Source organism: Enterococcus sp. DIV2449a (assembly GCF_051711225.1).
Classification (GTDB): Bacteria; Bacillota; Bacilli; order Lactobacillales; family Enterococcaceae; genus Enterococcus_D; species Enterococcus_D casseliflavus.
The window spans coordinates 1369038-1426708 of record NZ_JBIOME010000001.1 but is presented as its reverse complement, the minus strand read 5'-3'; the positions used below and the strand labels follow the sequence as shown (position 1 = coordinate 1426708).

At 43.2% G+C, this 57671-nt stretch carries 59 protein-coding genes, 1 tRNA gene, 2 pseudogenes and 1 other annotated feature (2 of these 63 cut by a window edge); of the genes and pseudogenes, 6 read left to right on the top strand and 56 right to left on the bottom strand.

Annotated features, from left to right (window positions below; translation table 11 throughout):
- The 3 genes from IGI76_RS06695 to hprK all read right to left on the bottom strand — a co-directional run.
- On the bottom strand, positions 1–883 hold the 5' portion of the coding sequence (locus IGI76_RS06695; protein WP_194192918.1) for an NAD(P)H-dependent glycerol-3-phosphate dehydrogenase. The gene continues 146 nt to the left of window position 1, outside the view; the window shows 883 of its 1029 coding nt (coding positions 1–883); the start codon lies at positions 881–883; its stop codon lies off the left edge, out of view.
- A 75-nt stretch (positions 884–958) separates the two neighbouring features.
- Complete coding sequence (gene lgt, locus IGI76_RS06690; protein ID WP_194192919.1) at positions 959–1789, bottom strand: prolipoprotein diacylglyceryl transferase; 831 nt, start codon at positions 1787–1789, stop codon at positions 959–961.
- 14 nt (positions 1790–1803) lie between these two features.
- Positions 1804–2739, bottom strand: a complete 936-nt coding sequence (gene hprK / locus IGI76_RS06685; RefSeq protein WP_194192920.1) for an HPr(Ser) kinase/phosphatase — start codon at positions 2737–2739, stop codon at positions 1804–1806.
- Positions 2740–2896: 157 nt separating this feature from the next.
- Here hprK and IGI76_RS06680 point away from each other — a divergent pair, with 157 nt between their 5' ends.
- On the top strand, positions 2897–4597 hold the full coding sequence (locus IGI76_RS06680; RefSeq protein ID WP_016610290.1) for a M3 family oligoendopeptidase: 1701 nt from the start codon (positions 2897–2899) through the stop codon (positions 4595–4597).
- 63 nt (positions 4598–4660) lie between these two features.
- Here IGI76_RS06680 and IGI76_RS06675 read toward each other — a convergent pair whose 3' ends face one another.
- The 25 genes and pseudogenes from IGI76_RS06675 to IGI76_RS06555 all read right to left on the bottom strand — a co-directional run bounded on the left by IGI76_RS06675 (position 4661) and on the right by IGI76_RS06555 (position 27600).
- A complete protein-coding gene (locus IGI76_RS06675) occupies positions 4661–5020 on the bottom strand; it encodes a phage holin family protein (protein ID WP_005225788.1) in 360 nt (119 codons plus the stop codon).
- The gene (locus IGI76_RS06670; RefSeq protein WP_005225787.1) at positions 5020–5328 is read right to left on the bottom strand and encodes a PspC domain-containing protein; all 309 of its coding nucleotides are present in this window, start codon (positions 5326–5328) and stop codon (positions 5020–5022) included. Before IGI76_RS06670 ends, IGI76_RS06675 begins: the two co-directional genes overlap by 1 nt.
- Before the next feature lie 49 nt (positions 5329–5377).
- Positions 5378–6940 (bottom strand): daptomycin-sensing surface protein LiaX, encoded by a 1563-nt coding sequence (liaX, locus tag IGI76_RS06665; RefSeq protein ID WP_194192921.1) that lies wholly within the window; start codon positions 6938–6940, stop codon positions 5378–5380.
- 528 nt (positions 6941–7468) lie between these two features.
- Positions 7469–8146 carry a phosphate signaling complex protein PhoU gene (phoU, locus tag IGI76_RS06660; RefSeq protein WP_010748004.1) on the bottom strand — a complete coding sequence of 226 codons (678 nt, stop codon included), beginning with the start codon at positions 8144–8146 and terminating at the stop codon, positions 7469–7471.
- An 11-nt stretch (positions 8147–8157) separates the two neighbouring features.
- Positions 8158–8916: a phosphate ABC transporter ATP-binding protein PstB gene (gene pstB / locus IGI76_RS06655; protein WP_005225784.1), complete on the bottom strand. Its 759-nt coding sequence runs from the start codon at positions 8914–8916 to the stop codon at positions 8158–8160.
- Positions 8917–8947: 31 nt separating this feature from the next.
- Positions 8948–9754, bottom strand: a complete 807-nt coding sequence (pstB, locus tag IGI76_RS06650; RefSeq protein ID WP_005225783.1) for a phosphate ABC transporter ATP-binding protein PstB — start codon at positions 9752–9754, stop codon at positions 8948–8950.
- 13 nt (positions 9755–9767) lie between these two features.
- The gene (pstA, locus tag IGI76_RS06645; protein WP_005225782.1) at positions 9768–10652 is read right to left on the bottom strand and encodes a phosphate ABC transporter permease PstA; all 885 of its coding nucleotides are present in this window, start codon (positions 10650–10652) and stop codon (positions 9768–9770) included.
- A complete protein-coding gene (gene pstC / locus IGI76_RS06640; RefSeq protein WP_005225781.1) occupies positions 10652–11572 on the bottom strand; it encodes a phosphate ABC transporter permease subunit PstC in 921 nt (306 codons plus the stop codon). The genes pstA and pstC overlap by 1 nt, the downstream gene beginning before the upstream one ends.
- A gap of 97 nt (positions 11573–11669) precedes the next feature.
- On the bottom strand, positions 11670–12524 hold the full coding sequence (locus IGI76_RS06635) for a phosphate ABC transporter substrate-binding protein PstS (protein WP_060792430.1): 855 nt from the start codon (positions 12522–12524) through the stop codon (positions 11670–11672).
- Between the two features lie 400 nt (positions 12525–12924).
- A complete protein-coding gene (locus IGI76_RS06630) occupies positions 12925–13656 on the bottom strand; it encodes an alpha/beta family hydrolase (protein WP_194192922.1) in 732 nt (243 codons plus the stop codon).
- A 95-nt stretch (positions 13657–13751) separates the two neighbouring features.
- On the bottom strand, positions 13752–15425 hold the full coding sequence (recN, locus tag IGI76_RS06625; RefSeq protein WP_194192923.1) for a DNA repair protein RecN: 1674 nt from the start codon (positions 15423–15425) through the stop codon (positions 13752–13754).
- Between the two features lie 15 nt (positions 15426–15440).
- Positions 15441–15890, bottom strand: a complete 450-nt coding sequence (gene argR, locus IGI76_RS06620) for an arginine repressor (protein WP_005225777.1) — start codon at positions 15888–15890, stop codon at positions 15441–15443.
- 97 nt (positions 15891–15987) lie between these two features.
- A complete protein-coding gene (locus IGI76_RS06615) occupies positions 15988–16809 on the bottom strand; it encodes a TlyA family RNA methyltransferase (RefSeq protein WP_005225776.1) in 822 nt (273 codons plus the stop codon).
- Positions 16806–17702, bottom strand: coding sequence for a polyprenyl synthetase family protein (locus IGI76_RS06610; RefSeq protein ID WP_194192924.1), 897 nt, complete (start codon positions 17700–17702; stop codon positions 16806–16808). The genes IGI76_RS06615 and IGI76_RS06610 overlap by 4 nt, the downstream gene beginning before the upstream one ends.
- Positions 17699–17920 (bottom strand): exodeoxyribonuclease VII small subunit, encoded by a 222-nt coding sequence (locus IGI76_RS06605; protein WP_194192925.1) that lies wholly within the window; start codon positions 17918–17920, stop codon positions 17699–17701. The genes IGI76_RS06610 and IGI76_RS06605 overlap by 4 nt, the downstream gene beginning before the upstream one ends.
- Complete coding sequence (gene xseA, locus IGI76_RS06600; RefSeq protein WP_194192926.1) at positions 17901–19253, bottom strand: exodeoxyribonuclease VII large subunit; 1353 nt, start codon at positions 19251–19253, stop codon at positions 17901–17903. Before xseA ends, IGI76_RS06605 begins: the two co-directional genes overlap by 20 nt.
- The gene (locus IGI76_RS06595) at positions 19254–20105 is read right to left on the bottom strand and encodes a bifunctional methylenetetrahydrofolate dehydrogenase/methenyltetrahydrofolate cyclohydrolase (protein ID WP_005235351.1); all 852 of its coding nucleotides are present in this window, start codon (positions 20103–20105) and stop codon (positions 19254–19256) included.
- Between the two features lie 293 nt (positions 20106–20398).
- Complete coding sequence (nusB, locus tag IGI76_RS06590) at positions 20399–20863, bottom strand: transcription antitermination factor NusB (RefSeq protein ID WP_081116530.1); 465 nt, start codon at positions 20861–20863, stop codon at positions 20399–20401.
- Positions 20856–21281 (bottom strand): Asp23/Gls24 family envelope stress response protein, encoded by a 426-nt coding sequence (locus tag IGI76_RS06585; RefSeq protein WP_005225770.1) that lies wholly within the window; start codon positions 21279–21281, stop codon positions 20856–20858. Before IGI76_RS06585 ends, nusB begins: the two co-directional genes overlap by 8 nt.
- A gap of 209 nt (positions 21282–21490) precedes the next feature.
- Positions 21491–22555 carry a M24 family metallopeptidase gene (locus IGI76_RS06580; protein ID WP_005225769.1) on the bottom strand — a complete coding sequence of 355 codons (1065 nt, stop codon included), beginning with the start codon at positions 22553–22555 and terminating at the stop codon, positions 21491–21493.
- Positions 22556–22712: 157 nt separating this feature from the next.
- The gene (locus IGI76_RS06575) at positions 22713–24152 is read right to left on the bottom strand and encodes a glycoside hydrolase family 1 protein (protein ID WP_194192927.1); all 1440 of its coding nucleotides are present in this window, start codon (positions 24150–24152) and stop codon (positions 22713–22715) included.
- 25 nt (positions 24153–24177) lie between these two features.
- A pseudogene (locus IGI76_RS06570) lies at positions 24178–25614 on the bottom strand (glycoside hydrolase family 1 protein).
- Positions 25611–25949: a PTS lactose/cellobiose transporter subunit IIA gene (locus tag IGI76_RS06565; RefSeq protein ID WP_074535687.1), complete on the bottom strand. Its 339-nt coding sequence runs from the start codon at positions 25947–25949 to the stop codon at positions 25611–25613. The pseudogene IGI76_RS06570 and the gene IGI76_RS06565 overlap by 4 nt, the downstream one beginning before the upstream one ends.
- Before the next feature lie 21 nt (positions 25950–25970).
- Entirely contained in the window at positions 25971–27218 is a 1248-nt protein-coding gene (locus IGI76_RS06560; RefSeq protein WP_194192929.1) for a PTS sugar transporter subunit IIC, read from the bottom strand.
- Positions 27219–27276: 58 nt separating this feature from the next.
- Entirely contained in the window at positions 27277–27600 is a 324-nt protein-coding gene (locus IGI76_RS06555; protein ID WP_074535685.1) for a PTS sugar transporter subunit IIB, read from the bottom strand.
- A gap of 186 nt (positions 27601–27786) precedes the next feature.
- Here IGI76_RS06555 and IGI76_RS06550 point away from each other — a divergent pair, with 186 nt between their 5' ends.
- Positions 27787–29730, top strand: a complete 1944-nt coding sequence (locus tag IGI76_RS06550) for a BglG family transcription antiterminator (protein WP_194192930.1) — start codon at positions 27787–27789, stop codon at positions 29728–29730.
- 147 nt (positions 29731–29877) lie between these two features.
- On the opposite strand, the gene IGI76_RS06545 is transcribed toward IGI76_RS06550, so the two are convergent.
- The 17 genes from IGI76_RS06545 to rplU form a co-directional block, all read right to left on the bottom strand.
- A complete protein-coding gene (locus tag IGI76_RS06545) occupies positions 29878–30117 on the bottom strand; it encodes a GlsB/YeaQ/YmgE family stress response membrane protein (protein ID WP_005225767.1) in 240 nt (79 codons plus the stop codon).
- A gap of 74 nt (positions 30118–30191) precedes the next feature.
- Positions 30192–30557 carry a DUF956 family protein gene (locus IGI76_RS06540; RefSeq protein ID WP_005225766.1) on the bottom strand — a complete coding sequence of 122 codons (366 nt, stop codon included), beginning with the start codon at positions 30555–30557 and terminating at the stop codon, positions 30192–30194.
- Positions 30558–30671: 114 nt separating this feature from the next.
- Positions 30672–31583 carry a PTS system mannose/fructose/sorbose family transporter subunit IID gene (locus IGI76_RS06535; RefSeq protein ID WP_005225765.1) on the bottom strand — a complete coding sequence of 304 codons (912 nt, stop codon included), beginning with the start codon at positions 31581–31583 and terminating at the stop codon, positions 30672–30674.
- Between the two features lie 20 nt (positions 31584–31603).
- Positions 31604–32407, bottom strand: a complete 804-nt coding sequence (locus tag IGI76_RS06530; protein ID WP_005225764.1) for a PTS mannose/fructose/sorbose transporter subunit IIC — start codon at positions 32405–32407, stop codon at positions 31604–31606.
- A gap of 30 nt (positions 32408–32437) precedes the next feature.
- Positions 32438–33430, bottom strand: coding sequence for a mannose/fructose/sorbose PTS transporter subunit IIA (locus tag IGI76_RS06525; protein ID WP_005225763.1), 993 nt, complete (start codon positions 33428–33430; stop codon positions 32438–32440).
- 69 nt (positions 33431–33499) lie between these two features.
- Positions 33500–33994 (bottom strand): PTS system mannose/fructose/N-acetylgalactosamine-transporter subunit IIB, encoded by a 495-nt coding sequence (locus IGI76_RS06520; protein ID WP_026008065.1) that lies wholly within the window; start codon positions 33992–33994, stop codon positions 33500–33502.
- A 229-nt stretch (positions 33995–34223) separates the two neighbouring features.
- Complete coding sequence (locus tag IGI76_RS06515; RefSeq protein WP_151195364.1) at positions 34224–36998, bottom strand: sigma-54-dependent transcriptional regulator; 2775 nt, start codon at positions 36996–36998, stop codon at positions 34224–34226.
- 230 nt (positions 36999–37228) lie between these two features.
- On the bottom strand, positions 37229–37762 hold the full coding sequence (locus tag IGI76_RS06510) for a GNAT family N-acetyltransferase (protein ID WP_194192931.1): 534 nt from the start codon (positions 37760–37762) through the stop codon (positions 37229–37231).
- A gap of 96 nt (positions 37763–37858) precedes the next feature.
- Positions 37859–38767: a diacylglycerol/lipid kinase family protein gene (locus tag IGI76_RS06505; RefSeq protein WP_194192932.1), complete on the bottom strand. Its 909-nt coding sequence runs from the start codon at positions 38765–38767 to the stop codon at positions 37859–37861.
- A gap of 146 nt (positions 38768–38913) precedes the next feature.
- Positions 38914–39705, bottom strand: a complete 792-nt coding sequence (phnE, locus tag IGI76_RS06500; protein ID WP_010747988.1) for a phosphonate ABC transporter, permease protein PhnE — start codon at positions 39703–39705, stop codon at positions 38914–38916.
- Positions 39702–40484, bottom strand: coding sequence for a phosphonate ABC transporter, permease protein PhnE (gene phnE, locus IGI76_RS06495; RefSeq protein WP_005235330.1), 783 nt, complete (start codon positions 40482–40484; stop codon positions 39702–39704). The genes phnE (IGI76_RS06500) and phnE (IGI76_RS06495) overlap by 4 nt, the downstream gene beginning before the upstream one ends.
- Complete coding sequence (phnC, locus tag IGI76_RS06490) at positions 40481–41269, bottom strand: phosphonate ABC transporter ATP-binding protein (RefSeq protein ID WP_194192933.1); 789 nt, start codon at positions 41267–41269, stop codon at positions 40481–40483. The genes phnE (IGI76_RS06495) and phnC overlap by 4 nt, the downstream gene beginning before the upstream one ends.
- Positions 41270–41364: 95 nt before the next feature.
- Positions 41365–42300, bottom strand: a complete 936-nt coding sequence (gene phnD, locus IGI76_RS06485) for a phosphate/phosphite/phosphonate ABC transporter substrate-binding protein (RefSeq protein ID WP_015509497.1) — start codon at positions 42298–42300, stop codon at positions 41365–41367.
- Positions 42301–42758: 458 nt separating this feature from the next.
- Entirely contained in the window at positions 42759–43223 is a 465-nt protein-coding gene (locus IGI76_RS06480; protein ID WP_194192934.1) for a GNAT family N-acetyltransferase, read from the bottom strand.
- 109 nt (positions 43224–43332) lie between these two features.
- Positions 43333–43626: a 50S ribosomal protein L27 gene (gene rpmA / locus IGI76_RS06475; protein ID WP_003126181.1), complete on the bottom strand. Its 294-nt coding sequence runs from the start codon at positions 43624–43626 to the stop codon at positions 43333–43335.
- A gap of 12 nt (positions 43627–43638) precedes the next feature.
- Positions 43639–43983, bottom strand: a complete 345-nt coding sequence (locus IGI76_RS06470; protein ID WP_005225752.1) for a ribosomal-processing cysteine protease Prp — start codon at positions 43981–43983, stop codon at positions 43639–43641.
- Positions 43984–44009: 26 nt separating this feature from the next.
- The gene (rplU, locus tag IGI76_RS06465; RefSeq protein WP_005225751.1) at positions 44010–44318 is read right to left on the bottom strand and encodes a 50S ribosomal protein L21; all 309 of its coding nucleotides are present in this window, start codon (positions 44316–44318) and stop codon (positions 44010–44012) included.
- Positions 44319–44337: 19 nt separating this feature from the next.
- Positions 44338–44408 (bottom strand) — a sequence feature (ribosomal protein L21 leader region).
- A gap of 169 nt (positions 44409–44577) precedes the next feature.
- Here rplU and IGI76_RS06460 point away from each other — a divergent pair.
- A complete protein-coding gene (locus IGI76_RS06460; protein ID WP_194192935.1) occupies positions 44578–45231 on the top strand; it encodes a uracil-DNA glycosylase in 654 nt (217 codons plus the stop codon).
- A 17-nt stretch (positions 45232–45248) separates the two neighbouring features.
- Here the strand turns inward: IGI76_RS06460 and leuD are convergent, their stop codons facing one another.
- Genes leuD through IGI76_RS06440 form a run of 4 tightly spaced genes read right to left on the bottom strand, consistent with a single transcriptional unit; the run spans position 45249 to position 49780 of the window.
- Positions 45249–45836 carry a 3-isopropylmalate dehydratase small subunit gene (gene leuD / locus IGI76_RS06455; RefSeq protein WP_016612252.1) on the bottom strand — a complete coding sequence of 196 codons (588 nt, stop codon included), beginning with the start codon at positions 45834–45836 and terminating at the stop codon, positions 45249–45251.
- On the bottom strand, positions 45836–47218 hold the full coding sequence (leuC, locus tag IGI76_RS06450) for a 3-isopropylmalate dehydratase large subunit (protein WP_194192937.1): 1383 nt from the start codon (positions 47216–47218) through the stop codon (positions 45836–45838). The genes leuD and leuC overlap by 1 nt, the downstream gene beginning before the upstream one ends.
- Entirely contained in the window at positions 47199–48263 is a 1065-nt protein-coding gene (leuB, locus tag IGI76_RS06445; RefSeq protein WP_194192938.1) for a 3-isopropylmalate dehydrogenase, read from the bottom strand. Before leuB ends, leuC begins: the two co-directional genes overlap by 20 nt.
- Entirely contained in the window at positions 48260–49780 is a 1521-nt protein-coding gene (locus tag IGI76_RS06440; protein WP_194192939.1) for a 2-isopropylmalate synthase, read from the bottom strand. The genes leuB and IGI76_RS06440 overlap by 4 nt, the downstream gene beginning before the upstream one ends.
- 574 nt (positions 49781–50354) lie before the next feature.
- On the opposite strand from IGI76_RS06440, the gene IGI76_RS06435 reads away from it, so the two are divergent.
- The 3 genes and pseudogenes from IGI76_RS06435 to IGI76_RS06425 all read left to right on the top strand — a co-directional run.
- On the top strand, positions 50355–51053 hold the full coding sequence (locus tag IGI76_RS06435) for an O-methyltransferase (protein WP_005225745.1): 699 nt from the start codon (positions 50355–50357) through the stop codon (positions 51051–51053).
- Between the two features lie 145 nt (positions 51054–51198).
- A tRNA-Arg gene (locus IGI76_RS06430) sits at positions 51199–51272 on the top strand.
- Positions 51273–51495: 223 nt separating this feature from the next.
- Positions 51496–51741: pseudogene (locus tag IGI76_RS06425) on the top strand (PhzF family phenazine biosynthesis protein); the annotation flags it as partial.
- Between the two features lie 154 nt (positions 51742–51895).
- Here IGI76_RS06425 and trpA read toward each other — a convergent pair.
- The 7 genes in view from trpA to trpE are tightly spaced (at most 26 nt apart) and all read right to left on the bottom strand, a layout consistent with a single transcriptional unit that may run on beyond the window.
- Positions 51896–52672, bottom strand: a complete 777-nt coding sequence (gene trpA / locus IGI76_RS06420) for a tryptophan synthase subunit alpha (RefSeq protein WP_194192940.1) — start codon at positions 52670–52672, stop codon at positions 51896–51898.
- On the bottom strand, positions 52669–53862 hold the full coding sequence (trpB, locus tag IGI76_RS06415; protein ID WP_438781236.1) for a tryptophan synthase subunit beta: 1194 nt from the start codon (positions 53860–53862) through the stop codon (positions 52669–52671). The genes trpA and trpB overlap by 4 nt, the downstream gene beginning before the upstream one ends.
- Entirely contained in the window at positions 53859–54506 is a 648-nt protein-coding gene (locus tag IGI76_RS06410) for a phosphoribosylanthranilate isomerase (RefSeq protein ID WP_438781234.1), read from the bottom strand. The genes trpB and IGI76_RS06410 overlap by 4 nt, the downstream gene beginning before the upstream one ends.
- The gene (gene trpC / locus IGI76_RS06405) at positions 54503–55261 is read right to left on the bottom strand and encodes an indole-3-glycerol phosphate synthase TrpC (RefSeq protein ID WP_194192943.1); all 759 of its coding nucleotides are present in this window, start codon (positions 55259–55261) and stop codon (positions 54503–54505) included. The genes IGI76_RS06410 and trpC overlap by 4 nt, the downstream gene beginning before the upstream one ends.
- A 26-nt stretch (positions 55262–55287) precedes the next feature.
- Positions 55288–56322, bottom strand: a complete 1035-nt coding sequence (trpD, locus tag IGI76_RS06400; protein WP_194192944.1) for an anthranilate phosphoribosyltransferase — start codon at positions 56320–56322, stop codon at positions 55288–55290.
- A gap of 16 nt (positions 56323–56338) precedes the next feature.
- Positions 56339–56917 (bottom strand): anthranilate synthase component II, encoded by a 579-nt coding sequence (locus tag IGI76_RS06395; protein ID WP_086295052.1) that lies wholly within the window; start codon positions 56915–56917, stop codon positions 56339–56341.
- Positions 56898–57671, bottom strand: the 3' portion of a protein-coding gene (trpE, locus tag IGI76_RS06390; protein ID WP_086295050.1) for an anthranilate synthase component I. Its footprint extends 633 nt past the window's final position; the window shows 774 of its 1407 coding nt (coding positions 634–1407); its start codon lies off the right edge, out of view; it ends in the stop codon at positions 56898–56900. Before trpE ends, IGI76_RS06395 begins: the two co-directional genes overlap by 20 nt.

Sequence of the window (57671 nt, the reverse complement as noted above, 5' to 3'; positions counted from 1 at the left end):
CTAATTCGCGGGCAGCTTTTGTGGTTGAAACTCCTTCAACGATCATCCCCATATTGTCTAATACTTCATCTAAGCTATGTCCTTTTCCTAATAGGTTTCCTGCACGCCAATTCCGCGAATGGACACTGGTACAAGTGACGATCAAATCGCCAACCCCACTCAATCCGATAAAGGTTAAAGGATTGGCACCCATTGCCACACCAAGACGACTGATTTCCGCTAACCCACGGGTCATGATCGCAGCCTTCGCATCATCCCCAAAGCCCAGTCCTGCGATAGCACCGGCACCAATGGCGATGATGTTCTTCAAAGCGGCGCCAGTTTCGACACCGATCACATCGTTATTCGTGTAGATTCTAAAGTAATCATTCATAAATAGCTCTTGTACATACTTAGCAGCCGATTCATTTTCTGAAGCTGCCGTGATCGTCGTGATATCATGGACAGCCACTTCTTCGGCATGTGATGGTCCTGACAAGACTACGATTTCTTGCCGTTTATCAGCTGGGATCTCTTCGGCAAGTACTTCTGAGATTCGTTTGTGACTGCCTTGTTCTAACCCTTTTGAGGCATGGATGATGACTGGCTTGCCAGTTGTTTTCTTAGTGAATTCTTGCGCCACGGCACGAATCGCTTTAGTTGGTACGACAAACAAGATGGCATCGGCATCTTGGATCGCCTCTTCTAAATATTTACAGCCTAGAATATTTTCAGGAAGCTTCAGATCTGGCAAATAATGCCGATTCGTATGATACGTATTGATTTCATCGATTTGGGCGGGATTGTTCCCCCAAATAGTCACTTCATGTCCATTTTCAGACAAGACTTGTGCCAAAGCAGTCCCCCATGATCCGGGACCCAAGACGGCGATTTTCTGTTTCACTATGGAAACCTCCTCTATCCTTTTCGCAAATTCATGCACTTCATCATTTTACCATAATTTCGATAAAATAACTGTTTAGATAATCGCTTGGTTCTTACCAAAGCTGCGGTTGTAGTCTTTTAAAGTTTGGTTTTTCCGACGCCAGATCAATAGCCCAATCGCTCCAAAGAATAATAAAGCGGAAAGTGCCTGTGACACACGGATTCCACCAAATAAGTATAAACTATCGGTACGCATTCCTTCAATAAAGAAGCGCCCGAATCCATACCAAATCAAGTAGCTCAAGAAGACTTCGCCTTCTTTTAATAACCCAGTTTTCTTACGCAAGAAGATCAAAACGATAAATCCAATCACGTTCCAAACCGATTCATAAAGAAAGGTCGGCTGCCGATACGCTTCATCAATATACATATTATCGATAATAAATTTCGGTATATACAAACTTTCTAAGAAGGAGCGGCTGACTTCAGCGCCAAATGCTTCATGGTTCATAAAGTTGCCCCAACGCCCGATGCCTTGTGCCAATAAGACACTTGGTGCGGCGATGTCTAAGAAGGTCCAGGGAGAAATAAAATTTCGTTGGCAGAAAAAGTATAGCCAGATCCCCCCGGCGATCAGTGCGCCGTAGATGGCGATCCCACCAGAGCGAATATTGAAAATTTGACTTGGGTCATCAATGTAGTATTGCAAGTCAAACAGAATATAATAAAGCCGCGCACCAATGATCGCTACTGGCAATCCAATCAACATAAAATCAGTCACATCATCTGGCTTGAGCCCGACACGAACCGCCTCTCTCGTGCTTAACCACATAGCAATGATCACGCCTGATACGATAATGATCGCATACCAATAAATCGGCAAACCAAATAGTTCAAATGCGACTCGATTTACTAAACCTAACATCTATCTTATCCTCTCTAGTTTCCAGAATTTTCTTCGATCAATTGCGTCAATCGATTTTCAAAGGTCTTCGTTGCATCGTAGCCCATCGTTTTCGCTCGGAAATTCATGGCAGCGACTTCGATAATGATCGCAACATTTCGACCAGTTTTTACGGGGATCTTGATTTGTGGTACATCGACGCCACCAATTTCAACCGTCGTATCATCGGTTCCTAGTCGGTCATACTTTTTGTCTTTCGCCCAAGCTTCTAAATACACTGCTACTTGAACCTGCATATACCCTCGTACGGCACTGGCACCAAAAAGATTCATGACATCGATGATCCCGATCCCGCGGATCTCGATCAAGTGCTGCAAGATTTTCGGCGGTTCCCCTATCAATGTCAATTCATCTTGCTTATACACGTCCACCCGATCGTCAGCGATCAACCGATGCCCACGTTTGATCAACTCTAAGGCTGTTTCGCTTTTCCCAATTCCGCTATCGCCTTGAATCAAAACACCTAGCCCATAGACATCCACTAATACCCCATGGACACTGGTTCTTGTGGCTAAGCGCCCATCGAGGAAACTAGAAAGCTCTCCTTGCAGACGTGACGTTGAGATGGGCGAACGTAGAATCGTAATCTCATGTTCTTTGCAGGCTTGAATCATTTCTGCTGGTACTTCCAAGCCGCGAGAAACGATAAACCCTGGGGTATCATCAGCACACATTTTGCGCATCACCATCAAGCGTTCTTCTGGCATCATTCGTTCCGCAAAGGTGATCTCTTTGCTGCCGAATAATTGCAGACGATCATGGGAATAGTAATTAAAATAACCCGTCAATTCCAAACCAGGTCGGGAAATATCGCCGGTAATGATTTCTCTTTCTAAACTGTTTTCAGTTCCTTCAACTATCTCTAAATTTAAAGCCTCCGCCAGCTCGCTGACTTTGACGGTTTCTGCCATAGGTTTTCCCTCTTTTCTCAATGATTCTTGCCGCTGCTTCTTTTAAACGACACTCTGGTTCTATTTTATCATTCTATCAGTAAAGTTACTACCTTCGCCAATAGAAGTCCTCATTCTTTTTCGTTTGTGTTATTATTTTACTAAGGAGGGATTTTTAATGAAATTTTCAGCATACAAGTATCAACGCCCTGATTTTCCAGTCTATCAAGAAACATTCAAAAAAGCATTAGCGAACCTTCAGTCAGCCGATACCTTCTCGGAGGCGAAGCAAGCCCTTGATGCTTTGAACGAACTAAGAGGAACGATCGATACCGCAATGAACTTGGCTTCGATCCGCTATTCGATCGATACCAACGATGCCTTTTATGAAGCAGAAGACACCTTTTGGAATGAATACCAGCCTCATTTTGAAGCTCTGGATTTTCAATTCTATCAAGCACTCCTGGCTTCACCTGTCTTAGATGAATTAAAAGCCGAATATCCAGAAACACTTTTTTTATTTGCCGAAAGCCGTGTGAAGCTTTTTGATGAGGCCTTGATCGAATTATTTCAAAAAGAAAACCAATTGGCTTCTGATTACAGCAAATTGGTCGCTTCTGCCCAAATCGACTTCCAAGGAGAAACCTATACCCTCGCACAACTGCGACCATTTACCGAAAACAAAGATCGCGGTGTTCGAAAAGAAGCGTTTGAAAAACAAACGGCTTTCTTCACGGAAAATGAAGACCGTTTTGATCAAATTTATGACGAGATGGTCAAGGTTCGTACCGAGATCGCCCATAAGCTCGGCTTTGAAAATTATGTTGCCTTTGCGGATACCCAAATGAATCGTTGGGACTATGATCGTTCAATGATCGAGACCTATCGTCGGGAAATTTTAGAAAAAGTCGTCCCAATTACCCAAAAACTGTACCAAAGACAGGCGCAGCGTAATCAATTAACTCAGGCAACCTTTACCGACCTGCCGCTTGTTTATCCTAGTGGTAACGCAGAGCCTAAAGGAACTCCTGAAGAACTAGTAGAAAAAGCCCGTGTGATGTATCAGGAACTATCCCCTGAAACTGGCGAATTTTTTGATTTTATGGTCGAGCATGACCTACTTGATCTACTAAGCAAAAAAGGCAAACAATCTGGCGGCTATTGTACGTTTATCCAAGACTATCAATCGCCATTTATCTTTGCCAACTTTAACGGCACTTCTGGCGATGTCGATGTTTTGACCCACGAAGCTGGCCACGCGTTTCAAGCCTTTCGCTCTCGTTGGATCAAAGAACCGGAAATTCTCTTTCCCAATTATGAGTCTTGTGAGATCCATTCAATGTCGATGGAGTTTATCGCTTGGCCATGGATGGACGCCTTTTTCGAAGAAGAAACAGAAAAATACAAATTTGCGCATCTTGCTAGTAGCCTGCAATTTCTGCCTTATGGCGTTTTAGTGGATCACTTCCAACAAGATGTTTATGAGCATCCTGAGTGGTCACCAGCACAGCGCAAAGCCCGTTGGCGGGAATTAGAGCGCCAATATTGCCCAGAACGGGATTATTCAGAATATCCAGACCTTGATCGTGGCTTGTATTGGTTTAGACAAGGGCATATTTTTGAATCACCTTTCTATTATATCGATTATACATTGGCGCAAGTGTGTGCGTTCCAATTTTGGTATCGATTCATCGTGGCAAAAGACGAAACCGCTTGGCAAGATTATTTGGCCATCTGCGAAGTCGGCGGCACGAAAACATTCCTTGAGATCCTGTCTCTTGCTCATTTGCGTTCACCTTTTGAAAAAGGGGCGCTTGATGAGACGTTACAGGCAGTAGATACGTACCTTGCTGCTATCAAAGAAGAACAGTTAAACTAAAAAAAGACGTTTCCGTTTCTCCACTAGCTTCATAGCTAGTGGGAGAAAACGTGAAACGTCTTTTTAACGTGAATATTTTTCGATATGGTGTTCAGTCACGATCATATTGATCACTGACATGATCAGTGCCACTAATAGCGCTGCCCCAAACGAGGAGAAGCCGAAGTTGGCTGACCCAACAAAATACGAAGTCAAATTCAGCATGAGCGCATTGATCACAAAAGTGAAGAAACCAAGCGTCAGTAAAGTCAATGGAAATGAAATGACGATCAGAATTGGTTTAATCAAAGCATTCAGGATCGACAGTACGAAACTGGCGATCACTGCAGTCATAATGCTTTGAACATGGATCATATTTGGTAATAGAACCGCCAATGTGACAAACGTCAGTGTATTCATGATAAGCCGTTGAAAATAAGACACTAGAAGTCACTCCAGTCCTCATCCTCCACCTTTTCCGCTTCTTTACGGGGACGATTTGCTTCATTGTATTTGTTTTGCTTGTAGTAGTGATTGTCGTGGCCATATCCTGAGGTACTCTTGCGTCCTGAAGGAATCAAGACCGCCATGATGATATATAAAGTGATTCCAGGGAACCCAGCAGTCACTAAAGATAGAAAGACATAGATCACGCGAACGATGGTTGGATCGATTCGCAAGTATTCTGCCAGCCCCCCTAGAGTACCTGTAATGACAACGTTATTGGCTGATTTTGTTAATTTTTTGTTCATTTATCTACACCTTCCTTCTTTTCTTTAATGAGTGTAAACCCAGCGATTCTTATTTGTCTGTATCTTTGATAAAGACATTTCCTGTTGTTGTGGATAGATCGATTTGAGCGACTTTATCGGCAACCCGACGGAATTGCAATAGTTGGTTTAGGCGTTCTTTTTTCTCACGCACAACTTCCATCTCGCTTAAACGATTGTTGATGCTACCTAAACTTGTTTTTGCGATCCCTTCAAAACCGATTCCTGTCGGTAATGCTACTTTGACATTCCCGTTTACAGAGCTGGCGTTTAATTTTTGGACCGTTTCTTCTTTGTAGGTCACACGGATATTGCCGTTAACTAAAGAAATGCCAGTATTTTGTGGCGTTGCTGTCAACGTAACGTCGCCGTTCACCGTTTCGATAATGGCATCTAAAATCTCACCCTCTTGAACAGTAATCGTTCCATTCACGCCTTCAATCTCTAACATCGATGCGTTTACTTTGCGGAAATCGATATTGCCGTTTGTTGATTTTGTATAGACATCTTTCGCATCCAATTCATTGAATGTAACATTGCCGTTCAACAATTTCACTGCCACATGATCATAGGTACGTTTTGGCAAGTAGAAAACGAGATCGGCACGAATGCGTTTGTTGGGAATTTGGAAAGAGATGCGTTCATCATCGACATTGATTTGGCTTCTTGCTTCAAAAGCATCGAAAGGCTCCGCCGCATCCATTTTACCATATAGTTTGATTTTGGCATCTACTTTGACACCTGGTTCATCCCATAATTGGAAGGAAACATTGCCGTTTGCCAATTTCACATCGATCAATGTCGCTTCCGTTTCGTCATAGCTGAATGTGTGCTCAAATTTTGTCGCTGCAACACCAGGAACTTTCAAGTTGATGTCTTTCCATTCCATGTTGTCATTGACTGACTCTGTCACTGCCCGAACCGTTTTCTTCAAGAAGTGTCCGAAGTGTGTGCTGGCATCGACCATTTTTTCACTTACTTGGTTAAAGGTGTCAGTCGCTTGCTCTTTCCAATCCTCTGGAATATCTAATTTTTGAGAAATTTTTTCTTTTGTTTGAGACCATTGGTCTTTGCGAATATTTTTTAATTTTGCTTCCAATTCTGCTTTTTCTTCAGATAAACCATCTAAGGTTTCTTCCAATGCAGTAATGGTCGCTTCTGTTTCGTGACGCGTAGACAATTCATCTTCTGACAATTGATCCAACTCTTCTTTGGTGTTCAATTGCATCAGTGTTTCTTGTGCTTCTTTTAATTCTTCTTTGACGCCAAGAATTTCAGCATTGATTTCGTCCAACTCAGCAGATGCTTGGTTGGCTTCCGTTGCTAAACCATCGAGAATCTTTTCAAGATTTTCTTTGTCTTGCGCTTCGTTTTGACGAAGTTTTTCTTCGCTGTCAAACGTGAACATCTCATCGTCGTTTTCAGTATCATCAAATGGGCTTGTCGCATTCTTATCCGCGGTTACCTCAGCAGCAGCTTTGTTAATTTGTTTTTCGTCTTTGGCTTTTGCCATACCTTCTAGTAAATCCAAGGCTTCTTCTGTAGAAAGCACACCTTTTTTTACTAGATCCAATATACGTTCTCTTTCGTTCATGGAAATTGCCTCCTTCAGCAAATGTGTGATTGCAAGTTTAGCTTACGAACCTATTATGCCTTGTTTTAGCGAAAGTGTCATAGGTCTTAAGTACCAAGTTTTTCTCAATCTGCAGATTGGCAAGCAGAACCGACACTTTTTCTTCATTCCTCTAGGCTCAAAACGATCTTCCTATTATTAACAGTACCACGAAAAACCAATAGAAACAAAAGTTTCAGCTAGTAGCAGCCTTGAGGAATAGGCCTGCTAGAGCAAATGAGCGATTGCTCCTTTCACTGCAGGTCGGCGACGAAAAGAATAGACGGCTCAACTAGTAAATTTCAGGGACGATAGAATCGTTTTCCATTGGCCATCTTTATGGTGGAGCCATTTTCTAATTTGCCTATCTTGTTCACGTCATCGATTGAAGCGATTCTTCCAAATCAAAAAGACCGCCGAAAGAAGTTACTCCTTAAAGGACAACTTCTTTCGACGGTCCGTCCCATCTCTTTTAAAAGAGATATGTGATCAAGAACCCAAGCTGGTTTCTTAAATCATTTCCGTACGGTTTGTATTCAATTCACTGATTTTCCCAGTAGCAAGATACACGATCCATTCACAAATATTCGTTACGTAGTCACCGATTCGTTCCAAGTATTGAGCAACGGATAAATAATCGGTCCCACTGACAACTGTTTCTGGATTTTCTTTCATACTCTCGATCGTTTTGTAATAAATGTCTTTGTAATATTCATTGACCCGATCGTCCATTTGAGCGATCATACGGGCATCTTCTTGGTCGGTCTTTACATACGCCACTAAAACATTATCGACCATTTTCTTGACATAATCCGACATATCAGAGATTTCTTTTTCGATTTCAGCAATCCGCGTTTCACCTTTGACCCGAATCGTTGACTTCGCGATGGATACCGCATGATCCCCCATTCGCTCCAAGTCAGAGCTGGCTTTCATTACAGTAATGATCATTCGTAGATCGGTCGTTACTGGTTGTTGCAAAGCAATCATCTCAAAGCTCTTTTTTTCTAAACGAACTTCCATATTGTTGATCGCCAAATCATTTTCAATTACTTCCTGTGCAATTTCTTTGTCATGTCTGACATATGCTCGCACGGATTTATGAATGGCACTGCTGACTAGCATCCCCATTTCATAAAATTGATTGTGTAAATTTAATAATTCTTCTTCAAATTGTGTACGCAACATCCCTTTTCCTCCTAACCAAATCTTCCTGAGATATAATCTTCTGTTTCTTTTTTGCTTGGGCTTAGGAACACTTTTTTCGTGTCATTGAACTCGATCAAGTTGCCGTCCAAAAAGAACGCGGTTTTATCTGAGATTCTTGAAGCTTGTGACATGTTGTGAGTCACGATGATCATGGTGTAGCGTTCTTTCAGTGCTAGAAGGGTATTCTCGATTTTCCCTGATGAAATGGGATCTAACGCACTGGTTGGTTCATCCAGCAAAATGATTTCTGGATCGACAGCCAATACCCGAGCGATACAAACCCGCTGCTGTTGTCCACCTGATAAAGAAAGCGCACTTTGGTGAAGTTTGTCTTTGACATCTTCCCAGACAGAAGCTGCTTTCAGGCTTTCTTCTACCGTCTTATCAAGAATCTCCTTGTCCGTGACTCCTTTTAATTTTAACCCATAAATCACATTTTCGTAAATTGAAAAGGGAAAAGGATTCGGTTGTTGAAAAACCATCCCGATTTCTTTGCGCAAATCAACGATGTCTTGCTTTGGACTATAAATGTCTTTCCCTTTATAGACAACACTTCCTGTAATTGTCACACCAGGGATCAAATCATTCATTCGATTAAGAGAACGCAAGTAGGTCGATTTCCCACAACCTGAAGGTCCGATCATTGCAGTGATCTCGCCTTTTTTGATGGAAAGGTCGATTCCTTTTAATGCTTCTTTTTTTCCGTAGTATAAATGCAGATCTTTCGATGTAATAATTTCTTCTGCCATTGTTTTGCCTCCGTTTACTGATCGAATCGGCTCAGCCAAAATGACCGGATACGTAATCTTCTGTTGCTTTAATTTTTGGACGAGTAAATATCTTACGGGTCTCATCGTACTCGATCGCATTTCCTAAGTAGAAAAAGGCAGTATAATCGCTGATCCGAGCAGCTTGCTGCATATTATGGGTCACGATGATGATAGAATAGTCGTTTTTCAAGTTGATGAGGGTTTCTTCCACTGTCCCGGTCGAGATGGGGTCAAGGGCGCTGGCTGGTTCATCTAGAAGTAAGATATCTGGTTTCATCGCAATTGCTCGAGCGATACACAGACGTTGCTGCTGTCCACCGGACAATGCCAAAGCACTTTTGTCTAAACTGTCTTTTACTTGATCCCAAAGAGCCGCTTGTTTCAAGCTGGTTTCGACTGCTTCATCCAATTTCTTTTTGTTTCTTTCTCCATGACGGCGTAAAGCAAAGGCGATATTGTCATAGATCGATTTACTGAAAGGATTTGGTCGTTGGAAAACCATGCCGATCCGCTTGCGCATTTCGAAGACATCGACTTCTTTTGTATTGACGTCGACTCCTTTATACATGATGTTTCCTGTGACTCTCGTGTTTGCGATCCCGTCATTCATTCGATTCAAAGAACGCAGATACGTTGATTTACCGCAACCGGAAGGTCCGATCAATGCGGTGATTTTATTTTTTTCAAATTGTAGATCAATGCCTTTGATGGCTTCATTTGATCCATACCATACATGTAAGTCAGTGGTATAAAGCGCCACATCTTCTGGTTTATCGAAGGTAATGATATTTCGATCGTCCCAATTGTAATCGTTCATACTGTCATTCTCCTTATGCTGACGTCATTTTCTTGTACAACCGTTTGCCAGCTGCACGGGCGCCAAAGTTAAATAGCAAGACGGCAATGATCAATACCGCCGAAGCCCCGGCTGAAACTTGAGCGCCATCAGGCATCGTACCTTCTGTATTGATTTTCCAAATATGGACTGCCAGCGTCTCCGCTTGTCGGAAAAGACCGATCGGGCTGGAAACACTCAATGGATTCCAGTTTGTAAAATCAAGGGCCGGTGCACTTTGTCCTGCAGTGTAGATCAGCGCTGCCGCTTCACCAAAAATCCGACCAGAACTTAGAATGACCCCAGTCAAAATTCCTGGTGTTGCTTCTGGAACAATGATGCGTGTGACAGTTTCCCAACGGGATAAGCCTAAAGACAAGCCCGCTTCACGCTGCGTATAATGAATCGCTTGTAGAGATTCTTCCACATTTCTAGTCAATAGTGGCAAATTGAAAAAAGTCAATGCCAAGGCACCTGAAATGATCGAAAAGCCATAACCAAACTGGATAACAAAGACTAAGAAACCAAAGAGACCGACAACCACAGAAGGCAGTGAACTCAAGATTTCGATCGATGTCCGAATGATATCCGTCAACCAGTTTTTCTTCGCATATTCTGATAAGTAGATCCCTGCTCCTAAAGAAATCGGAAAACTAATGATCATTGTCACTAAAAGCAAGTAAAGGGAATTGAACAATTGGATGCCGATCCCGCCACCTTCTTGGTACGCTTTTGAAGAAGAAGTCAGAAATTCCCAATTGATATGGGGAATACCACGTACCAAAATGTACAATAGTAAGGAAGCCAAAATCAAAACAATGACTCCAGCAACAGCATACAAGACGCCGGTAGCAATTTTATCTGAACGTTTTGCATTCATTATTTCAATGCTCCTTTCTTCCCAATGAAGCGAATGACAATGTTAAATAGTAAGGACATCAATAAGAGAATCAAGGCTAGTGACCATAGAACGTTGTTTTGGACTGTTCCCATGATCGTATTCCCAATACCCATGGTTAAGATCGATGTCAATGTTGATGCAGGTGTCACTAAGCTCGTCGGCATCAATGCCGCATTACCGATAACCATTTGGATCGCCAATGCTTCCCCAAATGCGCGAGCCATTCCGAAAACAACTGCCGTTAAAATCCCAGGGACAGCTGCTCGTAAAACAACTTTATAGATCGTTTGCCAGCGTGTTGCACCTAAAGCTAAGGATGCCTCACGGTAGTGCCGAGGGACTGCCCGTAACGCATCGACAGTCATCGTAGTCACTGTCGGCAAAATCATGATAAATAGGACAAAGGTCCCCGCCAAGATCCCAAACCCTGTACCGCCAAAAACCGAACGGACTGCAGGTACAATGACAGACAAACCGATAAAACCATAAACTACAGAAGGAATACCGACTAATAGTTCGATAACGGGCTGCAAAATCTTCTCTCCGTTACGAGGGGAGATCTCCACCATAAAGACTGCTGCACCGATCGCAAATGGTGTTGCGACGATCGCTGATAGGAAGGTTACGAAGAACGAACCAAGGATCATCGGTAAAGCACCTACTAATGGTTGGCCATCAGGACCAACAGCACTTGGATTCCATTGCGTACCAAACAAAAAGTCGAAAACATTGACTTTGTCTACAAAGAATGTCGCTAATCCACGGCTAGCAACGAAATAAAAAATGGAGATCACAACCAATACAATCAACGCAATACATAGAAAGCTAACCAGCTTTCCTCTTTGTTCCATTCTTGCGCGCTTGGATTTTTTTGTTAACACTTCTTTTACATTTTCCACGAGGGTTCCTCCTCAAAAATCAAACTAAACTCATAACCATTAGTTTATCGGTTCAACATCAATTTCTGTTAAAGCTTGTGTAAATTTTGTGTAAAGATTACTCGACGATGTTGCCTTCCCAATCACGTTCCACCTGCATGATGGAAATTGGAATATAACCCAGATCCCCGACGATATGCTCTTGTACTTCATCAGAAAGCATATATTCGAGAAATTCAGCGGTTAATCCCGTTGGTTCTCCTTTTGTATACATATGCTCGTAAGCCCAAACTTTCCAATCATTGGTCGTTACATTTTCAATCGTTGGTTGAACCCCATCGATCGAAAGGACGTTGACTTCATCCGTTACATAAGAAAATGCAACATAACTGATGGCACCTGGTGTATCTGAAACGATCGAACGGACCATCCCACTAGAATCTTGCTCTTGGGAAGGAATCGCTGTTTCACCATCCATGATCCATTTTTCAAACGTACTTCTCGTGCCGCTTCCAGTCGCCCGATTCAACAAAACGATGGGCAGATCATTTCCACCGACTTCACGCCAATTGGTGATCTTTCCTAAGAAGATATTTTTTAAGTCCTCTGTTGAAATATCCGTGATCCCGACGCCTTTGTTGACGATCGGTGTGATACCCACCGTTGCCACTCGGTGGTCAACGAGTGCATCCGCATCGATCCCCGGTTTTTCTTCTGCAAACAAATCAGAATTCCCAATATCGACTGCGCCTGCTTGGACTTGACTTAACCCAGTGCCGCTCCCGCCTCCTTGGACATTGATAAATCGCCCAGGATTTGAGTTTTGAAATTCTTCCGCAACGGTTTCTACGAGTGGCTGCAAGGCAGAAGACCCGACTGCTGTGATCGATTCTCCTCGATCTGCCCAGCTTGCACATCCTGAGAGTAAAATAACCAATCCGATGATAGGACTTAGAAGTTTTAATTTTTTCATCATAACGCTCCTTGTACTTTCGAAAGTCATTGATTATAAAAATCAATTATTTTCATTTTACCATTAGTTGAAATCAATGAAAATTATTATTTGCTTTTTTTTCTTGAGCTGAGTCTGTCCCTTTATTTAAAACGCTTTTTTTCTTTTACAAAATAACTATTTTGTAAATAAAATGACAAGATTTCTTAATTAAATTACGTGCATCCAGAAGGTATGCTGTGCTATACTGTGAGAGGAAACGTATTTTAAAAAGAACATAATTATTAATCTTGCTTCCCCAATCAAGTACAATATGTTGTTATGTTCAGCGTTTTCACGATTTCATCAACATTTCCCCAAAATGTCTGTTGAATCGAAACGGCAGAAAGAAGCATTCCTATGCATCTTCTGCCGTCTTTTTTTATTCTAATTCACTTAACCATGCCGCCATCTGCTCAACGATGGCTTTTTGCTGCGCTTCATTTGATAAATCAGCGGCGGCTTCTCCTTTTTGTAACCCATAGGTACCAAAGCCAGCATGATTGCCGCCTTCGATCGTTTGGAACGTCGTAGTTTCTGGAAGGAGGCTGCGGGCAGCTTGCCAATTTTCTTGATTCACTACTTGGTCTTGACTGCCTGAGAGTGACAACACAGCAATCGATTGATCAGCTAAGGATCCTTTTTCATCTGGGTAACTAGCAAAGAAAAAGACGCCTTTTAACTCGTTGTCGTTTTCAGCCAACTGATTCGCTGCAAAACGGCTTGCCATGACGCCACCTAATGAATGACCACCAATGACATAGGAGCTATGGGGAATTTCTTTCAAGACCTCTTCTGCACGATTGCCTGCTAAAACAGCCATGTTAAAGGGCATTTTAACGATCGCGACAGGATAGCCTTTTTCCGCTAAACCTGCTGCCCATACACTATAGCTTTCGGCATCGACAAGCGCACCAGGATAGAAAATAACCAAAGGCTTTTCTTCATCTCCAGCAAAATAGAGGACATTTCCCTCATCATCTGCCTCTTTCGCAGCTGTAACTGCAGCATCCACTGCTGGGTAATGCAGTTGTTGCCAACCGACCCAACCGGCAATAGTTAAAATAACAACGGTGATCAATACACCGATCAAGACTTTTGTTCTTTTTCTCATCATGTCCTCCTGCAAAAAAGAAGATCAGGAAAGGATGGCAGACGAAACTTGCGGGTCCATCATCTCCTGAATCTTTCTATAAGTGTTTCCAATTTTTATCGGTGAGCCAGCGCCAATAGTTCTCGTGCATGTTCGATTGTTAAATCGGTGATTTCTGCACCTGAGAGCATACGGGCGATCTCAGCCACTCGTTCTTCTTCTGATAATTTACGGACATGGGTTTCTGTCCGACCTTCTTGAATTGCTTTTTCGATAAAATATTGATTGTCCGCCACAGCCGCTACTTGCGGCAAGTGGGTGATACACAAGACTTGCGAATTCGCAGCGATCTTGGCGATTTTTTCGGCGATCGCCTGAGCTACTCGGCCACTGACCCCAGTATCCACCTCATCAAAGACAATACTAGTGATTCCTTGCTTGCGGGAGAAAATCGATTTAAGCGCTAATAAGATTCGGGAAAGCTCTCCTCCAGAAGCAACTCGCACTAACGGTTTCATGCCTTCACCGGGGTTGGTGGTCAAATAAAACTCCACGGTATCAAAGCCGCTGCTGCTTAATTGTTTTGAGCCAGATGCAAACCGTACTTCAAATTGCGCGTGCTCCATATACAGCTCTTTTAACTCTTGAACGATTTCTTTTTCTAAACGATGAGCCAATTCACGTCGTTTGACGTGCAAGGCTTCCGCCAGCTGCCAAACTGCTTCAGCTTTTTGGGCAAGCTCTTCTTCTAATTGCTCCAACTGACCTTCCGTATAGGCTGATTCGCTGATTTCTTTACTGATCTCATCATAATAAGCAAGGATCACAGGAATCGACTCCCCGTATTTGCGCTTCAATTGACGAATCGTTTCCAGCCGTGAAATGACTTCTTCCAGTCGGCCTTCATCTAATTCAAGGTTGTCGACTTGCCGCGAAATATCAGTGGCTGCATCTTGCAACAAGTAATACGCACTTTGAATCGCTTCACTGATTTTTTCATACGCGGGATCAAGATGGGCGATCGACTGGATTTCTGATAGAGCTACACTGACCCCATCTAGGCTATTAACTTCTTCGGCGGATAGAGCGCCATAGCTTTGCCCTAGAGCATCCACGATTTTTTGATAATTGGTCAGTTTTTCTCGTTCATCGATCAGCTGCTCTTCTTCATTTTCCATCAATTCCGCTTGGGCAATCTCTTCTTGTTGAAAACGCAGCATGTCCATTCGCTGCACATAGAGCTGCTCATTTTCTTGAATGGTCCGCACATGTTTTTCTAAGGAGCGATAGGCTTGATAGGCTTGACGGTAACTTGCAAGTTCCGCTTTAAAGGCATCATCTCCAAAACCATCCATCAACGCTAAATGTTTTTCTGGCTGCAGCAGCTCTTGATGCTCATTTTGTCCTTGGATATCAACTAAAAACAAGCCGATTTGGCGCAAAACCGACAAGGTAACAGTTCGACCATTCACACGACAAATAGTTTTACCCGATTGAGAGATATCCCGTTGCACGATCAGAACTTCCTCTTCATCAATACCCAGATCTGCGGTCAGCTCTTTGAACTCCTGCTGATTCGGCCATTCAAAAATCCCTTCCAAACGGCATTTTTCTGCGCCTTGACGCAAATAGTCACTGGATCCTCTGCCACCTGCTAGTAAGCCCATCGCATCGATAATGATTGATTTTCCAGCACCTGTTTCACCTGTTAGAGCCGTCATCCCCTCATTAAAAGACAGGTGCAGGTTGGAGATAATCGCAAAATTTTGGATCGACAATTCTAAAAGCATCCCTTGCCTCCTCTTTTATACGTAACGTTGGAAATCCTTGAATAGGTTCTCGGTATCTGCTTCTGTTCTGGTGATCATCAAGACGTTGTCATCATCGTTTAGCGTGCCAAATAATTCTTTGGCATAACGCTTATCGATCAAATTCGCCAAAGCCGAAGCATTGCCAGGCAGTGTGCGCAGGATCACAAATTTGTCCATTCGATCGACAGAAACAAACGCCGTTTTTAGGATTTTATCTAGTTTACCACTCACGTCTTCCGTTGTCTCTTGTGGAATACTATAGCGATAGCCGCCTTTTTGGGAAGGAACTTTCACTAACTTCAATTCCTTGATATCCCTTGATATGGTTGCTTGTGTGACTGAGACGCCGCGATCTTTTAACAACTCGACAAAATCTTCTTGTTTCTGAATATCTTGTTCACTTAACAATCGTGTAATCAAGCGATGCCGTTCTTTTTTTCTCATCTCTTGTTCCTCCTGAATGAATTCCTACTAATTTTATCCTATTTTGCGCAAGAAAGAAAGAGAGCCGACAAGTAAAATGTCCACTCTCTTCCATTCTTTATTTTGGTTGATGAAAGGTCTCATGTGCTGATGCAACAACTTTCGGGATGTCGATCCCTGCTGCGGTGCCTTCTTGCAGGCTTTTCTTTAAATGTACGATAAACTCGATATTCCCTTCGCCACCAGTGATTGGTGAAAAACTTAGGTTTAATACATCGAATTTTGTTTTCTTAGCGAATGCCAGTACTTCCTCCAACACTCGTTCATGGGTTTTGGGGTCACGAACGATCCCATTTTTTCCGACCGCTTCTTTGCCCGCTTCAAATTGTGGTTTGATCAGCGCCATCACTTCGCCATCCGCTACCAAAATATCGTAAAGGGGAGGTAAGATCAGTTTAAGTGAAATAAAAGAAACATCGATCGTAGCGGCTTCAGGAAGACCATCCAGGAAGTCTGTTGGTTTTGCATAACGGAAGTTGACCCGTTCCATTACGATCACTCGCTCATCTTGCCGCAGCTTCCATGCTAACTGATTGTAACCGACATCCAGTGCATAGCTTTTTTTGGCGCCATTTTGCAGCGCCGCATCAGTAAAGCCACCGGTGGAAGCGCCGATATCTAACATGATTTTATCGGTTACGTCAAAATCAAAAACTTTGAGTGCTTTTTCTAACTTGAGACCACCACGAGAAACATAAGGCAGCTTCTTCCCTTTGATCTGCAGCAGTGTATCTGCGGCAATTTTTTCTCCAGGCTTATCTAGGCGCTCATTGTTTTTTTCTTTGTACACCAATCCAGCCATCACTCCTCGTTTGGCTTGCTCGCGGGTCTCAAAGAGGCCTTGCTGGACAGCTAAAACATCTACTCGTTCTTTCTTCATGCGTTCCCTCGAATCTCAAATCGTTCCACAAATGCCAATAAAACATCCGGCGTAAATTGACCGTATTGGCTTAATTGTGCCAGAATTTCTTTGGCTTTGCCCAATTCTTCAGTCAAGGCTTGCTGCGCGCCTGCTAAGCCAAGTAAAGCAGGATAGGTACTTTTCGCCAACTCGTCATCTCGGCGGACAACTTTGCCTAGCTCTTCGGTCGTACTAGTGGCATCTAACAGATCGTCGCGAATTTGAAAGGCTAACCCAATATGCTGGGCAAAGCGATCCAATTCATGCAGAACCTCTTCCGTCTGGTCGGCTAAGACACCTCCGGCAATCACCGCAAAGCGAATCAATTCGCCGGTTTTCCGTTCATGAACAGACATCAGTTCCTCAAGACTAAGAGCTTGGTTTTCCCCTTGAATATCGGCTGCTTGACCGGCGACCATTCCTTGCGTGCCCGCCGCTTTGCTTAACTGCTGCAGCAGCAAGACTTTTTGATTGGCTTCGATTTCCGCCATAGCGACTAATTGAAACGCAGCCGTCAAAAGACCATCTCCAGCTAAAATCGCTAAAGCTTCACCAAAAACCTTATGGTTGGTGGGTTTGCCTCGACGCAGATCATCGTTGTCCATTGCTGGCAGATCATCATGGATCAGCGAATACGTATGCACCATTTCTAGGGCTGCTGCACACTGGTACACCGCGGTATTGATGGGTTTGTGAAAAGCGGCGACTGTTGCTGCCAATAAAAGCGGGCGAATACGTTTGCCGCCGGCTTGGATCGAATACTGCATGCTTTCAAATAATCGTTGATCAGAAGTGTGTTCTTTGACAAAGCGTTCCATGACTTCTTCGATCAATGGGGCGTGTTCTTTTGTGAATTCTGTTAAAGCACTCATTGGTTTTCCTCTTCAAAAGGCACTTCTTCGTTAGATTCTGTCATCATTTTTGTTAAGGACTTTTCCGCTTTACTCAAAGTGTCCTTGCATTGCTTGCTCAAAACCATGCCTTTTTGAAAAGCATCTAACGCTTCTTCCAATGGAACATCGCCTTGTTCCAAACGGGTTACGATTTGTTCTAATTCTTGTAATGATTTTTCAAATGTTGGATTTGCCATGATTAACTCCTTCTGTACTAATAACTTCGACCAGTGCTTGGCCATCTTGGTAATGGATCGTCAGCTGATCTTCTGGCTCGATCGCATCAATCGATTTGATCACCTGCTCATTTTTCGTGGTATAGCTGTAGCCGCGTCCCATGATTTTTAGTGGGCTTAGCAAATCAAGGGATTGGACTGCATTTGCAAATTGATTTTCTTTTGCTGCATAGATATCTTTCATGGCTTTCGTTAAGCGTTGAGAAAGATAGCTGACCTCTTGATTGCTGGCTTGTAATCGCGCTTTTGGTTGTTGTTGTGCCAACCGTGAAATCAATTGCTGTGCCTGGCGATCCTTGTCATAAAGCAAGGTTTGCAAGCCTTGCTGCATCCGCTGCTGCAACTGATCGAGTTTGATGGACTGTGCCTCATACAAGCGCTCTGGTTGTCGAAAAATATACGATCCAATCACTCGCTGATAGCGTTCTTGTTTGTACTGGATCTGGTGCATAAATGCTTGCTCTAATCGGGCTTGTCTTTCTTCGATCCGCAAAATCTCCTCCGACAGCACTGGCACCGCTAATTCAGCAGCGGCGGTCGGAGTTGCCGCACGCACATCCGCCACTAAATCGGCAATCGTCGTATCGGTTTCATGCCCCACTGAAGAAATAATGGGGGTTTTTGCATCAAAAATGGCTCTTGCCACTCGTTCTTCATTGAAAGGCCAGAGGTCCTCGATCGATCCACCCCCACGTCCGATGATCATAGTATCAAAGGTCCCATCGGCTTCGACTCGTTGGATATTTTTCACCACATCGTCCGCAGCTTTATTGCCTTGTACCACGGTTGGATACAAAACGATCTGAGCAATGGGGTAACGCCGCTGTGTCGTCGTGATGATATCTCTGATCACCGCTCCACTAGGACTGGTCAAAACCGCGATGCGTTTCGGGTATTTCGGCAAGGACTGCTTCGGTGCAGAAAATAAACCTTCTGCTGCCAATTTCTGCTTTAATTGTTCATAGGCTTGATAAAGAGCGCCGACACCGTCTGGTTCCATATGATCGATCACCATCTGGTAATTTCCGCTTGCCTCATACAGAGTGATACGCCCAACCGCCATGACTTTCATGCCCTCTTCTGGTTGAAAGCGCAGCTTGTCAAAAGCGCCTTTGAACATGACGGTCGAAATTTTTGCACCATCATCCTTCAAACTAAAGTATTGGTGATTGGGGCGCCGACGAAAATTGGAGATCTCCCCCGTCAAATAAACCCGCTCTAGATACGGATCGACGTCAAACTTACGCTTGATATATTTTGTTAATGCGGTTACCGTTAAATATTCTTGCGCCATTTAGTTTTTCATTGTCTCCTTTGCTGCCTCGATCGTTTGGGCCATCAACATCGTGATCGTCATTGGACCTACACCTCTAGGTACCGGTGTGATATAGCTAGCGATCGGTTCGACTTCATCAAATTTCACATCGCCGATCAACTTGCCGTTGGCATCACGATTCATCCCAACATCAATCACCACAGCCCCTTCTTTTACGAAGTCTTTTGTGACAAAATGACCGCGGCCGATCGCCACGACTAAAATGTCCGCTTGTTTTGCCAACTCGGGCAGATTTTTGGTTTTTGAATGAGCAATAGTCACGGTGGCATTTGCCCCCAAGAGCAAGTGCGCCATTGGTTTTCCGACAATGTTGCTGCGCCCGATCACTAAGGCATTTTTCCCTTCCAATTCGATCCCATACGCAGCAAACATTTTCATGATGCCATAAGGGGTACAAGGAATTCGGTCAGGTACACCTGCGAATAATTTTCCTAAATTGATTGGATGAAAACCGTCGACATCTTTTTCTGGTTTGATGGCTAACAGTACTTTTTCTTCATTGATATGTTTTGGCAAAGGAAGTTGAACCAAAATTCCATGAAAGGCATCATCGTTATTGAACTGTTCGATTTCTGCTAATAATTCTGCCTCAGTAATGGATTCAGGGTAGCGGGCAACACGGGAATTGATACCGATTTTCGCCGCAGCTAGTTCTTTATTTTTCACATAAGTCTGACTCGCTTTGTCTTCTCCAACAAGCAAAACAACTAATCCCGGTGTCACACCCTGCTCTTTTAGTGTTGCTGTCTCTGAAAGAAACGCTGCTTGCATTTTTTCAGCCAATTCTTTTCCATTGATCAATGTACCCATTCTGACAACTCCTCCAACCTGATTATACTGACTTATTTTGTAAAAAGAAACGCACCAATCGTTTGTCGATATGCTTCTTCATGTTTTCTATCATAGCATTTTCTGAAAAGAAAAACACCGTCTAAGGCTCCCTTTTTTCGGAAAAAACGAGGGTAAACCGACAAAGTGCGTGCAAAAAAACCGAACGATCAAGCAGGACCGTCAAAACAAGGCGGTTGCTCATAAATCGTTCGGTTTCTGACTCGATCGAAAAAAAGCTGATCTCTTTTGATCGATCGTGTTAGGGCTGAAAATTACTCACTTACTTGGTTGGTTTTTGTTTCTAGCTCTTGATTGACTGTCGATAAAATACCGTTGACAAACTTTCTGGACTGATCGTCACTAAAGGTTTTCGCTAATTCGATCGCTTCATTCAAAGCCACACGATTCGGCACATTATCCACATAGATCATTTCATACAAAGCAATTCGTAAAATCGTCACGTCCATTTTTGATAAACGCTGGATTTTCCAACCGGCTTTTAAATGACTTTGAATGACTTCATCCAAGGCTTCTTTGTAATGACAAACACCTGCCACTAATTGATCTAAATAAACAGGCACAAAATGCTCTTGTTCTTCATCGATCAATTCATGGTGTTCCAACTCGATGGCATGCATGATGGCATCTTGTTTCGTTAAATCTTTATTAAAGTCTAGTGGAAATAAAGCTTGTAACGCCATTTTCCGTATTTCATGCCGTGATAATTCTTTACTCATTTTCTTCCTCATCGTTTCCAAATAATTCTTCGATGTCTGGTAAATCTACTTTTTCTGGCACGACTGCCACAACATGAACATTTACTTCAGCCAGTTGCACATCTGTCATAAATAAGACTTGCTGTTTGACCCGCTCTTGGATCTCCATTGCCACTTTAGGCACTGACATCCCATAAGTGATATAGCAGTAGATATCCACTTTGATCCCTGTTTCATCGATCGTTAAGTAGACTCCTTTGCCATGAGCTGCACGACCTAGTAATTCAGTGACACTGTTTGCCAGTGTTCCTCGCATCCCATAGACACCTTCCACTTTAGAAGCAGCGATCCCAATAATGATCTCGATCACTTCTGGCGCGATGACGATCTCGCCTAATTCAGGACTTGCATTTAATACAAGGTTTTTATCTTCATTCATACGTTTTTGCCTCCATTCTAAACAGCTGTACCGTATTGTTTGTAAAAAAATCGCTCGTTTTTTCCGATTGAAGCAAACCAACGCTTGATTCAATCAATAACATCCATGGCACAGTGTTTCTTCTCGCTCTAAGTTTATCATTTTCTGCACTGAGAATCTATAATAACCCACTATTCTCAATGAATTTTCTGAAAAACAAGGTCGATGAATCAGAGAATGATCAATTCTTTCGGTGAATGGGTCAACACTTTATTGCCAGTTTCGGTGATCAAAAGATCATCTTCGATACGAACGCCGCCAATTCCTGGAAGATAGATTCCTGGTTCATCTGTAATGACGTTTCCGACAACAAATGCTTTATCAGCGCGGAAGGATACATTTGGTCCTTCGTGGATCTCTAAACCAATCCCATGACCTGTTGAATGACCAAAGGCATCTCCGTAGCCAAAGGAAGCAATGTGATCCCGAGCGATCGCATCTAGTTCAATTCCGGTCATTCCAGGTTTTGCTGCGGCCAAGACTTTTTCTTGCGCTTCAAGTACGATTTGATAGATTTCCTTCAATTTATCGCCAGGATCTCCTACTGCAAAGGTTCTAGTCATATCAGACACATAGCCTTGATAGTAACAGCCAAAGTCTAACGTGATCAGATCGCCTTGTTCGATCACTTTTTCACTGGCAACCCCATGGGGCATTGCTGAACGCAGCCCACTAGCAACGATCGTTTCAAAAGATACGCTTGTGGCACCTAATGAACGCATAAAGAAATCTAACTGATTCGCCACTTCGATTTCTGTCATTCCTGGGCGGACCATTTTCAAAATATGTTCGAATCCTTGATCAGCGATATGGCAGGCTTGTTGGATCAATGCGATCTCTTCCTCATCTTTGACTTCCCGCAAAGCCTCGATCATACCCGATACAGGGGCAAGGGATGATTCCTCGATCAAGTCTTCTAAGACGGAGTATTCAGCAAAGCTGACGAAACTTTCTTCAAATGCTAAGACATTGATTTCTTCCTTTTGGCAGATAGTTGCAACTTCTTCAAAAATCGGTCCGCTATTTTTTACGATCTCAAAACCTTGAGCTTGGGCAGCTGCTTGCTCTGTATATCGGAAATCTGTTACAAAAAAAGCTTTGTCCAACGTAATGACTGCTAAACCAGTTGTCCCAGTAAAGTTAGTCAAGTAACGCAAATTGTATGGGCTGGTGATCAAGAACCCATCAATCGAATCTTTTCTCATTGCTTCACGTAATTTTTCAACTCTTAACATGTATCGTTCCCTACTTTCTTGTTCTATACGATAGTATTATAACAAACTTCCAGAAAAAGCGGAAAGCAAGCGAAAAGTTTTCTAAAAAATGAACCTTCAGAAACTTGGGACCTCAAGTTATCAAAAAGACCATCTAGAAAACTAGACGGTCTTTGCTCTACAATTCTTCTCCATTGCTTTCAATTACTTTTTGATACCAATAAAAGGAGCTCTTTTTGATGCGTTCCCTGGTTCCTTTACCATAATCATCTAAATCAACATAAATATACCCATAACGTTTGCTCATTTCTGCAGTGGAAGAGCTGACTAAATCTATAGGTCCCCAGCTCAAATAAGCAAGAATATCAACACCGTCCTTGATACATTCTTTTAGTTGTACAATATGTTGTTTCAAATACTCAATACGATATTGATCTCGAATGGTTCCGTCTTGTTCGATTGTATCGATTGCACCTAAGCCGTTTTCGGCAATCATGAGAGGAACTTGATAGCGGTCCCAGTATTGAGATAAGCAATTGTAAAAACCTAAAGGATCTGCTCGCCATTCCCATGCAGTGGGCTTCAAATATGGATTTTGTTCACCATCAAATGGTGCCATCGTATTTTTGGATGCGTCGACGATACGTGAATAATAGTAAGAAATCGCTAGAAAATCCATCGTATTCTCTTTTAGTAATGGCAGATCTGCCGGATGCATCTCGATAGAAAACCCTTGATCTTTAAAATAGCGCAACGCAAATTCTGGATATGTTCCTCGCAATTGGACATCAGTAAAATAGTACTGCATACGGTTTTTTTTCATCGTTAAGACTATATCCTCTGGTTTGCAGCTAGCCGGATAAAATGTTGCATCTGCGACCATTGTTCCTAGTTTAGCATCTGGATCAATTTCTCGCCCTAATTCGATAACTTTGGCTCCAGCTACAAACTGATGATGTACCGCCTGATACATCAGTTGTTCCATATTATCAGATTGGTCATCATAAATACCTAAACTACCAAACTGAACGGTTGGTACCAAATTGATTTGATTACAGATAATCCAATATTTAACTTTTCCTTTGTATCGACTTAGTAATACTTTTGCGTAGCGTACGAAAAAATCGATTACTTTACGATTTGCAAAACCACCATATTCTGTCACCAGATGAAGCGGCATATCATAATGGCTCATTGTTATAATTGGTTCCATACCGCAACTGATAATTTCGGCTATCAGATCATCATAAAATTTTAACCCAGCTTCATTTGGCCGCATTTCATCGCCATTAGGGAAAATTCTTGACCAAGAGATACTTGTTCGAAATGCTTTTAATCCCAGCTCTTTCAACAAGGCAAGATCTTTTTTATACGTGTGGTAAAAATCAATTCCCAACCGTTTAGGGTAATAGTTGGTACAATCTGTTGAAGCAAACTTTATCTCAGCTAATGTCCCGCCGCCTTCTTTTTTTATGTTGCTTCTATTTAATTCAGGATCAAACGCATGAATATCAGAAGTTGATAAACCGCGTCCATCTTTGTCAAAAGCACCTTCAATTTGGCAAGCTGCAACTGCTCCGCCCCATAAAAAATTTTTTGGAAAACTTTTTTTTGTCATTCTTCTCCTCCTAAATGATTCACAATCATAAATTTTCTCCATTAGACTGGATAACCTTTTGATACCAATAAAAAGAGTCTTTCTTGATACGAGCGCAATCTTTCGGATCATCATCAGTCCGATCAACATAGATAAAACCGTAACGTTTTTTGACTCCGTTACTTGTGGACAGTAAATCCAACGCTGACCAAGGGCAGTAAGCCCAGACCTCAACCCCTTTTTCCATTGCTCTCTTTATCGCTTTAATATGGTCTCTTAAATAGGAGATGCGGTACTCATCATGCACTTTTCCTTCTGGAGTAAGTTCATCGAATGCTCCTAAGCCATTTTCTGTAATCATCAAGGGTTTATTATAACGAGTATAAATATCTCTGAACGCATATTCTAATCCAAATGGATCAATCGCCCAATCCCAATCAGTTGTATCAAGATGGGGATTTTTACACATTTCGTAAAAACCAGGATGTGTTTCAAAACCAGAAATCTCTCCTTTTTTTCCAGAAAGATTAACGCCGCTGTATCGTATTGCTTTCCCTGACTCCTTAGGGCAAGCTTTTGCACATTCACTTGCATAATAGTTTAATGCAAGAAAATCTGAATATCCTTCTCTAATTAAGTCCATATCCCCTGGCTCAACAATTGGTGCCAAGTGATTTTCTTGGAGTTAAGTCATTGCCGACTCTGTATAAATGCCTTTGAAATAAATATCTAAGTAGAAAGCATTTCTTAAGTCATGGGCATTTAAAGCAGCCAATACGTCTTCTGGTTTAGATGTAAGAGGATAAATCGGTGCATACCCTAAAGCAGCTCCTACTAATCCGTCGGGCACTAAATCATGCACCAATTTACAGGCCGTCGCATGTGCAAGGTTCATATGATGGTTGATTTGATAACGCAACTGATTTTGTGACTGAAGCTCTTTCGGGATATAACATTTTTGTGTCCAATACTGGACGATAATGCTCTGTTCATTAATAGTCGTCCAATACTTAACTTTATCTTTAAACTCGTTGATAACAAACTTCGCATAATATTCAAAATCTGCAACAATTCGTCTATCCAGCCACCCTTGATACTTTTCGACAAGAGCCCATGGTAAATCATAGTGATACAGTGTAACGATTGGTTCTATTCCATAAGTTAAAAGCTCATCAATCAATTTTCGATAAAACTCAATTCCTTTTTCGTTTACTTCGCCAACACCATCAGGAAAAACTCGAGACCAAGAAATTGAAAATCGGTAGGTTGAAAACCCCATTTCTGCCATCAATGCAACATCTTCTTTGTAATGATGATAATGATCACTCGCGATCTCTGCAGAAGCAAACCCCTTTTCTTCAAAGCTTTTTTCATTGATCACATCTTGCTGAGATGCTTTTTTGCCATCTAACAATGCCGCGCCTTCCACTTGATAAGCACTCGTGGCTGCGCCCCATAAAAAATTTTTTGGAAATTGTTTCATTCTTTTTGCCCTCTTTCAACTATTCTCAAAATATCAATCATCTCTTTTGTCATCTTAACTTCGGAATTAATTGTCATTAAGGTGTCCTGTGCATGAACAAACAGTAAAAATATCTCATAATAGTGTCCGTTGGCTTCTTTTTGAATAACTTCTGTTTGTGCTTTATGTGCTAACACGATTTTTTTTTCAGCTTCAAAAAGCTTTTTTTCTGCAGCAGAAAAATCAAATATTTTTGCCATTTTCATTGCATCAACTAATAGATTTCTAGCATCTCCGGCATGAATAATGATTTGCATAGCTATTGGTATTAGTTCATTTTCGTATTGCTCTTCCATAAACTTGCTCGTCTCCAATCCCTAAATTTCTAGTTCTACTGCTTGTGATTCTTCTATGAGCTTTTCTTTTTCATAAGCTTTAAAAAATGGATACCAGATAACCAAATATAAAATAAATAAGAGTACCCACCACAACACAGCTCGTAAATCTTCTGTTACCATCACACTTGAGATCGGCGCAGGCACTTGTCCGACTTGGATCATTTTAGAAGGGATGTTGAGTAAGCCAGTGCTCATCAGAAACCAAACATACAACGCTCCGACAATAGAGTTTATCCAAGCTGGAAGCATCAACAGCGGATTGAATACCACTGGAGCCCCAAACATAACTGGTTCGTTAATATTGAAAATTGACGGGGCAAGAAAGACACGACCTAAAGTTCTCAGCTGCTTGGATTTTGAGAAGCACATCAAGATATTCAGACCTAATGTTGCACACATACCACCCATTGTGATAAACGCTAGCGTAAAAACCGCTTCACTTGTTGCAATATTTTGAGCCACTCCTCCTGCAGTAGCAGCCTCGATGTTTTCTTGGATACCTGCTAGAAAAATTGGTGTGGTAACTGCACCAAAAAGCCAACTTGAAATCCCCATCGTATAGAAGAATGCCGGAACAAAACAGATTAATATAAACCCAGGTAAGGTTTGTCCTATTGAGGCAACTGGTTGAAAAGCAGCTAATATCACTTCAAAGAGATTCACATGAAGAACATTCACCAAAACCATTGTAATTCCTAGAGCAATAACGTTCGGCACAATGGTGTTTATCCAACCAGTCACAAAGTCGGGTACACTGCTCCCTTCCATGAAACGAACCTTAGCCCATAAATGGAACACGAGCGATACAAAAAGACCGATAACCATCCCAACAGCAATTCCAGATGGTCCCAAGTTTCCCAGAAAGGCAGATAAACTATCTGTATTTTCTTCTTGTGGAATGACCGCCATCAATAATACGCAGACTGAAGTAATGCCCGCATTGGTAATATAAAACGGATGGTTAAGTTTCTCCATACACTGATTTGCCATCATGAAAGCGACAATTAATGAAATCAGTCCAAAGCTAAAATTTAAAATCGGAGAAAGATCAGGTAATGCTGGAAAAAACGATACAAACACATTATAAAAATAGATAAGTGACCCGGTTAAAATAAATGGAATGATTTTTTGCATACTGCTTGAAAGAGCAGCCAGCCAAGGCTTTGAGAAAAAAGTGTTCATGGTTGGGGCAAACGAATTCGTCAGCCAATTCATAAATTTTTTCATATTCATAACTTCCTTTTTTAGTTTCAGTAAAAACAGATATTTTGCCTTTTAGAAACGATCAACTCTTGCGCTCATTGATTTTATGAAGAGCAATATCCAGAAGTTTTTCTCCATTTAACTGCGCGTATACATCTTGCGGGATTACCACAACAGGAACATTGTAGGGGGATGCCAATGCTTCATATTTTGATAATTCACTTGCGTAATGCGGGCCAATCATCAAAATGTCAATAGATGATAAATAATCATTCACTTCTGTATAACTCCTTGCCTCTACATTTAAGGATAATTTTCTTTTCTTTGCAGTCTTACGGGCGTTACTAGCAAGAAATCCACTCGACATTCCAGCTCCACAACATAGAAGTATTTTTAAATTAGTCATATTTATTCCTCCTTCTTGATAGCTCCACTATAGGAAATATGTACTACGACCTTCAACCGAACTTTTTCACTTTAAAGGGCAAGGAATCTTCTAAGCATTTTCCCATTAAGGGGCAAAAGTACGCTTGACGCAGCTTTCCAATTCTAACTATAGTTAGAATTAAATGAAGAAAGGAACGGGAGCATCATGATTAATGAAAAACAGCAAGAATTGCTGAAATACCTCAGCAATGAAAACCGAATTGTAACCAGTATTGAGTTAGCAAATGCTCTAAATATTTCAACAAGATCAATTAAAAATTATGTATCTCAACTAAATACACTCTTTGAAAGTAAAATTATCATCTCTTCAAGAAACGGTTATCTACTCAGCAATCATTCGCTTATTCCAAGTTTATTAGCGCAAACTAATCAACAGATTCCCCAATCCAATGAAGATCGATCCTTTTATATAATTAAGCAGCTAATTTTTCATTCCTCAGCTGAACTACATTTATTTGATTTATGTGAATCACTTTGCATCAGCTATTCGACACTTAAATCATTACTGACAAAAATGAACACAATGTACAAAACCTACAATGTTAAATTTACATCTAACAATGATTGTTTACAGATCATTGGCGATGAAAAGGACAAACGAAAACTCATTCGCTATGTCATAAGCGAAGAATCAGGCAACAGTTTTACGGACATTACACAAATTAAACATTGTTTTCCTGACTTTGATACCGATGCTTTATACAGTATTATTAAAGATGTCTTTAAAAATCATAATTACTATTTAAACGATTTTGCTCTCTCAAATCTGCTATTCCATCTTGTGATCATGATTACTCGGAAATATCAAGGTAACCCATTACGCTCTAATGAATATTTACTGCCAACAATAACTGAACAAGAACAAAACTTACTGGATGATTTATATCTTTCTATAGAAAAAAAATTTGATATTCATTTAAATCCTTATGAATTAGCAGAACTGTCAATTTTATTTCGAGCAAACGCCAATTATTCATTGTCTACGACAAAACAAGAAGTGACTGAGCTGATTGGAACGGAAATTCTTTCTTTGACTAATCGCTATGTGCAAGATATCAACACAATGTATATGATTGATCTTTCAAGTGAAGATTTCACCATACCGTTTTCACTCCATATCAAAGGACTGCTTTTTCGATCAAGAAATCAGCGTTTCACCAACAATCCAATGGCTGACTATATCAAGTTGAATAGCCCGATAATTTTTGACATGGCTATATATATTAGTTTGGATTTAATGGAATCCTACGAAGTAATTATCAATGAAGATGAAACTGCTTTTATCGCTATGCATATCGGTGCTGAAATCGAACGCCAAAATAAAAACAAATCGAAGATCCCGGTTATTTTGCTGTGCCCTGATTATCATTCATTGCGTACTAATCTTTTGAATACGTTATTACTTGATTTTGGCAACCAAATAAACATTGTCCACAGTATTCAATCTGAGGAAGCTTTGCAATCACTTAAATCAGAGGTATCCGAATGTCGACACTATATGATCATCAGTACGATTCCAGTCACAAGGATCAAAAGCGATACCATCGTTCATATCTCTCCATTTAACCTTCATGAACAGTATGATCTGATTCAAGAAGCCATCCTAAAAAACCAAAATAATTATAAAAACCAGAAATTAAGAGAACATTTTGACGAGTTTTTCGAGAGCGATTTATTTGTGACAAAATCAAGCATGAAAAACAAAAATCAAGTTCTTTCACTTCTTTGTAGACGTTTGGAAGAAAAGGGATATGTCGATCCTGCTTTTGAAAAACAAGTCTATCGAAGAGAAGAAGCTGCTGCGACTGCTTTTCAAAATATTGCCATTCCTCATTCAGTACAGATGGATGCAATAAAAACTAGTATCGCTGTTACTATTTCCAAGACAGGAATCCGCTGGGGGAAACACACGGTTTATTTAGTTTTGTTAATTGCGATCAATAAAGCAGACAAACAAACGTTTCGTGAATTATATGAATCGCTGATTGCGCTTTTTAACGACCAGCCTACAATTCAGGAAGTTCGTAATTGTCAATCATTTGAAGATTTCAAAAAGTTAATATACAGTCGCATAGATGTTTACAAATAATCATTTTCCTGTAATTAAGAAAATTTGGACAACAAAAAAACCTGATTTCAAACAGCAGACATACCAATGTATGACTGGTTGAAATCAGGTTTAGTCTTTCATGCAATTTGGAGTATATTTAGATCATTTTTACTCCGTTTTACTAGATTATCTTTTACGTCCCAAAAAGAACGATACGACTGCCACGAAAATGACCGCGCCGATAATCGCTGGCACGATAGCCATTCCTGCTACTTGCGGTCCCCAAGTGCCAAAAAGGCCTTGACCAATCGATGCGCCTACAAGTCCCGCAACGATATCAAAAATACAACCGCGTTTTTCGCCTGCAATGGCACCACCGATTGAACCGATGACCGCTCCAACGATCAATGTCCATAAAAAGTGCATACTAACCCCTCCTAAACTTTCTTATAAAAAGGGTACCATATTGAGAATCAATTGGAAAAATATATGCTCTCTTGTTATTTTCTGCGAGTGAAGGCTCGTTTCAATACATCAAAAAAGCCTAATGAATGCACCATATGGTCTGGATCGACGTATTCACGAATCGCTCGCAAGACTTTTTTTGGTTCTTTTGAGGAGAAGGTATACGTGCCATTCTTTTTGGTGCGGATCGCATAGCGTGGTATCCAACGGCCTTTGAACATGACCGAAGCGATCACATAGTCGACATCTTCCCATGGGATCTGAATAAACTTGCGTTTGTCACGGTCATTGTAAAACTCAAAGGCTTTATCGCCGATCATGATTTTGCCGTACTCATTGATCCCTAAAAAAGACGTAGCATCGATCGTCAAATCCACTTTTGTATTAAGAGATTGTACCATTTGCGCTTACTCCATTCTATATCGTCTTATTATCTTATTATACGTCTTTGCAGCAGGTTTGGCGAATAAATAAAAAGGTACTTGGGTTGCCCCAAGCACCTTTCGTTGAAAAGATTATAACAATCCGATCAAGTGTCCACCGATACCGACTAAGAATAGACCGATAATAATGATGATTGGAGAAACTTTTTTCTTCAATAACCACATACATAATAAAGTAAGCAATAGTGCAGCTAGACCAGGAATCAATTGATCCAAGTTGTTTTGCAATGTTGTTACTTTTGTATCAGTCAACGCACGGCCTTCAGCAACTTGTTGGAAGGCTTGTTGCAAACCAGCAGAGCCAGAAGGCAAGTTCGCCCAATCGACATAAGCACCTTCATCAAGCGGTACGCTTGAGACAACTGGCGCAAATGAGATCGATACCCAACGCTGAACGAGTGACCCTAATACGAACATCCCTAAAATTGAAGCACCTTTTGTTACATCTTGCAACAATCCGCCTGAAAGGTCATCAGTGATTTTTGAACCAGCACGGTAGCCGAATTCTTGTGTGTACCACATAAATGCCCAACGGATGATGTTCCATGCAACGAAGAAGATGATTGGACCTAAGATGTTTCCAGCTAAAGCAAGAGAAGCACCTAGAGCACCTAACATCGGACGTACAGTAAACCAGAACACAGGGTCACCGACACCGGCTAAAGGACCCATCATCCCAACTTTTACCCCTTGGATCGCTACGTCATCGACAGGCGCGCCATTGGCACGTTCTTCTTCTAACGCTAACGTTACCCCTAAGATTGGCGATGCGATATATGGGTGAGTGTTAAAGAATTCTAAGTGACGCTTCAATGCAGCGGCACGGTCTTCTTTTGTTTTGTATAATTTTTTGATTGCTGGAATCATTGAGAATGCCCAACCACCATTTTGCATACGTTCATAGTTCCATGAACCTTGAATGAAGGTAGAGCGCCATGCTACGGCTAAACGATCTTTTTTATTTAATTGAATTTTTTCTGCCATTTTTTTCTCCTCCTTCGATTCTAATAGTCATTCAAGATATCGCCTAGAGGGTCGCCAGTGTTGCTGCCGCCGCCTCCATTTGATGATCCGCCCATTTTAGTTAGGTTCAAGTAGATCAATGCGATTGCTACTGCCAAAGCACCGATAGCAATCAATGTCAATTGAGAAATAGCTGCGATAACGAAACCGATAATGAAGAATGGCCATACTTCACGAGTTGCCATCATGTTGATAACCATTGCATAACCAACGGCAACGACCATACCACCACCGATAGCCATACCATCAGTTAACCATGCAGGCATTGATTCTAAGAAGTTTTGAACAGTTGCAGCAGGAATTGCCAACAATGCAGCTGCAGGAATCGCAATACGAACCCCTTGCATACATACAGCGATCACATGCCACATTTCGATTTTACGAATGTTGCCTTCTTCAGCAGCAGCATCCATAAAGTGAACGATTGGCACAGCCAATGTACGAACGATCATTGTCAAGAACAAACCAGCAACAGCTAGAGGGATCGCAACGGCAATCGCTGTATCAACACCAGCAGTTCCTTGTCCACCTAAAACTAAAATAATTGCAGATGCAACAGACGCCAATGCAGCATCAGGTGCAACAGCGGCACCGATATTTGCCCATCCAAGTGCGATCATTTGTAATGATCCGCCCAAAATGATACATGCTTCCAAATTACCGGTCACTAAACCGATCAAAGTACACGCGACTAGCGGTTGATGGAATTGGAATTCATCCAAGATTCCTTCCATACCAGCTAAAAAGGCAACGAGTACTACTAATACCATAGATATAATAGTCATGATAGACCTCCTATTTAGTTGAATACGTTTCTATTTATTCGCCAATTCATTTTTGGCTTTGCGTAAGATTTCGTCCATGTTGTCTCGAGAGTCATTTGGCACTTTACGCACATCAAATTTGATGCCGCGTCCTTTTAGATCTTCAAATGTCTTCACATCGTCCGTACCCATCGACAATACTTTACTTACAACAACTTTCCCAACAGAGTGAGCCATTGAACCAACGTTCACTTCAGTGATGTCAACGCCGCCTTCAACTGCACGCAATACATCTTGTGGGTTTTCAAATAATAGTAAAGCTTTCGTATTCCCGAAACGAGGGTCTTTAGAAACTTCGATCATTTTGTCCACTGGAATGACGTTCGCTTTTACTCCTGGAGGAGCTGCTTGTTCGATCAGTTTTTTACGCAAATCATCTTTTGCCACTGCATCAGAAACAACGATGATCCGAGATGGATTGACTGATTTTGTCCAAGCTGTAGCGACTTGACCATGTAGCAAACGAGAATCCACACGCGCAAGCACGATTTTGATTTTGCCATCGCCTAGAACGGTTCCCGGAGGAAGTGATCCTTTAGGTTGATCGTCTTGCACAGCTTTTGGTGCTGTCGCTTCTTCTGGTTCAAGCTCTTCTGGTTTGACCTTAACCCCTTCTTTAGCTGTTTCAACGATGTGCGCAGCGATTTCATGCGCAGTGTTCATTGAAAAACGTGAAGCATAGGCTTCGATCACCATTGGTAAATTCATACCAGCAACGATTGCCCATTTGTCTTTGTGATCTTCAAACAAGCTGTTTGCTTGGTTGAAAGGAGTACCACCCCAAAGATCAACTAAGAATAATACTTCTTCTTGATCGTCAAATGTAGCAATTGCTTCTTGCATTTTTGCCTTGATGTCATCTGGACCTTCACTTGGCATCAATGTAACAGCTTTAACATTTTCTTGTTCGCCGAAGATCATTGAACCAGATTGCAAAATGCCGTTAGCAAATTCTCCATGACTTGCTAGGATAATTCCTACCATCTTTTTACCTCCTATATCAAAATTGAAAAATGTGACACGAATACGAAAGAAAAAACAACATCGAAAAAATTAAGGGTGACTACCTTCTTTTTCCAAAATATCCTTCAAAAAGATTTTACGATCAGCTGGAACTTTGCGTATCTCTACTTCTATGCCTTGATTTTGCAAATAAAGCAGCGAAGCAAGATCTTGATCATTGACTGACACGAAATTAGTGATCATCCGTTTTCCCATTGAAAAGCTCATGCCGCCGATATTGACGGAACGAATGTCAATGCCTCCTTTGACCAGAGTCACGACATCTTGAGGGTTGGTAAATAATAACATGACTTTTTGCGTATTAAATAATGTGTTATGCGCCACCTCAAGCATTTTTGCTACTGTCACCACATTGGATTTGATTCCTGGTGGAGCAGCTTCTTTCAAGAGAAACTTCCGTAATTGGTCATTTGCGACCTCATCACTGACCACGATGATTCGATTGATACCAGTCATTTTCGACCAAGCTGTGGCGACCTGACCATGAATCAACCGATCGTCGATTCGGGCAAGACGTATATCCATTCCCATTGTGCAAGCCTCCTACATCCATCGATCCGCTTTTCATATTGAGGATCTGTTCTTTTTTCAATCACCTCCTGTATCCACTTATATAGAAGCAAGAAGCGTGCCAAGTTTTTTCGATACACTATTCTTGAAAAAACCTTAAGAATCAGCATTCGGACAATACACTAAAAAAGATACACTAAAAAATACTGTATCTTTTTTAGTGTATCTGTATTATTTGCAGGATTTAAAAATACATTTCTTTTTCGTGATGGTTTTTGATCAGCTCCAGCAGGTAATACTCTTCTGTCTTCGGCACTTCGATATTCATCAAGCGCGAAAATGATTGGACATGCACATGCAATTGGCCATAAAGAGGATTCTCCTCCATCGCTGCTAAATCAACTTCAGAAACAGTCAATGGTTGACGCAATAAGATCCGCTCCAGCATACCTGCGCCATGCATCACAAAATTGATCTGAAAGCCTTGCTGCGCCCCTACCAAATCCAAATCGTGAATGATCTCTTCGCCAAATTTCCACAACGGCTCTACCACTTTTTTCGCATTGATATAGGTAAAGTTTTCCTCTAAATACCGAACACAGATTTCCTTTGCCTGCCGATCATCTAGCTGCACTTCATCTTCAAAACTCAAATCGTTTTCCAATAAGATATCATCCAACAAAAGATCAACATCTTGGTCGATAAAACGTTCTAATGAAATAAACGGTGCATCGATATGCGGATCAATGATCCCCGTTGCGGCAATCAGCCGGTAGCGCTGTTGAATCTGATCCAAGTCCGTTCTCAGATCCGCCACCGATAAGGTCACTACGTCAACATTTTGATTTTGGCGTTTTGACAATGAGCTTTGGATCAATTCTTTGATGCGCTGCGCTGTCCCTTTCCCCGAAGCGCAGACCGCTAAAATCGCTTTAGGGTGGTGGTTTTGTGTCACTGGTTCTTCTACAGTGACCGCTCCATATCCGCGGAACTTCCGTAATGAATCATAGAGCTGATCGAGGTCCGTGCCGATCACTGACGCTTTACGGACCGTCTCGAGGACGATGGAGGTAGTCACCATATCGACTGTTCGAACAGCCACACCCGTTTCTCGCTGGATTTCATTATTAAATGTCGCTAAGGACCCCATATCGACTAAGAGGATCACCCCACTGCCGTCATTGACTGCTCGTACACTATCCACGATTTTTTTCAACGCCACAGCCGGTGGCATATCTAATGGCATGTCCACCGCTGTCACTTGATCGACTTCCAGCAACTGTTTGACCACTTGTACCATGCTACTGGCTGTGCTGTTGCCGTGGGCTGCAACGACGACGCCAATTTTCCCAGAGGAATGTGTCGTACGCAGTGAAACCAATAGAACTGCCAAGTAATAGGATTCACTTTCAGGAATCGCCACGTGAAAGCTGTCGCCGATGAAGTCGCGGACTTCTTTGGCAACTTCGAACTCTTGGGGGTAATCCGCCACCATTTGACGAATGTTGTCGTTGGTTTGCCGTTCTTCTCCCAAATGGATTTTTTTCAAAAAAGAACTGATATGCAGACTCATCGCGTAAATAAAGTTTTGCTGGAAATCGTAATTTAACCGTTTCCGAACCATCTCATAAATTTGATTTGTTACACTGATCACTTTCTGATCGACAAATTCACTTAGTTTATTGACAGAATTAAAAGAGAATCCGTGATCTTTATAAAAAGATTTTAAATGAACATTGATATCGGTTGAAATAAAATGATTGATTGCTTCTTGATCCAAACCATCTGCTTTTAATAAGGCTGCTTTATCCCCGATGATGTCGTAGAGATTGTAAGGCAATTCATAGGAATCTGATTGAATATTGTTTAAGTTTTGATTCGGTTGAATGCTGATCTTCGGTTCAAGGATCTTAGAAAGCTCCGCCAGCTCATTGCGGCGATTCCCCAAAACGATCAATCCTGAACGAATCCCTTCTGGCAAATCGATCAAATCGATCTCAATCTCATCTTGTTGCATATGATTCAAAAAGCCCCGAGCACAGACGAGCTGGACATTGGATTTCAATTGACCGATATTCCCAAAACTGACACTGCCGATCAACGCTTTGACTACATCTTCTGTCAAGGTGATCGTCCGCTGAATCCGGGACGCCTCTTGCCCGACTAACACCCGAACGAGATCGACTTTTTCTGATGCGGGTCGTTTCTCAAAGAAGGGCAGTTGAATATTGATAGGAATGCGTCGGGTAAAGGTATCTAATAGCGTTGAGTTGGGGTCTTCGGTAGTCGCTCCAACGATTCGGACATTCGCTTGATGATTTTTGCCCGTCTCCCCTAAGCGACTAAACGTTCCATGGTCCATAAAGTAAAAAATCATTTCTTGCCCTTCTGGCGGTAATCGATGGATCTCATCGAGAAACAACATACTCTCATCCGCTTGATCAATAATACCGATCTTCTCTTGATCGGCACCCGTAAATGCCCCCCGTACATAACCAAACAAATGGCTCATCAAAAGCTCTGGGTTATTTGCATAGTCGGCACAGTTAAAGACGATCAATTCTTTGTCATCGGCAATTACTTGATTGCTTTTGGCAAACTGGAACATTGCATGGGCAAAGTAGGTTTTCCCAGAACCAGTAGGCCCTGTGATCAAGCAGTTTAGCCCTTTTGGCGGATACAAGATCGCTGCTTTCGCCTGCTCAACGGCATTTTTCATACTTCCGTTGGCACCGATGATCGTCGCAAAAATATCTCGGTCAGAGGGTTTTCCTTGTACCCGTTGAGGGAAGGCTTTTTCTCTTTGCGGGCGACTTTCTTTGTAGCTTGGCACATACTTTTCCCTACTGCTGGGATCGACCCCTGCCGCCCAGTAGCGAACAGGCCGCGAGTCGCTTTTTTCGACGCGCCCTTCTTTGACAAGCTTATTTAAATCCTTACTGGCATTACTGCGCTGAATGGCTAAATGATCGGCAACTTCTGAAGTAGACAACCCTTTCTTTTCCCCTAAGCCGCTCATCGTATTTTCGACGATATATTGATAAATCCGTTCGATTCGCTTGCCCAACAGCTTCGCCTCCTTGTTTTTTCCACTTGAATACTTTACTCATTTTTCTATAAAAAAGCAACTTTTTTTCCGCACAGAAAAAGCAAAATACTTTGTTCGAAAGAGCAATAGAACGTCCTATCACATGCTACTCTCAGCATAAAGCATTTTGCCAAAAAAAGATATTCAAAAGTCAGGATGCGTTAGGCTTTTTCATTGGGAATGAACGCTGGTACCTTCTCAGGAAACCATTGCAGTTCTTTTTGCATCCAAATCACATCGTGCCATTGATTGAACTTATAGCCGACCTGCGCAAAATCAGCAACTTTCCGATACCCAAGCTTCTCATGAAAAGCCTCGCTTTGTTGATTGCCTCCTGTAATACATGCAGTCAGATTGACCACGTTTTGCGCTTTTAATTTTTCTTCAAGCGCTTGATAAAGAGCGGTGCCGAGCCCTTTTGCTTTGGCATCCGGTGCTAAATAAACGGTTACTTCAACGGTCCAATCATACGCCGCCCGTTCTTTATAGGCTGACGCATAGGCATAACCGACGATTTCACCACCCTCTTCTGCAACGAGATACGGGTAGCGTTTCAAGGTCTTGGCGATGCGTTCCGCGAACTCTTGAACCGATGGTACCTCCGTTTCAAAGGTAATCGGTGTATTTTCTACATAATAAGCATAGATTGCTGTCAAGGCTTGGGCATCTGCAATCGTGGCAGAACGTATCGTCATAGAACCCCTTCTTTCAGTAAATTTTTTCCCAGTATACTCTTTCTGAATAAAAAAAACAATCCGCTTTTGACGGATCGTTTCCTAGTTATAAATGATTTAGCGGGCTTTTTCAGCTCCGCAATACACGGTAAGATGTTGCGGCAGCACCGCTACTGTGATCGGCAATTCCGGCCCTGGATCACCATCGACATTCGTTTCGATCGTTGCCCCATCCGTCAAACGAATCGCAGCTTTATCAAAAGTTTGATAACCAAGAACATCATTTGATTCCGTAACTCCTTTGAGAAGCTCAGGCACACTTTTGACAGTTTCCCAAAGATTCGTATCCTTCAAGTAGATCAGATGTAATTTGCCGTCATCGGTACTCGCTTTAGGCAAAAGAGATTCGAAACCGCCGATCGTATTGGATGAACCAACGATCATCGTACTGCTTTCAACCTCGATTGTCGTTTTTTCGCCATTATTTTCGGCGGTCACTTCAAACGGATGACTTTCATTTTTCCGCACTTCCCGTAGACCAGAAACAAAATAGGCCATTTTTCCCAGCTTGGTTTTTTCTTCAACTTCCACATTGTTGATCGCCGCTGGAATCATACCAATCGCCACCACATTGGTAAAATAGTCTTGATTGACCTGCCCAATATCGATTTTGCGGGTGTGATCCACTGCAAATGATTCGATAGCTTCCTTAGGATCTAGTGGAATCGCTAATGCTCTGGCTAAATCATTTACTGTTCCCAGTGGGAAGAAACCAAAATTTGGTCGTTTGTCGTGAGGGGCTAAGCCATTGACTGCTTCATTGACGGTACCATCACCGCCCATTGCGAAGACACTGTCAAATTCTGCTGCCGCTTCAGAGGCAAAACGCGTGGCATCTCCTTCTTTCTCGGTATGTTTGACCACGACTTCTGAAAAAGCTTCCCGCAGCTTTTCTTCTGCCAGCTGCTCATATTCTTGGGCCTGTTCCCCACCAGAGCTTGGATTGACGATCAATAATGCTTTCATAAAACAGCCTCCTTGTTTGGGTTCATTTTCTATGAATCCAGTATAACAAGTTTCACGAAACCTGTCTTAAACGACCTCCGCCTATCCCCTACAAAAAAACACAGCCTAATCAGACTGTGTTTTTTTCGAGTACTCACTTCATTTTATTAAACCAATCGTTTACGCAAACGCCCAGAAATAAAATCAATGATCGTGACCGTCACCACGATCCCTAATAAAATGATCCCTACACGGCTCCATGAACGCGCATTGATGGCAAAGATCATCGGTGTACCGATCCCACCTGCCCCTACGATCCCTAAGATCGAAGCTGAACGGACAGCCAGTTCAAAACGATACAAGGTAAAAGAAAGAAATTCTGGAATCAGTTGTGGCAATGTCGCAAAGCCTAATACATCCCAGCGGCTTCCTCCCGCACTAATGACGGATTCCGAGGGACCATGATCCATGTTTTCGATCGCTTCGCTATAGAGTTTTGCCAACATCCCAATGGAATGGACACTAACTGCCAAAACACCAGCAAAGGAGCCGGGACCCACTGTTTTGATGAACATGATCGCTAAGACGATTTCTGGAAACGTTCGAATCGCCGTCAGCACGATTTTCCCAAATCCCGATAACCAGCGAGGGCTGTTTTTGCTGCGCGCCGCCCAAAAGGCAAAAGGAATACTTAAAATCGATGACAAAAAGGTCCCAACAAAGGCAATCGCGACGGTTTCGATCATCAGACTGATCAAATCTTCGCCATCACCGGTATAAACATAGCCCCAATCAGGATGGATCAGGCCATAAAAGATCGAGCCGACAATTTGACCGACATTTTCTTTAACACCAGCAAAAGGCACGCCAGCAAAAGCCCAGATATAAAGGAGAATAACGACTACAGCGATCAGCCAATTCCGTATTTTTTTCTTTTTCGGTTCTGCTGGCAACATCATAATAATCGCTCCCTTAATCTATTACTAATGGTATCAATCACCAAAACAACTGCAAAAATCACTAAGACGATGATCGACGTCTGGTCATATCGAAATTGGCTTAAAGATCGTTGTAAGAAAACACCGATTCCACCTGCGCCGATATACCCAAGAATCGTCGATGCCCGCACATTGATCTCAAAGGCATAAAGCAAGTAACTAAGAAAATGGCTCATGACTTGCGGTACGACTGCATAGCGGATGATATCAAACTTCGATCCTCCAGAAGCCGTGATCGCTTCGATCGGCCCTTCATCAATCGTTTCAATCGATTCATAAAACAATTTGGTGATCATCCCAAAAGAAAACACAGAGATGGAGATCACCCCTGCAACCGGACCAATTCCGACAATGGCAACAAATAAAGCCGCCAGCATCAAATCAGGTACCGTCCGAATGATATTCAAAACAAAACGGAAACAACCACTGATCCAATGATTGGTCATGATATTTCGTGCTGCTAAAAGTGAAAACGGAAAGGCCGCCAGTGCACCAAAGGTTGTGCCGATGATCGCCATTTGGATCGTTTGCAAAATCGGCTCAACAATGATTTTGGCATATGCCCAATCAGGATGAGCCATCTTTTGTAAGATGACATTCATTTGACTGCTATTGCTAAAGAACCGTGCCAAATCAACACCTGAAATAGAGCCGCTAACGAACAATACCACTAAAAAAATGACGAGCCAAAGAACATTTTTCCATAGTCCGCTGCGTTTCGGCAACGTATTTGTCGTCATTGTTCTGCCCCTTCCTGCTCTTCCATGATCTCGCTGCCATAAATCTGTTTCAATCGCTGATCGGTCGCTTCACTGACAGGGCCATCAAAAACCAAGCCTCCGTCTCGCAACCCGATGATCCGCGTGCCGTATTCTCTTGCCAATTGGACAGAATGTAAATTGACTACGATGGTGATCCCCAGATCTTGATTGATCCGTTTTAAGTCATTCATGACTTTTTCAGTGGTTAACGGATCCAATGAAGCAACTGGTTCATCCGCTAAAATAATCTTCGGCTCTTGCGTCAAAGCCCGGGCAATCGAAACCCGCTGCTGCTGACCGCCAGACAATTCATCGGCTCGGGTATAGACTTTTTCTGCTAAATTGACCCGCTGCAGTGATTGATACGCCAACTCTTTGTCCGCTTGCGGAAACAGACCCAGCAGCATTTTGATCGTGGGATGATAAGCCACCCGCCCCGTTAAGACGTTTCGCAAGACACTCGAACGTTTCACCAAATTGAAGCTTTGGAAAATCATGCCAATGTCTCGACGAATCAAGCGCAGCTCTCTTCCTTTTGCTTTTGTGATCGACTTGTTATCGATTAAAATCTCGCCACTCGTGATCTCGTGCAGTCGATTGATGGAGCGCAGCATCGTCGATTTACCTGCACCGGATAAGCCCACTACGATGACAAATTCCCCTTTTTTGATATCGATGTTCAAGTCCTTCAACCCCAACACCCCATTTGGGTATTGCTTGGTCACATTCTGAAATGAAATAATCGTTTCGTTCTCTAGAGCCATGATTCTCCTACTTTCTTTCCATTAGGTAAAAATTGCTGTCCATTCGAAAAGGGTACCTCAACTACCGGTACCCTCCCGATCTATTCATCTATTAATTATTGTCCGACTTGTTCCGCATACTCTCTTACGATGTCGAAATTGCTGTCTTGTGAAACAACGTATCCTTCATGAGAGTAAATATCAGAGATGATTTGTTTTCCTTCTTCATCTTTTCCAATCGCGATAAAGGCATCTTGGATCTTTTTGTCCCACTCTTCACTCATATCGCTGCGAACACTGATCGTATCGTTCGGAATCGGTTCGGTAAAGTACATTGGTTCTACCTCATCCATGATTTCTGGGTAATCATTTTTGACCGTGTTACGGGCATCTTCAAAAACGAACGCCGCGTCAACATCGCCATTCAAGACAGATAAGACCGCTTGGTCATGGCCTTTGACTTGAACAGTCGTCACATCCGTATTGATATCGATGCCTGCTTTTTTCATTTCTGCTACTGGCCAAACATAACCGGCAGAAGAAGTAACATCTTGCGTGGCAATCGTTTTGCCTTTTAAATCTTCCAACTCTTTGATGTCGCTGCCGCTTTTTACGACGATCATTGAACGATAGCTATCAACCAATTCATCCGTTGATTCGCCACCAGGCTGCTTGATGCCATAACGCTGTGCTTGCAACAGTACTTTAACATTGCTTTGTTCATTTGCTAAAACATAGGCATTCGGCGGTAAAAAGCCGACATCTACTTGTTTCGAAGCCATTGCTTCGACGATTGTATTATAGTCAGTGGAAACACTCACTGTGACTGGAATCCCCAATTCATCACTTAACAATTGCTCAAGTGGTTTTGCTTTTGCTTCTAATGTTTCTGCTGCTTGTGATGGAACAAATTGAACGGTCAACTTTTCTGGTACATATCCTGCGTCCTCAGCCGCCGAGTCAGTACTTGCTCCACCTGAGCCACAAGCCGCCAGCGTAACTGCTGCCACCAAACCTAAACCAAACATTGCCGTTTTCTTCCAAACTTTCATCACTTTTTCTCCTTTTCATTAAAAAATCGAACTCATGGAATTCCGAACTTTCCTTTTTGATTATAAAAAACCAACGAATTAAAAACAATCTTTTTCGAATTACGAACGTTTTCTTTTTTGATAATGTTCGTGTTTTGACCGAAATCATTCGTGAGCACATTCTCAATAATCAACGTTTTTCGAAAGTTTCTTTCCATTTGTTCTACTTCTTCAGAGTATCAAATGAATATAAGGTTTGTGTTGTCAACGTGTAAAGATTCTGTTAACAGCAAAAGGAACTTTGTGAACAACAAAGCATGGACATACTCGTCATTCTTACCCCAAGTGCACAAAATTTCTTGAAACGTCTAACCAGAAGATGACCGCACACTTTTTTACGAAACAACACAAAAAAAAGCAGAGGATTCCCTTAAGAACCTCTGCTTTTGACCTTATTCTCTTACTGTAGAAAGAGTCATTTACCCTTGATCCGTTGGCAGCTGCAACAAGAGTACATGCTCGTTTTCAATCATTTCACCCGTCAAAACAAAGCCATTGCGTTCGTAAAGCTTCGTTGCGATCTCGTTGCCATCCACAGCGGAGATCCTTAATTCTTGCGCTTGGATATGGGCTTTGAACCAATCTAACCCAGCAAGAAACGCCTGAGTGCCTAACCCTTGATTTTGGAATTTCTCTGCGATCATAAATCGCTCGATCCACCACGAAGCTTTTGGATAATCCTCATCTGCCTCGTAAAAACTAAATAGGATAAAGCCAACCATTTCCTCACCATTGTATAGGGCAAATGCCTGACGAGGTTCCTCATAGATCGCCTCTAACATTGAGTACCAATTGGGCGCAACAAAGTCTTCTTGCTCCTTCGTTGTCTTCAAATTCATGCACGCACGATAGTTTTCTTTCGTGATTTCTTTTAATTGAATCATTACTTCTCTCCTTATCTAAGCCATTATAAATAACTATTTCGTTAAAACGGTTTCATTAGTGTATAAAAAAACACCCAGGTTACTTTTACGTAATCTGGATGTCATTTTCTTATGCTTCTTGCGCTACTGGATAAACAGATACTTGTTTTTTGTCGCGGCCTTTACGTTCGAAACGAACAACGCCGTCAACTTTTGCAAACAATGTATCATCTCCACCGATACCTACGTTTACCCCTGGGTAAATTTTAGTACCGCGTTGGCGATAAAGGATTGATCCGCCTGAAACGGTTTGACCGTCAGCACGTTTCGCACCTAAACGTTTTGATTGAGAGTCACGTCCGTTAGAAGTAGAACCCCCACCTTTTTTGTGAGCGAAGAATTGCAAATTCATTTTCATCAACATGAGATGCACCTCCTAGTTTTCTTTAGTAGTTTTGATTTGGATATAATCGTTGTACTCTTCTTGAACTGATTGCAAGCCGATCAACAAATTTTCTAAAAGAATTTGTGCGATATTCGACTGCTCTTGGGTCAAACGAGAAGGCAGTGTGACTAATAAGTACCCACCATTTTCGTTATCTGCTTCAACTTTTGGCGCAACGCCAGCCAAAGCATCGATCCCATTGACTGCACTGATCGCTAAAGCGGATGCTGCAGCACAGACGATGTCTTTGCCGTATTCTCCTGCTTGTGCGTGTCCAGCTAGTTCAAAAGAAACAATCCGACCAGAGTCATTTCGTTTGAATGTCCCTTTGATCATATTCGTTACCCTGCTTTTCGTAAGAATTAAGCGTTGATCGCGTCAATAACAACTTTTGTGTAAGGTTGACGGTGACCTTGTTTACGGTGTGAATGTTTTTTAGGTTTGTATTTGAAAGTTACGACTTTCTTTTGTTTGCCGTGTTTTTCAACAGTTCCTTCAACAGTTGCTCCTGCAACGATTGGGGCACCAACTTTTGTTGATTCGCCACCTACTAAGATAACTTCATCAAAAGTAACCTTTTGTCCAGCTTCAACGTCTAATTTTTCAACGTAGATTGCTTGACCCACTTCAACTTTTACTTGTTTCCCACCAGTTTTGATAATTGCGTACATGCTCTACAGCACCTCCTTATAATATACTTAGACTCGCCATCCCAAGTGACTTTCGTACTTACTACTTGTTCTGTGCGGTTGTAGCTGTGGAGTCCACAATTACAACAGATTAACTTTATCAAAATGTTTTCCTAAAGTCAATCACTAATTAAGGAAAAGACAGAATTCTTTTGCTACTAGTCATTTCCTTTTGTGCATTTTTTATTTTCTATTACTATAGAAGAAAGAGCATAAGTGAAACAGAATTGGAGGAGTTTTCATGCAATACCCCAAAGAATTAGCCACTGCCGTTCAACAGGCGTCCCGCAGTTATCCGTTGGAAGGATTTGTTCCCGGTCAAGGACCGCTGCAGCCCAAATTGATGATCGTTGGGGAAGCCCCTGGACGAACCGAAATCGAGAATTTTATTCCTTTTAGCGGACAAGCAGGAAAAGAATTGATGAAATCGTTGGCTTTAGCCGGTTTGACCCGTGAGGATGTCTACATCACCAGCGCTGTTCGCAGTCGCCCATACTCCGTCAAAGAACGGATCAACAAGCGCAGCGGTGTCCATGAGATCGTCCATCCCAATCGGACACCTACCAAAAAAGAAGTCTTGCTACACGCACCGCTGCTTGACTACGAGTTGTCCGTTGTAGATCCGCCCGTCATTGCAACTGTTGGCAATATCGGACTGCAGCGATTATTAGGCAACGCCTATTATATCAAAGATCACCATGGCGAAGTGATCCGTTCCAAAATACAAGAAAGCAATCCAACAAAAGATGGCTATCAATGGTCGGAAAAAGAATATTTGATCGTGCCGATGTATCATCCCGCTGCGATCTTTTACAATCGAACGTTGACTCCGCAAATCGAAGCCGATTGGCGAGGGTTAAGAAACATTCTCTCACAAATACCAGCCGACGAATAACGTCCAGTCCCCTAGCCCTACTGCCAATACGCTGGAATCGTCTGCTCATAGGCGGTGATTTTCGCCTCTTCCTGCAACGTGATACTGATCTCATCGAGACCGTGGATCAATTTGTGTTTCCAAGTAGCATCGATTGCAAAGAAATGCTCCTCCCCAGCAACGATCACACATTGCCTTGGCAAGTCGATGCTGATTTTTTCTGAAGCAGGCAGCGAAGCGATCCTTTGGCGAACAGTCAAAGGCAGCTCGATGGGCAGCAGCCCGTTTTTGGTGGCATTCATATAGAAAATATCACCGAAGCTGCCAGCAATCACGGCTTTAAAGCCGTAATCCAACAGCGCCCATGCCGCGTGCTCTCGAGAAGAGCCAGAACCAAAATTATCACCAGTGACGAGGACTTGAGCGGTCTGATATGCTGGATCATTCAAGATAAATGCTGGATTAGGCTTGCGTTGCGGCAAATAGCGCCAATCGTCAAATAAAAATTCGCCAAAACCCGTTTTTTCAACGCGCTTCAAATAATTTTTCGGTAGGATTTGATCGGTATCGATATTGTCATTCATCAAAGGCAGCGTCGTACCTTCAAATTGCGTAAAAGCTTCCATTAACCAACACCTCCAAACACTTCTCGTACATCGACAAAGCGCCCATGAATCGCAGCTGCTGCCGCCATCGCTGGACTACACAGGTGCGTCCGCGCGTTTTTCCCTTGCCGTCCAACAAAATTGCGGTTTGATGTGGAGGCACAATGGACGCCTTCTGGTACTTTATCAGGATTCATTCCTAAGCACATGGAACAGCCAGGCTCCCGCCATTCAAAACCAGCGTCAATAAAGACTTTGTCTAAACCGATCGCTTCTGCTGCTTTACGGACAGGGCGTGAACCAGGAACGATAATACCAGTGACCCCTTCTTTGATGGTTTGACCTTTCAAAATCGCCGCTGCCTCTTGCAGATCAGACAACCGACCATTGGTACACGATCCAATAAAAATGTATTCAATAGGAATATCAGCAGCTGTCTGTCCAGGTTGCAGCGCCATATATTCATAGGCTTGCTGATCATTGTGATCCCGCACTTCAGGAAACGCTTCGCTGACAGGTACCCCCATTTCAGGATTGGTTCCCCAAGTGATATAGGGTTCTAAGGTTGCTGCGTCTAGGGTGATCAGGGCATCATAGCTGGCATCTTCATCGGTATAAAGGGTTTGCCAATCAGACACCGCACTGGCAAACGCTTGCGGCGCAAAGCGTCGATCCTTCACATAAGCAAAGGTCGTTTCATCAGGTGCGATCAAGCCCATTTTCGCCCCACCTTCGATCGACATATTGCAAATGGTCATGCGTTCTTCCATCGTCAGGCTACGGATCGTTTCGCCAAAGAATTCTACGGCATAGCCACCACCAAAATCAGTGCCATGGGTCGCGATCAATGCCAAAATAATATCTTTGGCGTACACTCCCGGCTGCAGCTGACCGGTGATCTCAACTCCCATGCGTTTCGGTTTTGTCTGCCAAATCGTCTGTGTCGCAAAGACGTGCTCCACTTCACTCGTACCGATCCCAAACGCGATCGCACCGAAAGCACCATGGGTGGCAGTGTGGGAATCACCGCAAACGATCGTTTTCCCTGGTTGGGTCAAGCCAACTTCTGGGCCAACCATGTGGACGATTCCTTGGTTGGCAGAGCCATTGTCACACAATTCGATCCCAAAATCTCGACAGTTTTTACGTAACGTGTCCATTTGCTTTTTTGCAACCAAATCAGTGATGGTAAAAATATCTTTGGTAGGCACGTTGTGATCCATCGTTGCGAAGGTTTTTTCGGGACAACGGACTGTCCGTCCCGCTTGCCGTAATCCTTCGAAGGCTTGCGGTGTCGTCACTTCATGGATCATATGCAGATCGACATAAAGCAGCTGCGCTTGCCCTTCTTCTCCTGTGATGACATGCCGATCCCATAGTTTATCAAACAGCGTTTTCCCCATAATTGCTCACTCCTAACTGTGCAATAACCGCTTCTGTAAAGGCAGTTGTCGTTGCTGTACCACCTAAATCACGGGTCAAGATTCCCGCATTCATTACCTCGTAACAAGCACTTTCGATGGTATCCGCTAGCTCTTCCTCTTGAAAGGACTCTCTTAGCATCATGACGACAGATAAAATCATGGAAACCGGATTGGCGCAATTTTGCCCAGCGATATCAGGTGCAGAGCCATGAATCGGTTCATATAAAGAAACCCCTTCTGCGCCATGACTTGCGCTGGGCAGCACCCCTAAGGACCCTGGCAAAACCGAGGCTTCATCACTTAAAATGTCGCCAAAGAGATTTTCTGTCACGATTACATCAAAGTCTTTGGGATTTTGGATGATTTTCATAGCGGCGGAATCAACATATTGATGAGTCAACTGACAATCTGGGAATTCCTGTGCCGTTTCTTCCGCTAATCGGCGCCAAAGTCGGCTAGTCGCCAACACATTTGCTTTATCGACAGAGAGAACCCGCTTCTTCCGCGTACGGGCGATCTCAAAGGCTTTACGCAAAATCCGTCGAATCTCTGCTTGATGATAATGATTGATGTCGTAGGCTTCTTCAGGTTTTTCTGCTTTTTCGCCAAAATAAATACCGCCAGTCAACTCACGAACGATGACAAAATCTGTCCCCCGAAGGATCGCTTCTTTAATGGGAGACAAAGCAATCACCGCATCAACTACTTTGATGGGTCGAATATTGGCGTATAGCCCTAACGCTTGACGCAAATTCAAAAGTCCTTTCTCGGGTGTTATCGGTGCGTTTTCCCAAACTGGATCACCAATGGCTCCTAAAAGGATCGCATCCGCCTGCTGGCAAGCTTGTAGTGTTTCTTGCGGCAATGGCTCTCCAGTAAGTGCCAGCGCCGCACCACCAAATGGCCACGGGTCAAAATGAAAGCGTTGGAGATGGTCTGGACAAGCCGCTTTCAATACCGCAAGCGCACTGGCCATAATTTCTGGTCCGATACCATCTCCTGCTAAAACCACGATCTTTTTCAAACAAGGACACCTCGATTCTTTAGAGCTGCGCTAGCCTGTACATAGGCTTTGGCTGACGCCTGCAAGACATCAAAGTCTAAGCCGATCCCGCTGATTTTTTCATTGGTTTCTTGGCATTCAATAACCACGTGCACTTCCGCTTGCGCATCTTCCCCACTGGTCAAGGCAGTGATCTCATAGTTCAACAACTTCGGCTGCTGCTGGAAAATCTGATCGATCGAGTTGTAGATTGCTTGGATACTGCCGGCACCGATAGCTGATGCCACTTGTTTTTCCTCATCTTTGATGATAGAAACCACCGCTCCTTGATGGCCATTGGACACATATTGTAGCTGAACGGCGTCCAACTCACAGCCACCTTCTTGACTGCGGCCTTGATCAGCCACCAAAGCCAGCAAATCTTGTTCGGTCACTTGCTTCTTTTTATCTGCTAACTCTTTGAAACGTTTAAACAACTCGTTGGTTTCTTCTTGGTCAAACTGGTACCCCAGCTGCTGCATTTTATCGACAAACGCATGGCGGCCAGAAAGTTTGCCTAGAGTCAGTGAGTTGGTTTGTACGCCTACCAGTTGCGGGGTAATGATTTCGTAAGTTTCAGGATTTTTCAAGACGCCATCTTGATGAATCCCAGATTCATGGGCATAGGCATTGCCGCCGACGATCGCTTTGTTTTTCGGTACCGTGATCCCAGACAAACGTGCCACCAGATCGCTGGTGCGTTTTGTTTCGTTTAACTTGATGTTGGAGGTAGCCTGATAGAAATCATTGCGAATATGCAACGCCAGCGCCACTTCTTCTAGTGCGGTATTGCCCGCTCGTTCGCCGATCCCGTTGATCGTTCCTTCCACCCGATCAGCACCATTTTCGATAGCTGCCAGCGCATTGGCTGTCGCCATTCCCAAGTCATCATGACAATGGGAAGAAAAAATGATCGGCTGCTCACTCTTGATATTGGCGATCAAATAGGCAAAAAGCGCACCATATTCCGTAGGATTGGTAAACCCTACTGTATCGGGCACATTGATGATCGTCGCGCCGGCATCAATCGCTGTTTGAACCGCCTCAAGCAAGAAGGCCTTATCGGTGCGGGTGGCATCTTCTGGCGAAAATTGAACTTTTTCAAAGCGTTCACGGGCATAAGCCACATGTTCTTTGATGGAAGCGAGTACTTCTGCTTTCGTCATATTCAGCTTGTACTGGCGATGCACCTCACTCGTTGCTAAAAAGACATGGATCTGGGGATCGATGGCTTGATGAAGAGCTTCATAGGCACGATCAATGTCTTTTTTCTGACAACGGGCAAGTCCTGCAACGGTCATTTTCGTCACCGCCCCAGCAATCGCTTGGACTGCTTGAAAGTCTCCTTCTGATGCAATCGGAAAGCCCGCTTCGATCGTATCGATCCCCCATTTTTCTAATTGCAGCGCCAGTTGAACCTTCTCTTTCGTATTGAAGTTGACTCCCGGCGTCTGTTCACCGTCTCTCAATGTGGTGTCAAAAAACTGGATTTTTCTCATCACTATTTCCTCCTTGGCAGTGGTAGGGGCACGCTTGGCGCGACCTCATTCAAACAAATTGAAAAAATGGTATAAAAAAAGCACTCCATAAAGGGTTTCCTTCATGCAATGCGAATAGGACTCTTCAAATGATGCCTTAAAAAGGCGGGTCATAGAAAAAGAGTCCTTACGATAATAATAATAAAAATGCAGCTGTTTGTTTCAATCGTTTATCCATCGTCGTCACCTATCACTTTTTTTATCTTGTTATGAAGATACCAAACAGCAGGTTCCTCTGTCAACACTTTTCCCTGAATTTTCTGAATATTTCGATAAAAAGTTCGTTTTCGCCCTGATGATGGGTTGCTTTTCTTCCTTGATGAAAATTTAAGCAGAACCTGACGAGATCTTCACAGGATTTTAACCAAACCTCCACATAACACCGTTATGATAGAAATATCCCAAAAATATTTTTCACCCCTTTATCCTGCCAGTCGTATGACTGGTTTTTTTGTTGTTCCAAAGACTCGAAAAGATTGAACTTAAGGTGAGTTATTCGTATAATAAGGGGCAGCGATAAATGAGGAGGATGAAGATGCGCAACGAAATGATGCATCGTCCAGTAGTCAAACCAGAACTAGTGGCGTTTATGCGTGAAAAACAAAAACAATTACCCGGCGAACTTGGTGAAATCGAGCAAGCCGCTCATGAAAAAGAAGTGCCAATCATCCCACATGAAACTGTGGTCTTTTTGCAGTTTTTATTGGGACAGCTTCAGCCAAAAGAAATCCTTGAGATCGGCACAGCGATCGGTTTTTCTTCAAGCTTGATGGCACAATGTGTGAAAGAGGGTCATGTCACAACGATCGATCGCTTTGACGTCATGATCCGCAAAGCCAAAGAAACCTATGCTCGCTTAGGAAATGAAGACAAAATCACGCTATTAGAAGGACAAGCGGCAGATGTCCTGCCTACATTGAGTGGGCCTTATGATTTTATCTTCATGGACAGCGCCAAATCGAAATACATTGAATTTTTACCAGAATGTCTGCGTCTATTACGCAAAGGCGGTGTGTTGATGGTGGATGACGTGTTTCAAGCTGGAACGATTCTACAACCCATCGAAGACATCCCTCGCAACCAGCGAGCGATCCATCGCAAGTTGAATCTTTTCTTGGATACCGTGATGAACCATCCTCAGCTGACCTCCACCCTCGTCCCTTTAGGAGATGGTGTGATTCTCATTACGAAAGAAGCAGATAGCGTAATCCTTGAGGAACCTGAGAAAGGTTGAGGGCAGCTGCGCTTCCTTTTTTCAAAGAAAAAATAAGAAAAGGGCGAAAAGAGATTGACATTGCTGCGCCCTTTTTCTATAATGTTATTTGTTGCTGATTGATTTCAACAGCTTAGGCGAAGTGAGCATTCGCTGAAAATTATTTGTTCCAGTAGCTCAGCCGGATAGAGCATTCGCCTTCTAAGCGAACGGTCGGGGGTTCGAATCCCTCCTGGAACGTTATTTAACCGTCGAGAACCCTTGTTCTTGGCGGTTTTTGTTTGTTCTTGTGCCAAATGTGTGCCAAATTGATTTAGATTTTTTGCCATAGCAATTTGGCGAATAATCAACAGCCTGTTCCCTTCCTCATCAAAAGCAATCAAACGATCGCTTCCCATCCGCTTCAATCTTCAGCAAATTTCTTTCATTGGCATCATCGTTTCCGTGTTTATTCTATTATTAGCTGTTTGACATCAATGAAGAATCTGCCACAGGTACTTCCAATGCCGCTTTGGCTTGCTTCTTGCATCAAAAATGTTCCCTTGAAAAAGAAGTGTATCGCTTTGAACAAGGCAGCAATTTAGGTGAACCTTCTGAAATCTTTGTCAAACTAGCTACGTCCTCGCGAAAGGAAATCCAACGTGTTTACGTTGGGGGCAGAGGGCATTTTTGCGAGACAGTCACCATCGACACCGATACACTGGCATAATCACAACAATTTAGGCTGATCTTCCATCAGCCTTTTTTTCTTTTCCACTTCACACATCGTGTTCTTTTTCCATAGCAGCCCATCAGTATCTCGAATACTAGTTTTCTCATAAAAAAAAGAACCCAACTCGGGTTCTTTCCTTCACCTTGATTTTCTATGGCTTACCAACAAGTTCTGCTAACAGCTCACTGACTTTAGGCAGTGGCTCGTTTTGTAAGGCTGCTACGATTTTTGAACCGATCACTACCCCATCGCACACTTGGGCAAAGCGCTGCACGTCTGCATTGGTCGAGACTCCGAAACCAGCCAATACTGGAATCGGACTTTTTTCCGAAATGGCTTGCAAATGCTGATCCAGCTGTTCGTTGTATTGGCGATCTTCTCCAGTGACACCGTTCACTGTCACAGCGTAGACGAACCCTTCTGCTTCTTCGATCAGCGTCTGAATTCTGTCTGGCGGACTGGTCAAAGAGACCAGTGTGAGCAGCGCGAGATCTGCCGCATCAAACGTAGGCGTTACTAGTGATCGATGTTCAAATGGCAAATCTGGAATAATCAACCCTTTCACATCTGTCGTTTTTAACTCATTTGCTAGCTGTTCAATGCCATAATGAAAGAATGAATTGGCATACCCCATCAATACCAGTGGAACCTCAGAATGGATCGTTTGCAGCAAAGCAATGATCTTTTTTAAAGTGGTCCCATTGGCTAATGCCTGCATTCCAGCTGCTTGGATGACCGCTCCATCTGCGACTGGATCTGAAAAGGGCACGCCGATTTCAATGGCGGCTGCGCCATGTGTCGTCAATAGCTCGATTTCTGCCGGCAGGCGTTCCAGTCCGTTGGCACCCGCCATAATATAAGGTACAAACAAAGGCTTGCCTTGTTTTTGGCGCTCTTTTAGTTTCATCGTCAATGTTTTGCTGGTCATTTCGCTGCTCCTTTCCGATCTTTGATTTGTTGAACATCTTTGTCCCCTCGCCCAGACAAACAGATCACTAAGCGTTCTTCTGCTGTCATCGTTGGCGCTAGCTTTAAAGCATAGGCAACGGCATGAGCACTTTCCAAAGCAGGAATAATGCCTTCGATTTGAGACAAGAGATAAAAGGCGTCAACGGCTTCTTCATCAGTGACCGAGAAATACTCCGCTCGCGCAATTTCCTTCAAATATGAATGCTCGGGACCGACACCAGGATAATCCAAGCCGGCTGAAATCGAATAAGGTTCGATCACTTGCCCATCATCGTCTTGCAGCAAATGCATTTTGGTACCATGTAAAATACCGATACTGCCTTTCGTTAAAGTCGCCGCATGCTCGGTAGTATCCACGCCTTTTCCAGCTGCTTCAACGCCAATCAAACGAACGGTTTGATCGTTGATGAAAGGATAAAACATTCCCATCGCATTGCTGCCGCCGCCAACACAAGCAACGACTGTCGTTGGTAGTTGTCCTTCTTTTTCTAAAAGTTGCCGCCGTGTCTCACTCCCAATCACACTTTGAAAATCTCGAACGATCTCTGGAAAAGGATGCGGACCGAGTACCGAACCCATCACGTAATGAGTGTCCTCGACGGTTGCGACCCAGTAGCGCAGCGCTTCATTGACAGCATCTTTCAATGTCTGATTGCCTGATGTAACTGAAACCACTTTTGCTCCCAACAATTCCATTCGAAAGACGTTTAGTGCTTGCCGCTGAACATCTACCGCGCCCATAAAAATCGTGCATTCCATACCGAACAACGCGGCCGCAGTTGCTGTGGCGACGCCATGCTGCCCAGCACCGGTCTCTGCTACCACTTTCTTTTTCCCCATCCGTTTTGCTAATAAGACTTGGCCAAGTGCATTATTGATTTTATGGGCACCCGTATGATTCAAATCTTCTCGCTTCAGATAAATTTTGGCACCGCCTAAGTGTTGTGACAAGCGCTGGGCATGATAAAGGGGGGTCTCTCTTCCTACATACTCTTGCAAATATTCCTGTAATTCAGCTTGAAAACTTGCGTCCGTTTGTGCTTCACGATAGACAGTTTCCAATTGCTTGACTGCATACATCAATGTCTCTGGCACAAACTGTCCGCCAAAGGAACCATAAAATCCTGCTTCTGTGGGGTATTGGGTCATTTTATCTTCTCCTTTACTAAGTAAATAAATTGTTCGATTTTCCGACTGTCTTTCTTGCCCTGGGTTTCAACGCCTGAAGAAACATCGACAGCATAAGGCCTAAAAAGTTGGATCGCCTCATCTACATTTTCCGCGTGCAACCCGCCAGCAATAAAAAATCGCTCAGACAACGGCAACGGTTCTCTCGCCGCTTTTTGCCAATCAAAGGACTGGCCGTTGCCGCCAGCATAAGGGTGATCTCTTACTGGAGCGTCCAATAAACCAAAATCTGCATCGCAGCTCAGGAAATCTTGCTTTAAAGTTTCTGCTTCTCCATCAAAGGCTTGGATCACTGCGATCTTTTGATGAGCAAAAACGCCCTTCTGAATGGCTGTTTGCAAAGATGGCAGAACCTTTCCATGGAGCTGAATCGCTGTCAGTTGGGCGGCTTGAATTGCCGCTTGCACTTCTTCAACACTTGGAGAAACGAAAACCCCGACTTTCCCTACATTTTCGGGAACTTGCTCCGTTATCTTGCGGACTTGGGTCGGATCGATTCTCCGACGGCTTTCAGCAAAAACAAAGCCAAGGTAATCTGCTCCTGCATTGATGGCAGTTTCGACATGCAGGCGTTCGGTGAGTCCGCAAATTTTCACTTTGGTCATCGGCGGCTCACCTGCAAATCTGCCGCTGTTTCAGCAATTCGATTGCTTCTCATCAACGTTTCTCCAACGAGGACTCCATGATAAAACGGTGCAAGCTGCAGCACATCTGCGGCAGTTCGAATACCAGATTCACTGATATAAACCGCCTCTGATGGCTGAGGTGCTAAAGCAACACTGACATCCAAGGAAACGTCAAAAGTTTTTAGGTCACGATTGTTGACGCCGATGATTTTGGCACCTAATGCTTGGGCTTGTTGAAATTCAGCCGCATTATGAGTCTCAACGAGTACTTCCAACCCTAGTGCTTCGGCTTCTTGATACAGCGCGACCAAACGGGCAGGCTCTAACGCAGCCACGATCAATAAAACGATACTGGCACCCGCATTCTTGGCACGAATCAATTGTTTTTTGTCGATAATGAAGTCTTTGCATAGTATAGGCACCGAAACAGCCTTACTGACTGCTTCAAGATCTGCCAGCGAGCCGTTGAAAAACTGCTGGTCGGTCAAAACAGAAATTCCGCTGACTCCCGCGGCTTCATAAGCTTGCGCTTGCGTGACTGGGTCGATCGCTTGGTTAATGTCTCCTTTTGAGGGTGAAGCACGCTTGATTTCAGCAATGAGGTGCATCTTTTGTGGTCGGTCCTTGACTTGCTGATAAAATGATGGGCGTTTCGCTACGACCTTTTCGGTTTCTTGTGGCATCGCGGCAACTTCTTCAACTTTTTTCTGGATGATCGTTTCTAAAAAATCCATGATTCTCCTCCTTACAGCTTTCGTAATTATTGACTATTTGACTGGCGGATCAACTCCTGCAGTTTGTCATAGGCGGCGCCCGAAGCGATACACGCCCGTGCCATCGCAAACCCTTCCGCTAGCGTGGCAGCTTTGCCGTTAGCGTAAAAGCCTAACCCTGCATTTAAGACCACCGTTTCTAGATAAACGGAGGGTTGATTTTTCAACACCGCAGTTAAGATCGCCGCATTTTGAGCGGCATCCCCGCCGACGATCGCCTCGATCGGCGCTGGCGTAAAGCCGTACGCTTGTGGATCTAAAGAAAAATTGGCTACCTCTCCTCCTTGATAAAAGCTGATCGCAGTTTCACCTGCCAAATTGGCTTCATCCATTCCGTTGCATCCATGGATCACCATTGCTCGTTGCCGACCAAGACTACCTAACGCCTGAGCGGTGTCTGCCAAACTTTCACCAGCGTAAGTCCCAATCAGTTGAGTGGTCAATGGCACAGGATTGATCAAGGGCCCGAGTAGGTTAAAAATCGTTGGTGTTGCTAATTCTTGCCGTATCTTCATCACTGCTTTCATGCCGGGATGCAACGAGGGAGCGAAGAGAAAAGCGATGCCGACAGTCGCTAATAACTCAGCGATTTTTTCTGGTGATGCTTGGATCGATACCCCCAAGCAGGCTAAGACATCGGCACTGCCTGAACGACTAGAGATACTGCGATTGCCGTGTTTTGCCATCGTGATTCCTCCAGCTGCTAACACGAAAGCAGCCGTAGTGGAGACATTAAAACTATTGGAGTGGTCGCCGCCAGTACCGCAATTGTCCATGGCGTCTCCTCCTTCATAAGGAATGGTCACGGCATGCTCTAACATAATTTCTGCTAAAGCAGTCAATTCGGCAGCTGTGATGCCGTTGATCTTCATCGCAACTAACGCTGCCCCCAATTGACTTTCTGAAAACATCCCGCTTAAAATTCCTTGAGCAAAGTGGCGCATCTCCTGATAACTTAAATGACGGCCATTAAAAAGCTGCTGGGTGATTTGTTGCGGCGGCTGTTTTTTTATTGCTTGCATAAATGTTCCTCCTTTTTCATTTGCTGCTTTTTGCTGAGTTTTCTGGAATGAGTTCAAGAAACCGTTGGATAAAAAACGCCCCTTCGTTTGTCCCCATTGATTCAGGGTGAAATTGAAGGCCTACGATCGACTTTTGTCGATGCTGGATCGCCATGATGATCCCTTTTGTTTCAGCCAACACCTCAAATTGTGTAGGAAGGGTCGCTGGCTCAATAACCAGCGAGTGATAGCGCATGACAGTCATGTCTCCTAGGTAGGTTTCGAATACGCCTTTTTTCTGATACGTAAGGCTCGATTGCTTGCCGTGCATAATGGCTGGTGCTTGGACCACTTTGGCACCAAACGCTTCTCCAATGGCTTGATGACCTAAGCAGATTCCTAGAAGCGGCTTGCTATTGTGATATGTTTTGATCAAAGGAATCATGTATCCTGCCTCTGCGGGACGGCCTGGTCCCGGGGAAAAAATGATGGCATCTGCTTCTTTAGCAACATGGAAAAGGTCTGGATCATCATTTCGCAAGACGACCGTCTCTTCTGGACAGAGCTGGAGAAGATTGTAAGTAAACGAATCATAGTTATCGACGAGTAAGATCATTGGCTGACACCTCCAATAGTGCTTTGGCTTTGTGTAAGGTTTCGTGGTATTCAGATGAGGGATCAGAATCATAAACGACACCCGCCCCTGCCTGGACATAAGCGATCGCGTCTTTCAAAACCATTGTCCGAATCCCGATGGCAAAATCCGCTTGATCGTTTCGAGAAAAATACCCAACGGCTCCCGCATAGACCCCTCTTCGAACAGCTTCCCATTGATAGATGCGAGTCATGGCGCGAATCTTTGGTGCCCCGCTGACCGTGCCTGCTGGCAGGGTTGCTTTCAAGGCATCCATTGCCGTCACACCTGCTCTGCGCTTGGCAGCCACCACCGAAACGATATGCATGACATAGCGGAATTTCTCGATCACCATGTATAAAGGAACATGAACCGTGCCATGTTCAGCGATTCGTCCCAAATCATTGCGCCCCAGATCGATCAGCATCTGGTGCTCTGCACGTTCTTTTTCATCTGCTAATAGTTCCGCCGCCAAAGCTTCGTCTTCTGCTTTGGTTGCCCCTCGTTTGCGGGTACCAGCGATTGGATTTGTGGTGATCGTTGTTCCTTGAACCCGAATCAAGCTTTCAGGTGAACTGCCGATCACTTTGAATCCGTGATCGAAATCAAGATAATAGAGGTAGGCAGACGGATTCGTCACTCGCAGTTTTCGGTAATAGTCAAAAGGATCTTGCGTAAATGCTGCTTGCAGACGTTGGGAAGGAACGACTTGAAACATATCCCCTGCCGTAATTCG

Bases quoted from the DNA above. Each gene is read 5' to 3' on its own strand.
- lgt (WP_194192919.1), bottom strand. From the start codon at position 1,789: ATGTTAGGTTTAGTAAATCGAGTCGCATTTGAACTATTTGGTTTGCCG.
- hprK (WP_194192920.1), bottom strand. From the start codon at position 2,739: ATGGCAGAAACCGTCAAAGTCAGCGAGCTGGCGGAGGCTTTAAATTTA.
- IGI76_RS06680 (WP_016610290.1), top strand. From the start codon at position 2,897: ATGAAATTTTCAGCATACAAGTATCAACGCCCTGATTTTCCAGTCTAT.
- IGI76_RS06670 (WP_005225787.1), bottom strand. From the start codon at position 5,328: ATGAACAAAAAATTAACAAAATCAGCCAATAACGTTGTCATTACAGGT.
- liaX (WP_194192921.1), bottom strand. From the start codon at position 6,940: ATGAACGAAAGAGAACGTATATTGGATCTAGTAAAAAAAGGTGTGCTT.
- phoU (WP_010748004.1), bottom strand. From the start codon at position 8,146: ATGTTGCGTACACAATTTGAAGAAGAATTATTAAATTTACACAATCAA.
- pstB (WP_005225784.1), bottom strand. From the start codon at position 8,916: ATGGCAGAAGAAATTATTACATCGAAAGATCTGCATTTATACTACGGA.
- pstB (WP_005225783.1), bottom strand. From the start codon at position 9,754: ATGAACGATTACAATTGGGACGATCGAAATATCATTACCTTCGATAAA.
- pstA (WP_005225782.1), bottom strand. From the start codon at position 10,652: ATGAATGCAAAACGTTCAGATAAAATTGCTACCGGCGTCTTGTATGCT.
- IGI76_RS06635 (WP_060792430.1), bottom strand. From the start codon at position 12,524: ATGAAAAAATTAAAACTTCTAAGTCCTATCATCGGATTGGTTATTTTA.
- IGI76_RS06630 (WP_194192922.1), bottom strand. From the start codon at position 13,656: ATGAGAAAAAGAACAAAAGTCTTGATCGGTGTATTGATCACCGTTGTT.
- recN (WP_194192923.1), bottom strand. From the start codon at position 15,425: ATGCTTTTAGAATTGTCGATCCAAAATTTTGCGATTATCTCCAACCTG.
- argR (WP_005225777.1), bottom strand. From the start codon at position 15,890: ATGAGAAAAAAAGAACGGCATCGCTTGATTACACGATTGTTAAGTGAA.
- IGI76_RS06615 (WP_005225776.1), bottom strand. From the start codon at position 16,809: ATGAAGAAAGAACGAGTAGATGTTTTAGCTGTCCAGCAAGGCCTCTTT.
- IGI76_RS06610 (WP_194192924.1), bottom strand. From the start codon at position 17,702: ATGAGTGCTTTAACAGAATTCACAAAAGAACACGCCCCATTGATCGAA.
- IGI76_RS06605 (WP_194192925.1), bottom strand. From the start codon at position 17,920: ATGGCAAATCCAACATTTGAAAAATCATTACAAGAATTAGAACAAATC.
- xseA (WP_194192926.1), bottom strand. From the start codon at position 19,253: ATGGCGCAAGAATATTTAACGGTAACCGCATTAACAAAATATATCAAG.
- IGI76_RS06595 (WP_005235351.1), bottom strand. From the start codon at position 20,105: ATGGGTACATTGATCAATGGAAAAGAATTGGCTGAAAAAATGCAAGCA.
- nusB (WP_081116530.1), bottom strand. From the start codon at position 20,863: ATGAGTAAAGAATTATCACGGCATGAAATACGGAAAATGGCGTTACAA.
- IGI76_RS06585 (WP_005225770.1), bottom strand. From the start codon at position 21,281: ATGAATGAAGATAAAAACCTTGTATTAAATGCAAGTCCTGAATTAGGC.
- IGI76_RS06580 (WP_005225769.1), bottom strand. From the start codon at position 22,555: ATGTTAAGAGTTGAAAAATTACGTGAAGCAATGAGAAAAGATTCGATT.
- IGI76_RS06575 (WP_194192927.1), bottom strand. From the start codon at position 24,152: ATGACAAAAAAAAGTTTTCCAAAAAATTTTTTATGGGGCGGAGCAGTT.
- IGI76_RS06565 (WP_074535687.1), bottom strand. From the start codon at position 25,949: ATGGAAGAGCAATACGAAAATGAACTAATACCAATAGCTATGCAAATC.
- IGI76_RS06560 (WP_194192929.1), bottom strand. From the start codon at position 27,218: ATGAAAAAATTTATGAATTGGCTGACGAATTCGTTTGCCCCAACCATG.
- IGI76_RS06555 (WP_074535685.1), bottom strand. From the start codon at position 27,600: ATGACTAATTTAAAAATACTTCTATGTTGTGGAGCTGGAATGTCGAGT.
- IGI76_RS06550 (WP_194192930.1), top strand. From the start codon at position 27,787: ATGATTAATGAAAAACAGCAAGAATTGCTGAAATACCTCAGCAATGAA.
- IGI76_RS06545 (WP_005225767.1), bottom strand. From the start codon at position 30,117: ATGCACTTTTTATGGACATTGATCGTTGGAGCGGTCATCGGTTCAATC.
- IGI76_RS06540 (WP_005225766.1), bottom strand. From the start codon at position 30,557: ATGGTACAATCTCTTAATACAAAAGTGGATTTGACGATCGATGCTACG.
- IGI76_RS06535 (WP_005225765.1), bottom strand. From the start codon at position 31,583: ATGGCAGAAAAAATTCAATTAAATAAAAAAGATCGTTTAGCCGTAGCA.
- IGI76_RS06530 (WP_005225764.1), bottom strand. From the start codon at position 32,407: ATGACTATTATATCTATGGTATTAGTAGTACTCGTTGCCTTTTTAGCT.
- IGI76_RS06525 (WP_005225763.1), bottom strand. From the start codon at position 33,430: ATGGTAGGAATTATCCTAGCAAGTCATGGAGAATTTGCTAACGGCATT.
- IGI76_RS06520 (WP_026008065.1), bottom strand. From the start codon at position 33,994: ATGGATATACGTCTTGCCCGAATCGACGATCGGTTGATTCATGGTCAG.
- IGI76_RS06515 (WP_151195364.1), bottom strand. From the start codon at position 36,998: ATGAGCGGCTTAGGGGAAAAGAAAGGGTTGTCTACTTCAGAAGTTGCC.
- IGI76_RS06510 (WP_194192931.1), bottom strand. From the start codon at position 37,762: ATGACGATACGTTCTGCCACGATTGCAGATGCCCAAGCCTTGACAGCA.
- IGI76_RS06505 (WP_194192932.1), bottom strand. From the start codon at position 38,767: ATGAAAGCATTATTGATCGTCAATCCAAGCTCTGGTGGGGAACAGGCC.
- phnE (WP_010747988.1), bottom strand. From the start codon at position 39,705: ATGATGTTGCCAGCAGAACCGAAAAAGAAAAAAATACGGAATTGGCTG.
- phnE (WP_005235330.1), bottom strand. From the start codon at position 40,484: ATGACGACAAATACGTTGCCGAAACGCAGCGGACTATGGAAAAATGTT.
- phnC (WP_194192933.1), bottom strand. From the start codon at position 41,269: ATGGCTCTAGAGAACGAAACGATTATTTCATTTCAGAATGTGACCAAG.
- phnD (WP_015509497.1), bottom strand. From the start codon at position 42,300: ATGAAAGTTTGGAAGAAAACGGCAATGTTTGGTTTAGGTTTGGTGGCA.
- IGI76_RS06480 (WP_194192934.1), bottom strand. From the start codon at position 43,223: ATGATTCAATTAAAAGAAATCACGAAAGAAAACTATCGTGCGTGCATG.
- rpmA (WP_003126181.1), bottom strand. From the start codon at position 43,626: ATGTTGATGAAAATGAATTTGCAATTCTTCGCTCACAAAAAAGGTGGG.
- IGI76_RS06470 (WP_005225752.1), bottom strand. From the start codon at position 43,983: ATGATCAAAGGGACATTCAAACGAAATGACTCTGGTCGGATTGTTTCT.
- rplU (WP_005225751.1), bottom strand. From the start codon at position 44,318: ATGTACGCAATTATCAAAACTGGTGGGAAACAAGTAAAAGTTGAAGTG.
- IGI76_RS06460 (WP_194192935.1), top strand. From the start codon at position 44,578: ATGCAATACCCCAAAGAATTAGCCACTGCCGTTCAACAGGCGTCCCGC.
- leuD (WP_016612252.1), bottom strand. From the start codon at position 45,836: ATGGAAGCTTTTACGCAATTTGAAGGTACGACGCTGCCTTTGATGAAT.
- leuC (WP_194192937.1), bottom strand. From the start codon at position 47,218: ATGGGGAAAACGCTGTTTGATAAACTATGGGATCGGCATGTCATCACA.
- IGI76_RS06440 (WP_194192939.1), bottom strand. From the start codon at position 49,780: ATGAGAAAAATCCAGTTTTTTGACACCACATTGAGAGACGGTGAACAG.
- IGI76_RS06435 (WP_005225745.1), top strand. From the start codon at position 50,355: ATGCGCAACGAAATGATGCATCGTCCAGTAGTCAAACCAGAACTAGTG.
- trpA (WP_194192940.1), bottom strand. From the start codon at position 52,672: ATGACCAGCAAAACATTGACGATGAAACTAAAAGAGCGCCAAAAACAA.
- trpB (WP_438781236.1), bottom strand. From the start codon at position 53,862: ATGACCCAATACCCCACAGAAGCAGGATTTTATGGTTCCTTTGGCGGA.
- IGI76_RS06410 (WP_438781234.1), bottom strand. From the start codon at position 54,506: ATGACCAAAGTGAAAATTTGCGGACTCACCGAACGCCTGCATGTCGAA.
- trpC (WP_194192943.1), bottom strand. From the start codon at position 55,261: ATGGATTTTTTAGAAACGATCATCCAGAAAAAAGTTGAAGAAGTTGCC.
- trpD (WP_194192944.1), bottom strand. From the start codon at position 56,322: ATGCAAGCAATAAAAAAACAGCCGCCGCAACAAATCACCCAGCAGCTT.
- IGI76_RS06395 (WP_086295052.1), bottom strand. From the start codon at position 56,917: ATGATCTTACTCGTCGATAACTATGATTCGTTTACTTACAATCTTCTC.